We start from the raw sequence: 57,529 nt of genomic DNA, 5'->3' as shown, positions 1-57,529 counted from the left end.
AACAAAGACGAGGAGTTCCTATATTGGCTCCAGTAATAGAAAGTTTGAAACAATTAGCAAGATATAGCGAAGCAGAACTAACTGCAGCAGTTATAAGTGGTATGTATACGGTTTTTATAGAAAGTCCTAATGATGTTGATACAGAAAACAGTCCATTTGGACAAACAAATTTCGAATATGATGATGATACTAATTATGATGAAATAGATGATCAAGATAGAGAAATAAAGCTTGGTAATGGTGCAGTTGTTGAACTTGGCAATGGTGAAAAAATAAATGTTGCTAATCCTGGTAGACCAAATGCTAACTTTGATGGTTTTGTAACTTCTATAAGCAGGCAAATTGGTTCAGCACTAGAATTACCATATGAATTATTAGTAAAACAATTTACAGCCTCCTATAGTGCTAGTAGAGCATCACTTCTTGAAGCTTGGAAGATGTTTAGAATGAGAAGAACATGGCTATCAAATGATTTTTGTCAGCCAATATATGAAGAGTGGTTAACTGAGGCTATTGCAAAAGGTAGGATTAATGCACCGGGCTTTTTTAATGATCCACTTGTTAGAAAGGCATATTGTGGAGCTGAATGGAATGGACCTACTCAAGGACAATTAGATCCTTTAAAAGAAGTTAATGCAGCCGCAAAAAGAGTTGATAATGGTTTTTCTACCAGAACTCGTGAAACCCAAGAGCTTACTGGTGGAGACTATAATATATATATCAAACAAAGAAAAGAAGAAGAAAAACAAATGAAGGAGGTGAATGATATAAATGCCAATGAGCCAAGCAAGACAGCAAACACTAAATAAAAAATTTTGGGTGATGAATAAGCTTAATCAAAACACAGGTGAAATATTAATCTATGGTGATATATGCGATTATTCATGGTGGGAAGAAGATGTAACACCTGCTGGATTTATAGAGGATATTGATAAATTAGGAGAGATATCTGATATTAACATTAGAATAAACAGCAATGGTGGAAGTGTATTTGCAGCACATGCTATTGCAAATTATCTTAAATCAAGAAATGTAACTAAAAATGTCTATATTGATGGTATTGCTGCAAGTGCTGCAACAATAATCGCTATGGCAGGAGACAATATCTATATGTCAAGTACATCAATGATGATGATACACGATCCATCGGTTGTGTTATGGGGTGGATATAATGTTAAAGATTTCAATGAAATGACAATAGCTTTAAATAAAATCAAAGAGAGCATAGTTAACGCTTATGTTTTAAAAACAGGAATAGATAAAGATGAATTAGCTAATATGATGTCCAATGAAACATGGTTAACTGGTACAGAGGCGGTAGAAAAGGGATTTGCTGATGTATTGTTAGAAGAAGATGAAATTAATATGGCCATGGAAGAAATTCAAAATAAGAGGTTTTTAGTAGTTAATAAAATTAAATTTGATATGAGTAATTTTAAGGATTTATCTAAATTTAACAATATTAGCACTCAAAAAATAAACAATTCAAATAAAGAAGAGGAGCAATCTATAATGAATTTAGAAGAATTTAAAAATAAATACCCGGATTTATATAATCAAATAGTGCAACAGGCAATAAATAATGGTGCAGCACAGGAAAGGCAGAGAATACAAGAAATTGAAGATGTAGCATTGCCAGGATTTGAAGATTCAGTTAATAAGGCAAAATTTGAAAAACCTATAGATGCAGGGCAATTGTCTATGGAAATATTAAAGCAGCAAAAAAATATAGGTAATACTGTTTTAAATAATATTAACATAGATGCTGAAGAGCTTGATGATATTCCTCCAGTAGAAAATATTGATGAAACAGAAACCGATAAAATACTTAATAATTCAAATAGAATATCAAATTTCTTTAAAAATAAGAAAGGGGACAAATAAATGAACTTATCAATAGAGACATCAACTTATACACCAGAAAACTTTTATGGTAAAAAGGATTGTACAGCTAATGAGATAGTTGTTTTACAATCAGGAAAAGTTGTAAAAGGGCAACTAGTTAAAAAAGATGCTTCTGGCAAAATAATTCCTGATGATGGAGTGGATGTTACAACTTTGTATGGAATTATGGCTGAAGATGTAGATGCAACAACAGCTGATAAAGTAGGAGTATGTTATATTAATGGTTCTTTCCAAGATTCGGCATTAACATATCCTGCAGGAAAGACTTTAGAAGATTATAAAGATGTATTTAGAACCCTTGGGTTTGAAATTATATAAGGAGGATAGTAAATATGCCAAATATTTTATACAACAAAAGAACTTTATTAGGTGCAGTTAGACAAATGGAGTCACCTAGAACATTTTTAAGAGATACATTCTTTACAAATATCAGAACGTTTCAAACAGAAACAGTTGAAATTGACATTGTAAAAGGGGACAGGCAGGTAGCACCATTTGTGCATCCTATAATTGGTGGTAAAGTTATGGTTAATAAGGGTTACCAAACTAACTCATATAAGCCACCATTAGTTGCACCTGAAAAAATAATCACCGCTAAAGATTTAAACGATAGATTAGCAGGCGAAAATCCTTATGAAACTACGTCAGCAGAGGATAGAAATGCGAAAAAAACTGCTGAGTATTTGGAATTGTTAGAAGATTCTATAACTCGTAGAGAAGAATTGATGTGTTCTCAGGCTATATTTGAAGGTAAAGTAGTGGTAAAAGGCGAAGGATTGGATGAAGAAATCAATTTTGGATTTACTAATAATGCAACTATAGCTACTAAATGGAGTATAGATGGTTCAAATCCTATAGCAGATTTAGAAGCAATGTACTCATTGGTTCAAACTAATGGTATGACTAATCCAGGTATATGTATAATGGCTAATAATGTTGCTAATGCTTTTATAAATCATAAGCTGGTAAAAGAAGTATTAGACATAAAAAATTATCAGTTAGCTAAAATTGAGCCTAAAACATTACCTAATGGAACTAGATACATAGGAAGGTTATCATTGCTTGATTTAGATATATATACATATAGTGGTATGTATACTGATGATTGGACTGGAGCTTCACCAGTGACAAAAAAATTCGTACCAGATAATAAGGTTGCATTGTTACCAATAGATGCTAATTTCTCATTAGCCTATGGTGCTGTTGAGATAGCTGATGATAAAACAGAGCAAATTTATTTAGCTGAAGGTAGAAGAATTCCAGATATATACGTAGAAAGAAAACCAGTTAGAAAGATATTAAATCTTTCATCAAGACCATTACCAATACTGGATAAAGTAGATAGTTTTGCGGTAGCAGATGCATTATAGGATAAAAATTGAAAGACTGTTGAGAAATCAATAGTCTTTTTCAATATAAGTTTTAGGAGGTAATTATGGCTGCTAAGAATAGTAAGTATGAAAGTAAAATAAATAACTTAATTTTTAAAGGTACACTCTATAATAAGGGTGATGTTTTAGATTTATCTGATAAGGACGCAAAAGGATTATTAGAAAATAACTTTATTTGCGTACCGGGCAAAGAGGAAATACCCTGGGAAGATTATGATCAAGAGGATGACAATCCAGAAGAACCTGAGGATGAAGAGTAATAAGAACTACTATAGAAGGTAGGTACTTTATGATTTTTAAAGAGCAGTTAGCACATGATACAGAAACAATATTTTTAAATAATAATGAGTTTAGTGAGGTACATATAATTGATGGTGTACCCACTAATATTATTATTGACAATGACGAGTTAAAGAAAAGAACTAAAAATGAGTACAATGGAATTTATTTTGGTGATTTATTGTATTTTGTTGATAAAAGGCATTTTGCAAAAGAACCAAAGATTGGCGAAACTCAAATATTTGATAAAAGACCATGTACTGTTACAGATGTAAAAAAGAGTTCAACTATGTATGAAATTGTGCTGGAATACGTGAGGAACTAATGGCTAAATTTGAAAATAATAGTGTATATGTTGATACTAAATCATTTGACAGACTAAAAATAGAGTTAGGAAATTTAGAAAAACAAATACCTAATGCTACAGTATCGGCATTAAATAGAACGTTGAAATTCACCAAAACCAATACAGATAAATTAGTGAGAGAAGAATATGCAGTAAAATCAGGCAGAGTAAAGGAAACACTAAAAATTCATAAGGCCAGCAAGAAGAAATTAAATGCATATATAGAGTCTAAAGGTTCAACTCTGACTTTAGCAAGTTTTCCACATAATCCTAAAAGCCCAGGGACTAGAAGAAAAACTGTTAAAGTCAAAATAAAGAAGAACGAAGGATATAAAAGTATAACTCCGAGAATTAATCCACTGAATGGAAAAGAACTAAAACCCTTTGTTCAAACAGCTAATAATGCAACTTTGATTTGGCATAGAACTGGCAACAAAGCTAGGCGTAATGAAATTAAAAGAATAGCACATAAAAAAATAACAGGTAAAAGCCAAAAAAGAAATTATAAAGAGATGATACCTTATAGAACATTGTCTATTCCTCAGATGATATCTAGTCATGACACAATGGAAAAAATTCATAAAATGGCAAAAGAAAAGCTTGAAGAAAGATTGGAACATGAAATTAAATATAGGATTGATAAAGCAAGCAAGGCGGTGAAAAAGTAATGACAATTAGAGATGTTTTAGATGATATTAAAATATTTATAGAAAATAAAGTTGCTTGTGAGTTCAAATTAGAGAAACCTCCTGTTGAAGATTTGATTGATGAAGAATATACGCTGGTTAATCCAAGTGTTTTTATTGGTTGGTTGCCGCCTAAAAACTATAATGAGTTTCATGAGATACCGTCAATTATAGTTATGGGTGATACTGGTGAGGATAATGGAGAAGAGGGTAGTATAGGTATTAGGTTAGCAATTGGTACTTATGATATTGGGCATACAATAAAAACGGATGATGAGCTAAATACTAGTATAAATAGCAAGGGTTATCTAGATTTAATTAATTTAGTAGAGAAAATAAAGCAGGAGTTCTCTAAAAATAGAGTGCTAGATCATACAACATTAGAAGGTCCTTTTAAATGGGGATTATATGAAGAACAACCATTTCCATATTGGTATGCTTGGGTTAGCTTTAATGCAAACATATCATCTACTATAACACAATATGGAGAAAAATTTTTATAGCAGGAGGTAAACTATGTACAAACATGGTATTTATGGGGAAAGAGTCCCTAGTGAGGTAAAGATAGAAAAGTCAACTGGTACTATACCCCTATATGTAGGCACTGCACCAGTATTTAGAACAAATAATCCACAAAATATAAATACACCAATTATTATATCAACATTGAATGATGCTATAGAAAAGTTTGGCTACAATGAAAATGATGATTTCGAAGTTTATACTTTGTGTGGCTGCATATTTGCTCATTTGAGTAACGCAATAAAGCCTATTGGACCAATTATATTAGTTAATGTTTTAGACGGTTCTAAAGTTGAATCTGAGGCTACAACTAAAACAATAAATCTCATAAATGGTATAGGTTATATTGAAGATGATTTAGACATATCGACTATCTCAATAACTGATTTAGATGAGGGTATTGATTATAGCGCTGAATATGAAGGTAATAAAGTTAAGATTGTTGTTACAGCATCTGGTGTAGGTAATAGTATAGATATATCTTATAAAAAGATTGATAAGATTGTTACAGATATGGAAATAGTTACTGGTCTTGATGTTGTGGATACAATTTATCAGACTTTAAATGTAGTACCAAATATTTTGGTTACACCTGGATTTAATAGTGCATCTGTAGAGTCAGCGTTAGTAAATAAATCATATGCCGTAGACGGTAATATGGAAGCTATTGCTGTTACTGATATTGATTCAAAGGTAGTTAAGACTATTGATGATGCTATAGCATGGAAGAATACTAATAAATTTGTTTCTACTAAAAATAAAACTTGTTGGCCAAGATTTAAAGTAGGGGGAAAAATTATATATGCATCAATAATTGCTGCGGTAACAATGCAAATAGTAGATAGCCAAAATGATAATGTACCATATGAAAGTCCATCTAATAAAACAATTGACATAACTAGTATGGTAGTTGGACAAGGTCAAGATGTTAGTATTATAAAATTTAATAAAATAGATGCTAACAGGTTAAATGAAAAGGGTATAACAACTGCGTTATTTAATGGAGGCAAGTGGGTTTTGTGGGGTCCTCATATGTCTAACTACGAATATGGAGTAACTGAGAAAGCTGATGAAATATTTGACTCTTCTGTTAGAACAAATATTTATTTGAATACAGACTTTATAGTTAGAAATGCAGATATAGTTGATTCGCCATTGGCTCGTAATGACATTGATTCTATAATTAATACTGAGCAAGCAAGATTAAATTCATTAGTGTCTGATGGTAAGTTGCTTTATGCAAAAATTGATTTTATTGCTAATCAAAATGTTGATAGTGATTTAATAAATGGTGATTTTGTATTTAATTCTGATGTTACAAATACACCACCAGCGAAATCAATTACAAATAAAGTTCAGTATGTTAATAATGGATTAAGTAAATTAACAGGAGGTACTGAATAATGAAGGTTAGAAATAAGACTATTAACTATAATATTTATACCAAGATTAATAATAAAGCTAATAGAATTTTAGATACAACAGAAGTTACCTTACCAAGCATAGAGAATGGTTCAGATTCTATTAAGGGCACTGGTATATTAGGTGAGATTGATTTGCCTAATTTATATCAGCCAGGAAGTATGACAACTATTATTAGTTTTAGAGGTATTAATGAGAGTGCTGCTGAAATGTTGGTTACTGATAATCTAGAAATTAGGTGGATAACTGATAGGTTTGATACTAATGGCTTGAAAAATGGTATTGATCATCACAAAGCGTTTTTAACTGTAAAACTTAAAAAGTTTGATGAGGGTAAGGTTGGAAGTGGTGAGTCTAGTGATGGCTCATATGAATATGAGGTTTTGGCGTATAAGAGGATAATGAATGGTGAAGAACTGTTACATATTGATAAGCTAAACTCTATATTTTCAGTAAGAGGTAAAAATTTATTAGAGGATATGAATAAATATCTTTAAAAGGGAGGAAACACAATGGCAGCAGTAAAATTAAATAATCCAGTAAAAATAGACGGAAAAGAAATAACTGAATTGGAATACAATCTAGATGATCTAAAAGCTGATAGTATACAAAATGCTATTAAAGATTTTGCAAGAGAAGAGTACATGCCCACATCTGTAGAGCATGACATATATATGCATGCGCATTTATTTAGTCAAGCATCTAATGTTGATTATCAAGATGTAAAGAGAATGGGATTAAAGGATTTTGTTAAGGTAACCAATCTAGTAAAGAGTTTTTTGTTAGAAGAGTAGGCTTTCTAATTGATGAGGAATATATAAATATAATCATAGCTCAGATAACATTAGAGACATCAAATAGTAGAAAGGATTGTCTTGATATGTATTTAACTGAGCTAATTGATTATTATGAAGGTCTAGCTGATGAAATAGAGAGAAGAAATAAAGCTTATGAAAAAGAGAACAAGGCGTTAGGAGGTTAGTATGGGTGCTAAAGGATTTGTAACTAACGTCATAATAGGCGGTAAAATTAATTCAAGTTTAAAGCAAGCTTTTGGTAATTTTAATAAAACTACTGATAAATCTACAAAAAGCGTAGATAAATTGAATAGTAGTTTAGGTAGTTTTCAAAAGAAAATAGTTGGATTAGCAACAGGCTATATGGTTAAAAAAGCATTTACTGCAATATCTAGTACAGCACTTGATTCAGCTGCAAGTATGGAACAGTATAGAATAACTCTTAATACGGTTCTAAAGGATTCACAAAAAGCTGGCGAAACATTAAAATGGGCAACAAACTTTGCGAATGTAACACCATTTGAAACAGACGAGATAGTAGGTGCATCTGTAAAACTTGAATCCTATGGACTAACTGCTAAAAAGTATTTACCTATAATTGGTGACATGGCTGCTGTTATGGGCAAAGATGCAATGCAAGCCACAGAGGCTATTGCAGATGCCCAAACAGGAGAATTAGAGAGGTTAAAGGAGTTCGGAATAACTAAAGAAATGATTGTTGAGCAATCTTATAAAAGGCTTGCAGGAATAGAGGTTGTAAATAATCAAGGACAAATTACTAACCAAAGGGCTTTTAATGCTGCTTTACTTTCACTTATGAAAGAAAAGTTTGATGGTGGTATGGAAGCACAGTCAAAAACATTTAAAGGTAGAGTATCTACAATAGTAGGTACAATGAAAAGTGGACTTGGACAAATAGCTGGAATGTCAGCTGATGGAGAAATAGTTAATGGTAGTGCATTTGACATTATTTCTAAAAAAGCGGGACAACTTGCTGGTACTATGGAGAGAATGCAAGCTAATGGTTCTTTTGAGAGAATACAACAAAATGTTGGTTTAATTGCAGGAAAAATAATGGACGGTATAGATAGAGTATTACCTAAAATTGTAAATCTAACAGATTATATTGTAAAAAATGGTGATAAAATTGTTAGTATAGGGTTGAAAATTGGTAAGGCATATCTAGGAATTAAAGGCTTTTCAATATTTAAACAAGGTGCTATATCGGCAATTTCTTTCGGTAAAGACACTAAAAAGGTTTTTGGAGATGTAAAAAAAGCAATTGATAAAATACCTCGTGATTCAATTGGTAAAGGTGTAGATATAGCTACTAAAGGTCTTGTGAATGGTATTGATAAAGTTTGGTCTTTAGGTGGAAAGGCTATAACTGGTGTAGTTAAAGGCTTTAAAATGTTACCATCTGTAGCTAAAGGCGCATTTGGGTTAGTAGGCAAAGCAGCAACTTTTATGATTTCACCAATGGGGTTGACTGTTGCAGCAATAGCTGGTGTAGCTATTGCTGGGTATATGCTATATAAAAACTGGGACAAAGTTAAAGAAAAATTAGGTGTTATATGTGGAGCTATAGGAGATGGATTTAAAGGTGTAGCAAATAGTATGATAGGTGCAGTTAATTGGGCTATCAATGGAATTAATGGTATAAATGTAACTATTCCTGATTGGGTACCTGATTGGATTGGTGGGGGCAAAACTTTTGGATTTAGTATACCAACTATACCTACATTTGCAAATGGTGGCTTTACTAGTACTCCAAGTATATTTGGTGAAGCAGGACCAGAGGCGGCTATACCTATAAAACATGGAAATGCAAGAAGCTTAAGTTTATTAGGAAAGACAGCACAACTATTAGGTGTTAACCCAGCTAATGAGCAAGGTATTACTATAGTTTATTCTCCTGTAATTAATGGTGGAAATGTATCTGAAATTAAAAAGATGTTAGAAACTGACTATGAGAAATTTAAAGCTTTTATGTCACAATATCTAAGTGAAGAAGGTAGATTGAGTTATGAGCCAAATGTATTACCAATATAGAACATTAGAGAGCGATACTTTCGATAGTATCGCTCTAGATTTTTACAATGATGAATTTAAGGCAACTGATATAATAAAGCTTAACCCACATTTTGCTGATGTAATATTGTTTGAAGCAAATATTATATTAAAGATACCAGTTTTAGATACACCTACTTCATCTACACTACCGCCATGGAAGAGGTAATATATGAATATAATATATAATTCTAAAGACATAACAAATAATGTTGAAATTATATCAACAATAGTATCCGATAGGCATGGTGGTAAAGCGGATGATATAAAATTGGTGTTTTTAGATAAAGATAGATTATGGTTACAATGGGATCCACAGTTTGATGATGAAATAGAAATTACAGAAAATGGTTTCAGTAGTGGAGTAATGTTTATTGATGGATTAAAGATAACAAATGGAAAGTATATTATAAATGCTAAATCTGTTCCATCTAAGGCCAAGGATTTTAATAATAAAGAGTGGTACAATATATCTTTTAGAGAAGTTTCTAAGTCCCTATCAAATGATATGGGATTAGGAATTGATTATTATGATGTTGATGACATAACATATAAGTATTTAGAAATGAAAGATAAAACTAATCTACAGTTTCTCAATGAACTGTGTATACTTGAGGGATATTCTCTAAAAATTGTGGATAAAAAAGTTATTATTTATAAGGAACACATATTAGAAAAAGCTAGTTCGGTCAAGTCGTTTATTATTAATGACTTTATTGATGAATATAGTTTTATAAAGAATTCTGCTATCACATATAGAAAGTGCATTGTGAGGTATTATGATGAAAATAATGAGTTAAATAATTCTGAATATTGGGATAACTCTATATCAGGGGGTACGTTTATATATCCTAAAATATTAGATAACAAGACAGATAGTGATAGGTTCAGTAAAAATATATTGAGATATTTTAATAAAGATGTTGTGACAGGTGCATTTAATGCTAAATTAGATACTACAATATCAGCTGGTAATGTTATTGAATTAAGAGAATTATCTAGTCTAAATGGTAACTATTTTATAACAGAAGCAGTTCATAATATAACCAAAAAAATAACTGGATTTAAAGTACGCAAAGTTCTTGAAAATTATTAGTAATTTAGTTTGAGGTAGGTGATGATATGAAGTTATGCGAGTTTGGTGGGAAGATATTCACTGTTAGCTCAAATAGAATATATACTTTTGATAATTTAGAACGGAGTAGTGAACTTAGTATTGAGGAACAGGAGTTAGAGGGTAACAAACCATCAACATATATAAAGGGCCCAGGTCTTGATAAAATTAATTTTACTATTCATTTTTCTTCAAGTAGCAAGTTGAATATAAGAGATGAGATAGAAAGTTGGATAAGGTTAAAAGATAATTGCAAACCTCATTATATAATTATTGGGGAAAAAATATATGGTGGTAATAAATATTTGTTAACAAATGTTAGTATTACTGAACAGGAAATTCTATATTCAGGAGATATTTCTAAAGCTAATGTTAAATTAGATTTTGTTGAATATGTTAGGCCTGGTAATAAAGAAGTTGCAACTTCCACAAGTAATGAGAGCAAAGCAGCAGAAAAAAGAGAAAATGAAAATTGTACCCAAGCCCAGTTGAAAATGATTGAAATGTTAGAAGATGAAAATTTCAGTGGAAATGAATAATAAAGATTCGGGTAAGGAGGTATAAATGGCACAATATACAATTACTAATAAAGATGTTTTAAATTGGAGGGCACAAGGCCATGAGCGGATACTTCAAAATATTTCTAATATATTGTCTACTTACAAGTATGAAGTTGCTTATGACAGGGTGTTTGGACGAGATAATAAAAATATAGATAAGGCATCTAATAAATCATTAGGTTCTATAATATCCGAAACGTATGATTTAATACAAAAATATGAGCCAAGAGCAACAATCCAAGAAGTAAATGTTGAAAATCAAAACGGCAATATATTAATAAAGGTGGTCGTTGAAATTGAATGATTTTAATTTTTTAGATATAGATTCTAAACAAATATATGAAGATTTAATTAAGGATTTTGAAAAAGCATATGGAGAGATACTATATGCTGGTGATGAGAGAAGAATCTTTTTAAGTCAAATGGTACCAGCATTGGTTGCGTTAAAAAGTAATATAAATCAGACAGGTAAACAAAATCTATTGAGTTATGCTGTAGATGAAAGTCTTGACAACTTAGGTAACGATTTGTATAGTACTGAAAGGCTGCAACCAACTAAAGCAATTGCTAAAGGATTAATAACGCTTACTGGTGAACAAGTTAGAATAATAACTGTTCCTGCAGGCAAGAGAGTAACTCCTGATGGACAGTTGTTTTTTATAGTAAAAGATGAGGTTTCTATTCTGCCAGGAGAAACTAGCAAAGAGTGTGTACTAGAGGCTATGGAAACAGGAACAAAATATAATAACTTTTTAGCAGGACGGATAATGCATATTGTTGACACTGTACCATTTGTAGCAAGTATAGTTAATACTGAAACAACCTATAATGGTGGAGAAATAGAAGAAAATGCAAGGTATAGACTAAGGTGCAGATTATCAAATAAAAGTAAATCAACAACTGGACCTGATGATGCGTATAAGTATTTTGCAATGACTGCTGATTCATCTATTAGTGATGTTGATGTTTCTTCGCCATCTCCAGGAGTAGTAGAAATGGTTGTTTTGTTGGAAAATGGTGAGCTACCAAGTGATGAGATATTAAATAAGGTTTTAGAGCAAACATCTAGACGAGATAGAAGACCATTAACAGATAAGGTTTTAGCAACAAAGCCTAATATTATAAATTATGATATTAATATAAAGTATTATATTGATGAAACTTATCTAGCAGATGAATTATCAATTAGGAAAGTAATTGAAGGTAATAATATGGATTATATAGATGGAGCTGTTAGAAATTATGTAAATTGGCAGCATGAAAAATTAGGTAGGAGCATAAATCCGGATATGCTTCTTTTTTATATTCAAAATTCATATATGATAGATGGCAAAACTCCAATATGTAGAGTTGAAATTAATTCTCCAACATACACTGAAATTAATTCTAAATCAGTGGCAAAAGCTTTGAATATTTCTGTTGAGTATGGGGGCTTGTTATGAAATTAGATAATTTAGATTTATTGTCGCTTCAGACTGGAGCTATGAAAGAAGATAAAACTACTATTGCTTTGTCCATAGCTTTAAATAAACAAATTGAGAAGATGGTAGAGGAAACGTCAGTTATTAGCATATATAATAACATTGACAATTTAGATGAAGTAATTCTTGATATGTTGGCCTATGATTTAGATATAACCTGGTATGATGCCATGGCTCCAATTGATGTAAAGAGAAAGCTTATAAAGACAGGGGTAAAAACAAATAAATTATTAGGAACACCATATGCTGTAGAGGAAGTTATTAAAATGCATTTTGGTGATGGATTAGTTCAAGAGTGGTTTGAATATGGTGGGGAGCCATTCATGTTCAAAGTAGTTACATCTAATCCAAGTGTTACGCAGGAATCAGCAGATAAGTTTATTAAGATACTAAATTGTGTGAAAAATAAAAGATCACATCTAGAAACTATTTTGATAAGTTTAACGGGTGAAATGAGTTTTAAATTAGGATCTATAATACATGTTATAGATAAAATACAGATAAGGCAGGTGGGATAATGAGTTTTGGTGGATTATTATTTACAAACCTTGGTAAGAATTTGCAAGCTAAATCAATGACAGGTAGCGAATTAAGATTTACCAAAATAGTCATTGGTGATGGTGAGCTAGGTTCGGGTTCTATACTAGATTTGAGGAACGTGGTTCATGAAATAAAATCATTAGAAATAACAAAATTAAAAAGCACACCTGATGGCAAAGCAATATTAGGCACAAAATTTGACAACAACACAATTTCAGTAGGTTTCTACTGGAGAGAAATAGGAGTATTTGCCATGGATCCTGATATTGGAGAAATATTATACTGCTATGGCAATGCAGGTACAAATGCTGATTACATACCAGCATCAGGTGGAGCACAAGTAATAGAAAAAGTTATAGATTTACCTATTATCATAGGAAACGCAACAAATGTTACAGCTACCATTGCCAGCGGGTTATATGTATCAGCAGAGGATTTTGAAAATGAAGTAAATAGTATAAATACAGAGATTGTTGCTCTCAATGAACATATTGATGATTTAAATGGTAACAAAGCTGATTTAGTAGGTGGTAAAGTACCATCTGAACAATTACCAGAAATGGATTATATAAACCCTACTGATAACACTAAAGATAATATTGTTTCGTTTATCGAAGCAAGTACAGATATTGATATTAAAACAAATGAAACACATTCTACTTTGTTTGGTAAGATATTAAAATCAATAAAAACTTTAAGAACTTCAATTTCAAATATAATTAATGGAACTACAACAGTAGCAAAGGCTACAAATTCAAATTATTCTACATCAGCAGGAAATGCTGATAAACTAGATGGAAATGATTCATCTGCTTTCGCTACTTCAGGACACACACATAGCGGATATGCTCCCGCAAGCCATGCAAGCTCAGGAACAGGTTATGGTGTTGGAACAACTGGAAATTATGGACATGTTAAGCTGGTCGATAGTTTAACTTCTACTTTAACATCAGGAGCGGCATTAACGCCAAAGCAAGGGAAATTGTTAAATGACAAGATAATAACTAATATACCAGTATTAATAGCAACAGTAAATCTTAATAGCACTTCAAGAATAGATATAGGAAATTATTTTAATAACAAAGTATATGACATGTTTATATTATACCTTATAGGTTCTATAACTTTTAAAAATATATCAACTTCTACTGCATATAGTATTGGTATTCGATTAGATTACAGGGATACTATAACATCTGGTACAGGTATACCCCTTTTAAGTGGAAAAATATCTTCCAATAGTACCTTAGTAGTACCTACGAACTATAAAGCTGTATTCCATAGTGCAAATGGATATGTAAAAAATGACTATTTTGATGTCAATTATGAACCCGAATATTTAAGTTCTACAACACGAGGGGCGAACTCAACACAAATGTCTATTTTGGACCTTATATTGATACAATAAGTAATGTTAGTATAACAAGCAATAATATTCAGTTAAAAATATATGGTATAGATTTTACACTATAAGGAAGGAATTTTATATGAGATATGTATTTATTATGTCAGAAGGCATAGCTGTAGGTAAAGCAATAAATTATACAGATGTTAAGTATGATAATGAAATCGAAGTAACACAAGAGCAATATGAACAAACAAACACATTTCCTCTTATATCTACTATAAATGATGAAGGTAAAGTTTTGTGGAATGCTACAGAATATTATCCTAGTAAGTTAGAAGTTATTAAAGAACTAACTATTGAAGAAAAATTGGCTTTAGCAGAAGATACAATAAACTTCTTGCTTGGATTATAGAGGAGGTGAGATTATGTCAAGATTATATCCATTTATTTTAAACATGTGGATTATGGGTAAAAATGAAATCTATGTAAATAATGCCTTTAGTAAAGGTTATATTAATGAGGAAGAAAAGCAAACTATTTTAGCTACACCAAAGGTTCCATAGGTAACAAAAGAAAAATTTAGTGGACTAAGGACTATAGAAATATGGTCCTATTTTAATGCGAAAAAAAGGAGAGTGAAAAAGTGAAATTTTTAGACGATTATTTAATAGGTAAAAAATTAATTGATGAAACAACAGTATTGGGAGTTGATGATCTAAAGTTTTTAGAGTTATCAGGAAGACAGGCTTTTTATTCCCAAGGTATATACGGTCAAAATACAATATGTGCTGTAATTGACACAGGGGTTAGCCCTCACATAGAACTTGAAAATAGAATATTGGTTGGAAAGAATCTCAATAGTTCATATTCTTCTACAAACAATTATAGAGATGATAATATGCATGGAACTCACGTTGCTGGTTCGGTTGCGGGGAAAAATGTAGGAATTGCTCCACAATCTAAAATTCTACCAGTTAAAGTACTAGATGGTAGCGGTGGATGTAATAAAACACAAGATATAGTAAATGGTATTAAATATGCTAGACAATGGAGAAGTCCTAAAGGTGAAAAAGTTGATGTAATATCAATGAGCTTAAGTGGTACTAAGAATGGTTTTGGTACTACTGTTTGGAGTAACCTACAAGCAGAAATTAAAAATTGCGTGAAAGATGGTATTTTAGTTGTGTGTTCAGCAGGTAACACAGGAATTACAGAGCTGCGTTATCCAGGAGCTTATGATGAAGTTGTATGTGTAGGAGCTGTAGATATGGAGAAGAAACAAGCTGACTACACTACAATGGGCAATCATGTTGATTTATGTCAAGTTGGATCAAATGTTATAAGCGCTTATTATACTGGAGGATATATTGCATTAAGCGGAACCTCTATGAGCACACCGATAATTAGCGGTATAGCATGCTTAATAGCTTGTCAGCATAAATTAAAGTTTGGTGAAAGAATAACTGAAACTAAACTTTATGAGCAATTAAAAATGAACACAAAGGATTTAGGAATAGCTGGGGTTGACAAGATTTATGGAGTAGGTTTTTGTACGCTTCAACCATTAAATCTGACCATAGAAATGGAACATCTAAGTAATATTGTTAAATTCAATAATCAGAATATAACTACAGATATACCAAGTAGAGTAGAGAATGGACGCTTCTTATTTGAAATGAGATCATTTGCTGAAAGAACAGGGGCAGATATTAAAGTAGAAGCAGAGAATGAGTATCATAAAGTAAAAGCAAAATTTATTTGGTAATTAAAATCTGAGGAGCTAAGGCATAAATGTTAGTCTTGAAATTTTGGTTGGAATTGAAAGAATTGAGGCAAATTTAAGTCTAAAGAGACAAGCGTAAAAAAAATACATACAATATTATAGGGAGCTTGTAAGCTCTCTATTTTGAAGGGAGCAATAATGATAATGGAGAATATAAATTCGATTAAAATAGGTGTTTTAAGTATATTTGGCATAACTGGCAGTATAATAGCAAACTTACTTGGAGGATGGGATATGGCATTACAGACACTAATACTATTTATGGCCGTTGATTATATAACCGGATTAATAACTGCAGGTGTTTTCAAAAAGTCAAACAAGTCTGAAACTGGAGCATTAGAAAGTAAAGCAGGTTGGAAAGGACTAAGTAAAAAAGGTGTTACGCTTTTGATAGTTCTTATATCTGCGCAACTTGATAGATTAACAGGTATGGAAGTAATTAGAGATGCAGTTATTATCGCTTATGCAGTTAATGAAGCATTAAGTATTATAGAGAACGCAGGACTTATGGGAATCCCTATTCCAACCATAATAACTAAGGCATTAGATGCTTTACAAAACAAAGAGGGTGGGACCAATGATTAAAGTATTAATAGACCCCGGTCATGCGCCGGGGAATACTAATAAAGGTCCGACAGGATACTATGAATATCAGGGAGTATGGAAGATATCAACGTATTTAAAAGATATTCTATTATCCAAAGGTGTTCAAGTAGATTTTACCCGTACTTGGGAGCAGGACCTAACACTTTTAGAAAGAGGCCAAAAGGCTGCAGGATATGATTTATTTATTTCAGAGCATACCAATGCTTATGATGGAAGTACTAGAGGTGTAGAAGTATATTATGACTATACTAAGCCACAAGATGAAGAGTTTGCAGAAAAGATGGCTGCTAAAGTCGCTGCTGTGATGGGAAATCAAAGCAGAGGTGCTAAAACTAGAGTATATACAGAAAGTGGGAAGATTTATAACTATTATGGTGTTATTCGTGGAGCTGCAGATACAAACTGTAAGCATATACTACTGATTGAAAGTGGATTTCATGACAATATAGAAGATGAAGCATTTTTGAAAGTAGATGATAATTTGAAAAAGATATCTGAAGCACAGGCTGAGGTAATTTGCGAATTCTTAGTTATAGAGGGGTATAGTATGGCAGTTGAAGAAGCAAAACAAATTGTAAAAGATAAAGCAGGTCTTGAAGATAAAACTATGGATTTTCTTGTTAATGATTATAGGTTCGGTGAAAGTCTAGTTATAAAGCTAGCAAAAGCAATGATATAATATTCTATCATGACATATGGAAAAGTTTTTTAATTTTTAGATAGGAAAGTGATGTAGCCAGGCGTAATTGCCTGGTATTTTTTTTGACTAAATTTAATTAATGTTGTAAAATAATGTAAATATGATTATGGTTGGAGGTTAATATGTTTAAATGGGCTTACTTTAACGCTTGTTTTGATGTTTCAAGTAAAAATATTGTATTTGATAAGAAAATCTTATTTTCAATTACAAAAAATGATTATAAAAACAATAGAATAATAGACGTAGATAGAATTATATTTGATTGTAAAATTGAAGAATTAGTTAATCGTTCCAAAAAAAATATGCTAAATCAAATCGAAGATACACCTTCAGCTGATGTTGACGATATTAAACAAATATTTAACTCGTATTACAAGGGAATTCAAGAAGGGTTAAAACTTGCATTTAACAATAATGTTATTGAAAGCGTAATTATATTTTATCCTTTCTTCAGGATTTCAAATATAAATGGACAGGCAATATATACGTATTTCACACTTGTTAATTACTTTAATAATAAAAAGGAGTTTTGGGTTACTGAAGGAGTTCCAGATATATCTGAAATTAATGAATCAAAAGAATCTTTCAAAACATATATAAATAATTTGATATTTGAAGTTAGAAATTCATTGTTAGTAAATTCTAATGTATATGAATATATTCCAAAACGTGAAAAGTGTAATTTTAATAATGAAATGTCTTTTACTTATAATTATATCTTAGCATTTTTTATAAAAGAAAACTTTAATTTAGATATAAGTAATCTTGAGGGAAGAGTATCTATTTCCTCTTTTGGAGAATTAATACTTAATATTAACAAAAAGAAAAATAAGAAAAAAGATATTCTTTTAAATGAAAAAATACTACAAATAGCAATAAAGGATTATAAGGTATCAACATATTTTGAATATTTAGAAAGGACATCTAGTAATTTGTTTTTTTACGAAATCGTTAGAACCATGTATAATTCTTTTTTAAGTCTAAATAAAAAGAAGAAGTTATATAAAATAGATGAAATAAGGAAAAGTTTAATAGGGAAATTTTTAAATAATGTAATGTCAAAAGAAAAAATTAGATTTAGTGAAGATGTAAATATATTAATAAAAGAAGAGAAAACAAATGAAAATAAAGAGTTTTTGAATTTAATATCTATGGCTCTTGGTTACGCTTATGGAGGATATAAAAATACTCAAGAATAATTTTTATAAAATAATACAGTAAAGACATTTGATTTTACAAATAGAGTAGAATTTAATGAAATAAAGATAAGATATATATTTAAATATAATATTTTTAGCTATATTAATTAGATACTTGAATACATATTATTCTACCGATATGGATTGTGATTAGTTAGTAGTTTGATTTGACTATCCCTATTCTTTTAAAATATTGAGAATAAATTATAATAATAAAAAAATGAAGGAGAATTATTATGGAAAATACACAAATAAATTTAAAAATCTTACTTCCACGTAATGATTATAATATGAATTGTGTAGATGAAATATTATTAATAAAGGAAAATGAATACAAAATTTTAAATTGCCAAGGAATAGAGGTTTCAACAAAGTATTTACCAAGCGCTATTGAACCAGGGGAAATTTTTATATATGTAAATTTAGTAGTTAATGAAATCAAAAACAATCCTATATTTATGGGCATGTTAAATTCAGCATTATACGATTTATCAAAATTTTTAGCATCTAAAGCTAAAATTTTTCTTAAAGACAATAAATATGGGCAAAAATTTATTACAATGGATGTTCATGGTAAAGTGGAGGATCAAGAAAAAACTACAATTAATTTTGATATAAGTTGTAATTCGGAGAGTGTATTAGAAATAACGAATAAGTTAAGTAAAATCAATGAATTTTTTGAAAATAAGAAATTCAATAATATAAATATTATTTATAATCACGAATTAGATGAATGGAGAATCAATAATAAATGTGAAAATAATATTTCAGAAGGTTAAAAATAAAATTTTTATGCATTTAACTATCACCAAATATAATAAATAAAATATATATCTATAGTAGTCCATGCAGATCCTATTTGATGATGCATAACTTGGATATATCCGGAGTTTTTTTATGTAGTGTTTCAGGGCAGTCGGAACACTGTTAAGTGCCGACTCCGCCCTCTAAACAATTAATATTCAGTTAGCTCATAGTAATGACTGATTGATTACAATCATAGGAGGTAACTATATATAGTATAATATGCTTGTATTATTTCAGTGTTACAAAATATAAGGTTACAAAAGTACCGAGGGAAACCTCGGCTTTTTTAGTGCAATTTTTTAATATGTGTCTCATCAAAGTCACTAATAATCTTTATAGTTCTTGGGCTGTTTTCCTGCATAGTTATATATTCCTTTTTTAATAAAAGCTGTATGTGGCAATATATTGTGCTTACAGAAACTCTATTTGTTAATATGGCTATCTCCCTATAGGTAGGAGGATAGCCGTATGATTTTGTATAATCATCAATGCATTTTATAACTTCATATTGTGCGTTAGTTAAATACTTAATTTCATTACCTCCTGATATACTTTATAATAATATTATATCAGAACAAATGTTCGAAGTAAACACCTTTTTGTCATTTTCAATGAGTAAATAGCAAGATATAATAGTATTGAGGTGATGAAAAATGAACAGTTTTTTAAGTTGGATAGGTGGAAAGAAACTATTAAGAAAAGAAATAGTTAATAGATTTCCTGAGAAAGTAGATAGATATGTAGAAGTATTTGGAGGAGCAGCGTGGGTATTGTTTTATAAAGATAAACATGCAAACTTTGAAGTGTACAATGATTATAATTCTGAGTTGGTAAATATATTTAGATGTGTAAAATATCATAGGGAAGAATTGCAAAGAGAATTGAACTATTTTCTAAATTCGAGGGAAATGTTTCAGGACTTTTTAGTTCAATACAAGACCAGAGGATTAACTGATATACAAAGAGCTGCAAGATACTTTATGATTATAAAAACTTCATATGGAAGCAAAGGCGGTACATACGGCTGTGTAAAAAAAGATACTGTTAAATATATCAACTATCTTACAGACATACAAAATCGGTTAAGATCGGTTGTAATAGAAAATAGAGATTTTGAAAAAATAATAACTACATATGATAGAGAAGGTACATTATTTTATCTGGATCCACCATACTATGGTACTGAAAATTACTATAAGGAAGTAGATTTCACTATTGATGATCATGAACGATTAAAGCAAGCATTAGATAAGATTAAAGGTAAATTTATATTATCATATAATGATTGTCCAGAGATTAGAGAGTTATATAAGGATTATAAAATAGAAGAAATTAAGAGAAAAAACAATTTGACTTCAAGGTATAGTAATGCGGAGAAAGAGTTTAATGAGCTGTTAATAATCAATTAGAATATTTTACAATTACATTAAGAAAAATTTTTTATTGCTAAAACTGTGAATTTTGATAGATTTTCTACGCCAGAAAAAAGCGAGAAGCTCAAAGTTGTTTATTTTGACATATATAGGAATATATAGTATAATTTAGATTGAAATATGGCTTATTATTGAGGACAAAAAATATATATCAAGAATTCAATTTAAATATAAAGATTATATGATTCTTATATAAAGGAAGGTGAAGATAATAATGTGTGATATAGATAAAATTATTGAAGAAATAATAAGTGATTTAAAAATAGATATCTCTGAACAATTGCAATTTGAATTATCTAAAATAATATCATTTAAACCAGCATGTTTAAAAAATATTATATCTATTGATGAATTTGAAACTTCATTAAAAGATATAATAATTAGAATATTTAACAGTAATCCTTTTATAGTAATGAATGAAATATTAAGCTGTGTTAAAGAAAAAAACATTATAAAAGAGATTGACAATATTTACACAATGGAAGAAGACCTACAAAAAGATTTATTAACAATTCAAGATTCAATTAATCTTGAAGAATTTTCAATAATAACTAAAGTTTATGAACCGGAAGTTTACGAAAAGACTTTTGAAGATAATGAAAATTATATTGATTATATTAAATATAATATAAACTATATTGATTATTATGAAAAAAAACTAGTCTTAGATGGTGTATTAAATAACTACTTATTAAATATTTATGATGCTGAAAATTCAGGTCTTATTTTAAAATGTGATGTTAGAGGCGTGTTAAAAGACGAAAATATGATGCCTTTTTTAGAATATATATTGGATGCATGTGTTAACATTACTTATAAAAATAATAAGATGGCCTTTTTTAATTTATTTGCTGCTATTGATAGTTACATTGAATTATTATATGAAAAAGTGTTTAGTTTTTATATTGAAAATTATACTTATTATATTGAAAATGTTAAAGATTGCGTTGAAGAATTTTATGAGTTTTTAAATGAAGGTGATAAGGGGAAAATAATAAGTGAGGTCAATGAATTTTTGAAAAGAAAAATAAAATATTTTTCTAATAATAGTAGACGTTTAATAAATGAAAAACTAAAACCAATAATAAAAGAACTTGATCCTACTAAGGAAATTTACTTTGAGTTTGATAATATTATTAGTTATTTACTAAAAGCTGAAAAAATTAGAAATACGATAGCTCATGGAGGAAGAAACATTCAAAATTATAATGTGGGGGAATTATTTTATAATGTGTTGTCTTTGATTTTTTCTATCACCACTAGTGATGATGCATGTTTATCAAATTGGTCAAAAGTTTTATGTAGAGCTTATTATTGTAGTGATAGTAATTATAAATGCTTTGAAATAAGTGAGTAATAATACTTAATTGTAATGTAATGAAAAGTTGTAGAGATTATGTATTTTTACAACTTTTTTTATTGTGCAAATTTCAAATTATTGCTTGAGATTTGACTTCCATAATTCTATAATCTATTTTTGAAAATCAAAAGTAAGGGAGAAGAGCTGTAAAGAAATTAAAATATGAAAGATGAAAAAGTTCATGTGTATGTTATGCTTTGTGGACTTCCTTTTTATTTTCTTTCTCCTGTTCTTGAAAGATCATTTCAGTGTAAAATACTAATTTGCTTATGTCATTATATTTGTTTTGTGTATTTTTCTTTATCTCATGAATTACTATAATTATTGATAGCGATATTAGTAATATCGTAATAAATGAAATAATTAAGTCGTCGGTAGAATTTACTAAATTATAGTATGCTTGTAAGGTTCCTATATAAATTGAACCAAATATAAAAGGTATATATATATTATCACCTAATATATTTTTATTTACGGATAAATAATTATTCAGATGGCTTTTATAGAATGATTCATAAATTTTATAATCTATATTATGTGAATTTAATATTTTTTTTAAATTAGTAAAAATAAAATTTTGTCTTTTGCTTTCAAAGTTATCTGTAGATATATCATTATCTTTAGTTAAATCCTTTAATTTGTTTATTTTAACTTTTTTAACTTGGGTGCTAATAGGATTGTCCAAGGCATTGAGGATTTTGTATAGGCTAACTAAGTAGACAAGCAATAGAAAAGTTAGAATGCTTGAATTATGTATAAAGCGTATTAATATAAACATTGGAACTACTGCAATTATTGCAAATAAAATTGCTATTGCATAAACCCATGTTTGATTAATTAACAAAGAAATTTTTTTATATTCTAAATAATAATCTTCAGGTGTTATCATAAAATTCCTCCTAATAGTTTCCATATAATTGTAAATCAATTATGTGAAAATGTAAATAATTTATTTTAGACATAACACAGTAAGTATGAAATATTTATTTGATTTTTATTGTAAAATTTTGTAATTGTTATTATAATAGAATTAAAATAATATGAAGGTGTGGACGCTAATAACAATGAAAAATATAATGCGAGAATTTCTAGAACCGAGTAATAAAGAAAAACAAGAATTATGGGATAATTGTGTTTTTGTGTTTGATACAAATACTTTGTTAAACCTTTATAGGTATTCTTCCAATACAAGAAATACATTAATTAATGCGCTAGAATATTTAAAAGATAGAATATGGATGCCTTATCATGTGGCATATGAATTTATGAAAAATCGTTGTGAAGTTATATATGAAACAAGTGACCATTACAATAAAATGATACAAGAAAAAAATAAATTTAAAGATACAATTGCTAATGCTTTAAGAATAAAGAATATGGATTCAGACTTAATAGAACTGGATAAATTTATTAATGATTGGATTGAAAAACAGAAAAAACAAAATTTAATAGTGGTAAATCATGGTGACGATTATATTTTGAATAAGCTGCTTGATTTGTTTGATAATAGAACTGGAGAACCTAATTGTAAAGATAAACTGGCTGAGATTGAAAAAGAAGGAAAAAATCGTTATGAAAAATTAATTCCTCCGGGATATAAGGATTCAGGCAAGAAGAATAATGTAAGTGATAATAATATGTATGGTGATTTGATTATATGGAATCAGATTTTAGAGTATTCTAAAAATAATAATAAAAATATTATATATATTACGGATGACCAGAAAGAAGACTGGTGGAATATTGTTAAGGGTAAGACCATTGGGACTAGAGTCGAATTGGTAAAAGAATTTATTAAAAGCACAGATCAACAGTTTTACATGTATTCAATGGATAGCTTTTTAAGAATGTATGAAAAGCAAAGCAGGGTAAAGGTTGATAAAAAGACTATTGATGAAGTTTTGGAAATGAATAGAAAGCCTAAAATTAAATTTTATAACTCGAGTAAAAATGTTTTTGATTATGGTATTCCATTAGAAGCGCTTAAAGAAACAGACTTATTTGATAAGTTGAGTGATCTAGAAAAATTGGAGATTATTAATTATATTAAAGAAAACAAATTGAAAATACAATCTGATAATAAACAATTTTATATAATTTGTCCGAGGTGTAATTACCAAGGATATAGTAATTTTGAAAATGAATGTCCCGAATGCAGATATGTATGGTGTGAATAGTGAATAACCATATAAATTTGCTAAGGTGGTTAATTTGCAAGAATTAACTACTTTTTTTGCGGCGCTAGAGTTTTTCAAAGATGATACACTTGACCAAATGGTTAGGTATGGAGCAATATTTTTACATGTGCGAGCTCTTATGCTCATAAGAGGAAACTTTATGAGTCCAGAATTGTTGGAAATATTTAAATAACCCTTTACAATTTCAGAAAAAATAGTATACTATAAGTAGCACATATACATATTGAAATTTCAATATAAATAACTTACCGACAACCCCTTGGAACGCATTCTTCAGTTCCTATATCTGTTAAAAGACCTTTTGTTTCATTAAGGGGCATACTGAATCTTTGAGTTAAATAATTCATGCTTGCACTCATTTCACCATCAGGTCCACCGTATTGGTTCAGTACGGCCATGGCCATTCTAACATCTTTATTTGAAACCCTAACGGGATATTGTAAAGTTTTTTCATACATAAACATAATTCATTAATCATTCCTTTCGCTATAAAATTTAATATTTACATTATTACTTATTACATAGATTGCCATGGCCATGGGCTATTAATGTAGCGCCAAGTTTCACCTGATTCTGGATTGTAATTATTTAATAACCCATACATCATTTCGTATTCATCACGAAGCTGTCTTAATTGAGTACTATAAGCATTGTGCCTATAGAGAGCTACTGGGTCATTTGGATGTGTGTCTAAATAAAGAGCAGCATCTAGAGTAGCAACTTGAAATTGCATAATATTATGCATCATCATCTTTTGTTTATTGTTTTGGTTATACATTCTCATAATTTATTACACCTCACTGTCTATATATTCTAAATACGGAGTTACCAAGTCTGGAAATAATGTTCCACTGATAAATGCTTCATTAATGTTATCAAAGTATCTAGGATTTATTTGATAAGGTACATAACCGTATCCAACCCTAGGATCTTCAGGCATATATGGAACTAATGGTACATAGTTGTTATAGTAATCATCTTTGTTCATTAAAAAATTCAGTCCTTTCTAAATAATATTTTTGCTAAATAAGCTAGTTAACTAAATTGTAATATTTGTATAGTTGATTTTATCTATATTAATCAGATAATAGTTTAAACTAATATTTTGATTATCTATATAATATATAATGTTTATATATATTATTCTTTTAGAAAGAATAAGTTACTTAAATTTTAATTTTATGGAAACTGTAAAATATGATTTAACTAATTAGTATTAAATGAAATATATTAAGAAGTATATTTAAAGTATACGAATTAACTGTTTTGAAATAATATAAAATTTTATAAATTTGACTAAATAATAAACTATTGCAAATAATAGTACTGACATTAAAATTTGAACAGGAGGTAGCTATGAATAGTCATAATACGAATGATTTTTTAGCGGAAATATACCGTGGAGCCAATATGGGAGTGCAGACAATTAATAATCTTTTAATGAAAGTTACAGATAATACAATTTATAATGAGCTTAAATATCAGCTTAGAAGTTATGAGGAAATTGCAAATGAAGCTTATGCTGAAATAATGAAGAGGAATAGTAAACCAAAGGATATTTCTATGTTTGACAAAATGAGTGCTAAGATGAGTATTGGTATAAATACATTTATTAATAATAATTCATCTCATATAGCAGACATGTTAATTAAGGGTAATACTATGGGTGTAACTGGAATTACAAAAAGCTTAAATTCTCACTCTGATGCAGATAAAGAGATAAAAGACTTAGCTGACAGGTTTGTAAAACTTGAACAGGATAATATTGATAGATTAAAGAAGTTTTTATAATGAATTTGTTTAGAAGGGAATGAGTAATTAATAAAGTAAGTATTCTTTTATCGTTTTCTTAAATATAGGGAGGGTGTTATCCCTCCTTTATAATGTAAATGTTTTGTATATATTTGGAGATAGATTATTGTATTCCTATAAAACTAAATTATAAATATTAAGTTCGGATTTTTTACGTAAATCTCCTAATAATGGAACTATTCTTATAAAATGTTCGGTATTTTTATGAAGCTCAAGGGCTTCTTCTCCTTCCCACTCCTCGATTACTGTAAGAATTGTATCGTCTTTTTTATCTTGGAATAGATTATATGATATACAACCTTTTTCGTTTCTTGATTTTTGAACAAGCTCTTCATATAACTTTATTGCCTCGTTAACTTTTCCTTCGTGAAAAAATCCTTTTGCTACTATTTTTATCATAATTTCCTCCTTGAAATTTTTGTACTTTTCATGTAATAAATTTTTAAAACTTTTATTTTCTTGATTTATTTATATAGTCCATCAAAGCAATGATATTACCATTATACTATTATTAAATGGAATTAATAGTATTTTTTATACTTTTGTTAAGATAATATTTTAAGCATATAGAAATAATTAAAATTGCTATATAATAATGAAAACTATTATAACTTTAAGTCATTATTTTATTGTTTTAACATATCTCTATAATATGGCATTGCCATATGGGAGGTATATATGTTAACAGTTTCAATATTATTTGTATTTGGTTTGCTATGCTTAATAAAAGGAGGAGACTGGTTTGTAGACGCATCTATAGAAATAGCTAAAATATCAGGACTACCTAAGGTTCTAATAGGTGCTACTATTGTAAGTGTTGCAACTACAATTCCAGAGTTAATAGTTTCTTCTACAGCAGCATTTCATGGAGAGACTACTATGTCAGTAGGTAATGCGGTAGGCTCAATGATATGCAATGTTGGATTTGTTTTATCTATATCTGCGATATTTGGAAATATAAATATAAGAGATAAGCACTTTAAAATAAAATCTATTACACTAGTACTATATACATTTGTTTTAATAGCATTTTCTTTAGATGGAATAATAGTTACTTATGAAGCAGCATTTCTAATTATATTACTATTTATTTACCTTTATACAAATGTTAGAATACTAAGAAAGGATAAAAAGACAATAAAAAGTGCAGCGTCAGATTTGAATAGTGATAGAAATATAAAAAATGTAATGGTAAAATTTATTTTTGGATTATGTTTTATATTTATAGGTTCTAATATAATCGTTGAAAATGGAATTATTATAGCTAAATTTATTAAAGTGCCTACTGCTGTTATAAGCTTAACCATTATAGCTCTAGGAACTTCACTACCTGAACTTGTTATAGCTATTTCATCTATTGTAAAAGGAAACGAAGATATTAGTGTAGGAAATATTATTGGAGCAAATATATTCAATGTTTCACTTGTTATAGGATCATCTGGATTAATTTCTGAATTAAAGATAATATCACAAAATTTAATGTTGGATATGCCAATAGCGCTATTGCTTTCACTAGTACTTATAATTCCATCATTAATAACAAAACGAATTTTGAAAATTCAAGGACTATTTATGCTTTCTATTTATTTTTCATATATTATATACATTATCCAAAGCATATGATTAAAATGTGGTAATATTTAATAAATTTTACATAATTTATTTTAAATATATTGACTTTTAATTATGTATGTGCTAAAGTGATTTATATCGGTTCTGTATACATTATAGGCGTTATATGTGGGAGCATAGCTCAGTTGGGAGAGCATCTGCCTTACAAGCAGGGGGTCATAGGTTCGAGCCCTATTGTTCCCACCATTATTATAGAATTTATTAAATGAAATGGCAAAAATCATATAATACTAGTAATATAGACTTAATTGTATATTAGTTTTTAATTTTGAGTGAGCATAAGCTTGCTTTTTTTATTATTATAAATAAATAAATGCAAGTGTGAGAAAACACAATAATGTTGCTAAAAAATTTATAAAAAAATATAATTATTTTAAAAAAACTATTGACAAAGTTTGGATTACAGACTATAATTGTATAAAAATAATAATTATTGAATAATTTTATGATTGGAACAGTAAATTAAATATAGCTTTCAGCGAGTCAAAATAGAGTGTGAGTTTGGCAGTGAACTTAATTGAAAAGAATCCATGAAAAGATTCTCAGAAATAGTAGTATGAGAATACGGTTAAATACCGTTATAATGACAAAGTATAAGCAACTGCTTTAAAAAAGAGTGGTACCGCGGTGTAAAAAGCTGCCTCTTTATAAAGTGGTTTTTTTGTGCAAAAAAAACAATTGAACTTAATTCAACAATTGTATAAAAATGCATCGTGATACAATTTGTATTTATAACTAAAAATATCAATAAGCTAATTTTTAATAATAAAGAAAATTTAATAATATTTTATTGGAGGAAGTTTAAAATGGTAAAAAAAGAAAAAGTAGTATTAGCATATTCAGGAGGATTGGATACATCCATAATTATACCATGGTTAAAGGATAATTATGGTGATTTAGATATTATTGCATGTTGTGTAAATGTAGGGCAAGAAGATGATATGGGTCAAGTGAGAGAAAAAGCTATTTCATCAGGGGCAAGTAAGGTATATGTGGAGAATGTAGTAAATGAATTTGTTGAGGATTATGTTTACAAAGGATTAAAAGCAAATGCTTCATATGAATGCAAATATCTTTTGGGAACAGCATATGCAAGACCGTTGATAGCTAAAAAATTAGTTGAAGTTGCACACAAAGAAGGAGCAAAGTACATTGCACATGGCTGTACTGGTAAAGGTAATGACCAGGTTCGATTAGAAACAGCAATAGCTTCAATTGATCCTACTATTGAAATAATTGCACCATGGAGAATTTGGAATATAACATCTAGGGAAGAGGCTATAGATTACGCAATGTCCAAGAACATAAATCTCAATGGAATATCAAAAGAAAAAATATATTCTCGTGATCAAAATATTCTTCATATTAGTCATGAGGGGGGAATGCTTGAAAATCCAGCAAATGAAGCTGATTTTGACGAAATATTAGTTATGTCAAATACTGTTGAAAAAGCTCCTGATATAGGTGAATATATAGAAATAGAATTTAAAGAGGGTATACCAGTTAAATTAAACGGCAAAAAACTAAATGGTGAAAAAATGCTTGCAGCTTTAAACAAAATAGGTGGGATTCATGGAATTGGTGTAATAGATCTTTTGGAAAACAGACTAGTAGGTATGAAATCAAGAGGAATATACGAAACGCCTGGAGGAACAATTTTAATCGAGGCGCATAAATATTTAGAAAGCTTTGTTTTGGAAAAAGAAACGGCACATTTTAAAGATATTATTGGTCAGAAATATGCTGAGTTAGTTTATAATGCTATGTGGTTTAGTGGATTAAAAGATGCATTCGATGCATTTGTGGATTCAACACAAAAAAATGTGACAGGTACTGTAAAATTAAAATTATATAAGGGGAATGTGAAATTTGCCGGTATGGTTTCACAGAATGCATTATATAATGAAGAGATATCATCATTTAGCACAGGTGACCTATATGATCAAAAGGATGCGTCAGGATTTATTAATTTATATAGTTTACCATATAAAATTCAAGCACTAAATAAGTTGAATAATACAGGAGAAAAAGCAATAGAAATTAATTATAGTTTTAAAGAGTAGTAATACTAATCTGAGAGAGGGAAACCTCTCTTTTTATATACTAGGAAACCTCCATTAAATGCATACACAGGTATGATGGATTCTAAACATCCTGTAAAATAGCTAACCCCCTTAATTATTAAGGGGGGTTAAATTATATTTATTCTATTTTAATCTATCTAATACCTTTTTTATTATTGCAGGTGCTTTTTTGCATTTTTCTTCAGAAACAGCACAAACTGCAAATCGTAGACCTTTTTTTAGAGAGACAACAAACATATTATCTTTGATTAATTCTTCAGAAGCTTTCTTTGCATCTTCACAAGGAATACTTACAAAGAATCCATCTCTATATGGTAATATTTCTAATCCAACTTCTTTTGATGCATCAACAAAAGCTTTAGCACGATTTCTAAGCATTGTTTTATATTTTTCTTTTTCAGCTTCATATGCTTTTTTCTTAATAGGGTCATTAGCTATATGAGTCATAACGGACATAGCTCCTCTAGTACCATTAGACCAATTTGCTCTACCTGAATGCATACATGAGTAATAAAATTCATTTACTATTTTTTCATTAGAAGAAATTCCTATTGCAGCACCTGAGCGCAAGCCATACATTGTGTATGCTTTAGACATGCTATAACCAATTATAATAAAAATATTATCTGGTAAATTAGTGAATTGGGTAAAGAATTTTTTTCTTTCTAACCCAACACCTGCAAAATCCATATAAGCAGCATCAACAAATATAATTATCTTATTTTCAGGATTTATAGCGTTCTCTTTTGCAATATCAAGTACTTTAGTCCACTCTTCATCAGATAAACTATATCCCGTAGGATTGTTTGCAGGAGTATTTAATATTGTAACCAATCTTTTTTGCTTATTAAGTAAACTTTCAAAATTCTCTTTAAATGATTCAATATTGAATTCGTTTTTTTCATTAAATAAAGAAAAATTTGCTACTTTTCTTCCTACTTCTTCAGATATTGTTACATATGGAGACCAAAACCAATCGGCAACCAGAATAGAATCTCCGGAATTAGTATAATTAAATACAGCATGTTTTACAGAGCCAGTTCCACCAGGAGTTGCAACAGCCTTTATGTAAGCATTTGGACGGTAACCACTAAAACACTCCTCTTGAACTGCTTCTAAATAGTCAGGTTGCCCTGCAACTTGTGCATATCCAGCTATTTCTGCATTAGGCAGAGATTTCAGTTCGGAATAAACCGTTTCCATACAAATTAGATTTCCATCATCATCAACTAGTGCACCTAATGTTGAATCTATTACATTTTCTTTTCCAAATTTATTTATAGCTTCCTTTGCTTTTGCCGCAAGTCCGAAAATAGGATCATTTGTTTCCGGCCACTTTGCATGGTCAGCTACCATATTTATTGCCATGAAATCACCTCGAGTTTTTTATGACATTCTATCATGCAAGTGTTATTAAGTCAATGTTTATGTGAAATTTAGAATTTAAAAAAGTTTATATGAATATTAGAAAAATATAATAAATTTAGTAATAATTTTTCTAAATATGCAAATAATAAATTAAAAGACAATTAAAAAAAATAAAAAAAAATAAAAAAATATTGACAATAATCGACATATGAGTTATTATTGTAAAGTCGTAAAAACGAGATCCATTAGCTCAGCAGGCAGAGCACTTGACTTTTAATCAAGGTGTCCGGCGTTCGAATCGCCGATGGATCACCACTAATAAAACAACATTTGATGATCTTAGTAGACGTTGAGTGTTGATTTTTTTTGTTCTAAATATTTTTTTTATTTATACAAAATTCTACAAATTTTTTAAAAATTTGAGTTTATACTGTAGTACGTGATTAAAAAAGAGTAATTTAGGAGGAAAAATGGTTACAAAAGGTGAAAAATTTGTTAATGTCAAAAGTATATCAAATTCAGATGAAAAAGGTGAAATAGATTGTACGATGATAAGTAAACAAATAATTAATGCAGAGAAACAAAGAGAGAAAATGGCAGCATTAGGACAACTTGCCGGAGGAATAGCTCACGATTTTAATAATCAATTAATGAGCATAATAGGAAATGCCACGTTAATACAAAAAACAGATGACATAAATAAAATTAAGGAATACGCAGATCGCATAATACACATTTCTCAGAGCACAGCTAATTTGACTAAAAAAATACTTTTATTTTCTAAGAATGAGAGCAGTGTAAATGAACCAATTGATTTAAAGGGCGTTTTAGATAATACTTATACAATGGTTAGTTCAATATTTGATAAATCTATAAATGTTAAGTATAATTATAATGCTTCTAATAAAATGATTGTTGGAAATGAAACTCAAATTGATAATCTCTTGATTAATTTGTTGATAAATTCGAGGGATGCAGTAGGTACAGGTGGTATCATTACAATTGGTACGGAAGATGTTGAAGTAATAAATGAAAAAGTCTTGAGCCATGGTGAAATTATTAAAAAAGGTGAATACATAAAAATTGTTGTTCAAGATAATGGGGCAGGTATGAAAGAAGAAACATTTGATAAAATGTTTGAACCATACTTTTCTACTAAAAATAAGTCTAAAGGGACAGGCTTGGGGCTTTCTGTTGTATTTGGGACAGTTAAATCTCATTCTGGCTTCATTAACGTAATAAGTAAACTATATAATGGAACAATAATTGAAATCTACTTACCTGTTCATAAGCCAAAAAATGATTTGATAAAAATCCATGCAAATCAAACGCAGATTAAAGGAAATTTAATAATGTTAGTTGATGATGACATTAATGTTCTAGACATAGAAGCTGAGTTATTAGAGGACTTAGGATATGAGGTAAAAAAATTTGATAATTCTTTAAAAGCTATAGAATTTTATGAGAAAGAGTATGAAAAAATAAATTTTGTCGTTCTCGATTTATTGATGCCTATTATGGGTGGAAAAGAGTTGCATGAAAAATTGAAAAAAATAAATAAAGAGGTTATTCCTATTTTTATTACTGGATATAGTGGACAAGCAGAGTGTGAAGAGATAATTAATAGTGGATATACTATTGTTGAAAAGCCGTTTACATTCGATGAACTGTCTACTAAAATAGCTAAAATATATAAATAAACTAAGAGTTCATCAATGATATTGTTTTATTAAATATCATTGATTTTTTTTTGTTAAGATAACTTAACATTTTTTTTTTACAGTTGTTTTGACAAATTATAAATATTTGATAGAATGTAAGAGAAAAATGGTGATAGTTAAAATTTTATATATTTGCTTTGCCATTAACGGGAGGAATAAAATGGATACAAATGAATTATACTGTAACTCTGAATTTAAGCCAATAGGCGGTTTATCTATTATAGGAATGAAGGGTTGCGAAGAAATTGCATCAAAAATAGACTATTACCTAAAAGAGTGGAGACAAAGTGAAAATGGAGTCATTTATTCAGAGGGTGATGGTCCGGTAACAACATTTTTGCTAGACGCTAAATGCCCTAGGTTTGGTTCGGGAGAGGCAAAAGGTGTACTTAATGAAACTGTTAGGGGACGTGATATATATATTATTTCGGATGTATTTAACTATGGAGTAACATTTAATATGTATGGAATGGATGTTCCGATGAGCCCAGATGATCATTATCAGGATTTAAAAAGAATTATAGCAGCAATAAACGGTAAGGCAAGACGTATTACAGTTATAATGCCTATGTTATATGAGGGCAGACAGCATAAAAGGGCCATGAGGGAATCTCTAGATTGTGCGTTAGCGTTGCAGGAACTCACAAATATGGGAGTAGAAAATATTATTTCCTTTGATATACATGACCCTAGGGTTCAAAATGCAATACCTTTACATGGATTTGAAGATTTTCATCCTCATTATCAAATGATAAAATCATTTGTTAGAACTGTACCAGATGCAATTATCGATAGAAAACACATGATGATTGTTTCGCCAGATGAGGGTGGTATGTCAAGGTGTATGTATTATTCTTCTGTTATGGAACTTGAACTTGGAATGTTCTATAAGAGAAGAGATTATACGGTTATAGTAAATGGTAAAAATCCTGTTGTAAGCCATGAGTTTTTAGGTGATAATGTTGAAGGTAAGGATGTTATTGTTGTTGATGATATGATAGCTTCAGGTGATTCTATGATTGATGTTGCTAAGAAGTTAAAAGAAAAAAAAGCAAAAAATGTATATATTTTTTCTGCATTCGGTTTGTTTACTGAGGGATTTGATAAATTTGATAAAGCGCATGAAGATGGTATTGTTTCTAGAATTTTCACTACGAATTTAATTTATCGAAGACCAGAATTGTTGACTAAAAAATGGTATACAGAAGTTGATATGTCTAAGTATATTGCTAATATTATTGATACTTTAAACTATGATGGATCACTGAGCGAACTTTTAGATCCAGTTCAAAAAATAAAGAAAATTTTAGAAAGTAAATAATAGAAATATAAAATTATAAAAATACAATTGTTATTGTATATAGAGTAAAATATGTATAAAATTACAAAAATCCCACAAAGTTTCAAATTTTGTGGGATTTCATATTTTCTAATATTAAAATTTAGTATGAATAATAAAAAAATTGAAATTATGAATGAACTGTGATATAATTTTATGAATATTATAGATTTAGAAAAATTTACTATTATTTAGAGTAGAATAATAGTATGATTAATTAAATAATTAAAAACACATAAAGATAAATTCAGGAGGAGAAAACAAAAATGGGTTTCAGAATGGATATTGGAATCGACCTTGGTACGGCAAGTGTGTTAGTTTACATAAAAGGAAAAGGAATAGTAATAAAGGAACCATCAGTGGTTGCGATAGATACAAATACTAATAAGATACTTGAGGTGGGCGAGGAAGCAAGAAAAATGCTGGGTCGTACTCCTGGTAATATTGTTGCAATTAGACCATTGAGAGATGGTGTAATATCTGATTTTGATATAACAGAAAAAATGTTAAAATATTTTATAAAAAAGGCCGTAGGAAATTCTATAGTAAAACCAAGAGTAATTATATGTGTTCCTAGTGGAGTTACAGAGGTAGAAAAAAGAGCAGTTCTTGAAGCAAGTAACAATGCTGGTGCAAAAAAAACATACCTTATAGAAGAACCAGTTGCAGCTGCTATAGGTGCAGGACTTGATATAACTAAGCCATCTGGTCATATGATTATTGATATGGGTGGAGGAACTACTGATATAGCTGTAATTTCATTAGGTGGAATAGTTGTAAGCCGTTCTATAAAAGTTGCAGGGGACAAGTGTGACGAAGCAATTGTTCGATATGTAAGAAAAAAATATAATGTTATGATAGGACTTAGAAGTGCAGAAGATTTGAAAATAAGTATTGGTACTGCTTTTCCAGTAGAAGAGGAAAAACATATGGAAGTAAGAGGAAGAAATCTAGTCACGGGACTTCCTGTAAATTTAACAATTTCTTCGTCTGATTTATTAGAAGCTATGGAAGAAACTATAACTTCTATTGCAGATGCTGTTCATTCTGTACTTGAAAAAACTCCACCTGAATTAGCTGCAGACATTAGCGAAAAAGGAATTATTATGACAGGCGGAGGATGTTTAGTACACGGTTTAGATAAATTAATATCAAAGAGAACGGGCTTGGATGTAGTAATAGCAGAAGATGCAGTTTCATGCGTAGCAAAGGGAACTGGTCAATCATTAGAGAATATGGATTCGTTGAAAGATTCATTACTTACAGAAGATATAAAAACCAATTATAGTAGAGTATAAATTAAGGGGGAGAGTTTCGGTTATGCCGTGCCCTCCTCGTGTAGATTTACAATTAAATGGGGGTTTAAAATATGAAAGTAAAAAAAGCAATTATTCCTGCAGCGGGGCTTGGAACTAGATTTTTACCAGCAACAAAGGCAATACCTAAAGAAATGTTGCCTATAGTAGATAAACCAACAATTCAATATATAGTTGAAGAGGTAATATCATCTGGAATAGAAGATTTATTAATTATAACAGGTCGAAATAAAGGTTCAATTGAAGAACACTTTGATAGGGCTATTGAGCTAGAATATAATTTGGAAAAAAATAAAAAAGAAGAATTGTTAGAAGAAGTACAAAAAATATCTAAAATGATTAATATACATACAATAAGGCAAAAAGATCCAAGGGGATTAGGGCATGCAGTATATTGCGCAAAATCATTCGTAGGAAATGAACCGTTTGCTGTTTTGCTAGGTGATGATGTTGTAGATTCTAGAGTTCCATGTTTAAAGCAAATGATAAATATTTATGATGAATATGAATCGTCAATACTAGGAGTGCAAGAAGTAGCATGGGAAAATGTTAACAAATATGGAATAGTATCAGGGGATAAAGTAAACGAAAGGGTTTACACAGTAAATGGTTTAGTCGAAAAACCAGATATAAACAAAGCACCAACAAATATTGCTATACTAGGTAGGTATATTATTACTCCTGAGATTTTTAAAATACTTGAAAATACTAAAACAGGTGTTGGCGGGGAAATACAACTCACTGATGGACTAAAAGAACTTGCTAAAATTCAAAAAATGTATGCCTATGTTTTTGAAGGAAAAAGGTATGATGTTGGAAGTAAAATAGGGTTTCTCGAGGCAACTGTTGACTTTGCACTTAAAAGGGATGACTTAAAAGATAGCTTTAAATCTTATTTAAATAAATTAAAATTAAAGTAAAGGGTGATGATTATGTTTAGGGAAAAGTATGAAATGTGGTTAGAAAGCCCATACGTTGATGAAAAAATTAAGGAAGAATTAAAAACTATAGAAAAAATTGATAGTGAGATAGAAGATAGGTTTTATAAAGATCTAGAATTTGGTACAGGAGGTATGCGTGGTAAAATAGGAGCCGGTACTAATCGTATTAATATACAAACAGTATCTAAAGCAACTCAAGGTATATCCAACTTTATAAATGAAAAATATCCTAATGAGGCTAAGAAAGTAGCTATAGCATATGATTCAAGACATATGTCAGCTGAATTTGCACGAGCATCTGCATGTGTATTTGCTGCAAATGGTATTGAAGTTTATTTGTTTGAAAGCTTAAGACCAACGCCTGAACTTTCTTATGCAGTTAGATATTTTAAATGCAAAGCTGGTGTTGTTATTACTGCGAGCCATAATCCACCAGACTACAATGGATATAAAGTGTATGATGAAAATGGTGGACAGGTGACAAAAGATGCTGAATATATTATAGATAAAATAAACAGTGTAAAATTAGAAGATATAAAAAGTTCACAATATCAACACAATAAAAGTATAAAATTAATAGGCTGTGAAATTGATAGTTCATATATTGAGGAAATTAAAAAGCTAAGTTTAAGGTCAAATATAAATAAGAGTTTAAAAATCGTTTACACTCCTCTTCATGGTACAGGTAATAAACTAGTTAGAAAAATTCTTGAAGAAATGGAATATAGTAATGTTACAATAGTAAAAGAGCAGGAAAATCCAGACCCTGATTTCTCAACCGTAAAATCGCCAAACCCTGAAGAAATAAGTTCTTTTGAAATGGCAATAGGATTAGCTAAAGAAGTAAATGGCGAAATAATTATTGGTACAGATCCTGATTGTGATAGAGTGGGTTTGGTTGTAAAAAGCAATGATGAGTACATAGCATTAAATGGTAACCAGACAGGGGCATTATTATTAAATTATGTTTTATCTACACTTAAAGAGCAAAAAAGAATTCCTGATAATGGTGCAATAATTAAAACAATTGTTACAAGTGAAATAGGTCGACTAATTGCTTCTAATTATGGTGTAACTACTATAGATACATTAACAGGCTTTAAATATATTGCGGAATTAATACAATCATTTGAAGAAAGTAATGAACATGAATTTATATTTGGGTATGAGGAAAGCTATGGATATTTATCAGGTACATTTGTACGAGATAAAGATGCAGTCATTGCATCAATGCTCATATGTGAAATGGCTGCATATTATAAAACAAAGAATAAAAATTTATTAGAAATACTTGATTCAATATATGAAGAATATGGTTGTTTTAAAGAAGAAACACTTTCATTATATTTTAATGGTATATCAGGTCAAAATAAAATGAAAATGATTATGGAACATTTTAGAGAAAATAAAATTAATTTGTTGGCAGGAAAGAAAATTCCTCTTGTATATGATTATAAGATGAGTATTGCATCAAATCTTGTTAATGGACAAATTGAAAAAATATACTATCCTAAATCAGATGTTTTGAAGTTTTGTTTTGAGGATGATTCTTGGGTAGTTCTTAGACCTTCAGGTACTGAACCAAAGCTCAAGGTGTATTTTTCTATAAAAGGTGAAAATGAAGAAAATGCTTTAGTTACGTTACAAATGGCAAAAGAGGAAATTCAAAATATAATTGAACGAATACAATATAGCAATTAGTTCAATTAAAAATCTAAAATTAAGGGAGGCTGTAAATATGAAAGTATTTAAAACCCAAACCCGTAAAATTATTTCTTTAGTTATAATAATTACATTTGCTTTAAACACAATTGTGTTTGCAAATAGTTATAATCCGAGTCGTCAAGAAATAGAATCTATGATAGAAGAAGTATCTATAAAAAGAGCAATACCTTCAGTTTTAATGAAGGCAATTGCAAGGGTTGAGTCAACCTATGAACATTTTAATGAAAATGGGTCACCAAAAACCACTGGAAATTGTATTGGGCTGATGATGATAAATAACAGAAATGGTGGATATGACTCCCAAAGACTAAAATATGATATCATGTATAATATTGAGGCGGGTGCAGATGTTTTACTCAATAAGTGGAGCATGAGTTCGTATAAAAATGTGTCAAGTGTAGGAGATATGAATCCAGACGTTTTGGAAAACTGGTATTTTGCTTTATGGGCTTATAATGGGTGGGCACAGTCTAACAATCCAAACACATTACCTTCTCATGTTAAGAGGTATACGTATCAACAGCTTGTTTACGATATATGTAAGGACGAATATAATCAGAATATTAGTAATATTGATTTCGCATATTTACCACAGAGTGGAAAACCAAGCAGGTCACTAGTAGTACCAACTCCTTCAAATATTAATTCAGGAGGTATTGTTCTTTACGAAGTTGGAGATTTCGTAAGAACAGATGGTATAAGAAAATCTTATCAGCTTAGAGATGTTCCAGGAGGCAAATATATTTTTGACCTTGAACATAATCAATTAGGAACAATAACAGAGGGACCAATTCTAAAGAATGGATACTATTGGTATAAGATGTATATTAATGATTATAAGCAAGGTTGGATTGAGCGAAATTGGCTAACACGCACTGGAGATATAGTAAATGGTAGATATATTTTTGATGATATTAGTTTTCACTGGGCAAGAAAAGATATAATGAAACTTTATAAAGAAGGCATTATAAGTGAAGCTTTAAAATTTAAACCAGATGAATATATTACAAATGAATTATTTAGTATATTCTTAAGCAGAACATTGGATAACGAAAAAATATCCCAAAGTGAAACACAACAAAAAGATGAAGTAGATACGGAAACTTCAATAGAAAAAACAATAGAATTACCATTTCTAGATGCAGATATGATTAGCCCATGGGCATTAAATTATGTTGAAGATATGTATAACTCAGGATTATTTAAAAACAATTCTGGTTACTTTAAACCACATGATAAAATGACAAGAAAAGAAGCAGCGTTAATATTATCAAATATTCTTATAAAAGATAGCAAATATGAATCCTTAGATATAAGTAGTATATTTTCAGATATAAAGGAGTTAGACTTAACTGAAGTTGAAGCAATAAAAATGGTTTATATAAATCAAATTATGTCTGGAAAAAATTCAGGACAATTTCACCCAAATGATTATTTAACAAGAGCAGAAACGGCAGCAATTATGGTGAAGTTATTTGATAAATTAGAAAATTAATAATATGATATATAGGACTCACTTAGTGAGTCCTTTTGTAAATTATTATTTACTGTTTGAAATTATATAAGTATATAGTTAGGAGTTAGTATATGTCAGAAATTTTAGGATTACCAATTAATACGTGGATAATTGTTGGAGGTTTATTTATTTCATCAGCCCTATCTCCTTTAATACTAGCTATCATTATAATTAAAAATATGAAAAGGAAGGGGCATAACAATGAATAAAGGTATTATATATCTTTTGTTTTTTACAGTTTATACTATTGTTCTATTATTTTTTGGTAAAAGTGGATTTAAAAAAACTAATAATTCACGGGATTTTTTTGTTGCAGGAAATTCATTGGGATTGTATGCGAGTGTTTTTACATTTAGTGCAACTTGGTTTAGTGCGGCATCCATGCAAGGTGTTACGGGTTCAATGTATGCAATTGGTTACAATACTGTACTTTATTCTATTGTGCCATGGTTTTTAGGAGCTACAATGCTAGTTTTGTTAGCATCCAGATTAAAAAAATATGATATATTAACAGTACCTGAATTTTTCTATTTAAGGTATAATAGTAAAAGTTTACAAGCTATGACAGGTATTATTATTGTAATTACATATACTTTTTATATTATTATACAAATTAGAGGTTTTGGAATTGTAATTTCTGAATTATTAGATATTAATTATATGGTCGCTATTTCTTTAGTGTATCTATTTGTAATATATACAACATTTGGAGGGCTGTTTTCTGTAGCTAAAACAGATAGTTTAAATATTATTTTAACTGTTGTTGGAATAGTTTTAACCGCAGTAATCGTATTAAGTGAAGTTGGAGGCATAAGTATTATTCATGAGAAAGCAGCAGAAATTAACACTAGACCATTCCCTTATTATCAAAATATAACTGAGAAGGGCGGGCTGCTTGACCCATTTGCAAAGGGACTTATGCCACCTATGATTACATTAACTTCTTTTTTTGGTTGGGGCTTGGGTTTGGCTGCTAATCCTCAATATGCAATTCGTATATCATCTGCTAAAAATACAACAACAGCTATAAAAATGGTTTGTTATTCTGTAATTTTGCTAGCGTTTATGTATGTGGGTCTTATGATAATAGGTTTGGGCGGAAGAGTTTTAGAACCATCAATACAATCAATTAGATATGAAGATGAAGTTTTTCCCTATATGATAAATAATATAATTTATTCTCCCTTTAGTAGTTTAATTTTAATTAGTATAACAGCAGCTGCTATTTCAACTGCAAATTCACAACTTCTTGTAGCAGCAAGTGGATTTACATACGACTTGTATAAAAATTTAATAAATCCTTCGGTAAATGAAGAAAAATTATTAAATTTAAGTAGAATTTTTATTTTTATAATAGGGACAGTATCTCTGATATTAGCTATATATCCACCGGTTAGTTTATTAGTGTTTGGTGGATATATATGGGGATTTTTCTCAGCTACTTTTTTAATTCCCTTATATGGCGGAGTATTTTGGAAAGGGTCAACAAAAGAAGGAGCAATTTCATCTTTTATTGTAGGACTTGTTACTATAATTGTGTTTATGATTAAGAATTTGTATTCTACAATACATCCAGCATTCCCAAGTGTTATAGCATCTGCTATAACATTTTATGCTGTTAGTAAATATACAATTAGCAAAGGAAGGAAAAATAGTGAGAAGTGACATTGAAAATAAAATTCTAATACCTTTTATGATTTTATTAATAATATCTATTTTGATGCTTGGCGTTGTATCATATATGAATGGTTATAACTTGCTATTAGAAAATGAAATAGAAAATGCATCAAATAATTTAAAAGAGATGATACTTATATTTCAAAATGAAAGCAGCAATATAAAGAATGAGGATGAGGCAAAGAGTTTTGTTATTGAATATTATAAAGATATAGGTAAAGATAATTTAATTATTTATAGTGACCATAAAATTTTGTTGAATAATTATGGTAAAGATAAGGATTGGATATTAAGCTTAATGAATGAGGAATTAAATTATAGCAATAAATATATTACTACAAAAGACTATATATTTACATATAGAATATATAGTGATTGGAATTGGGTAATAGGATACCGTTTAAACAAGGATATATTTTTTTATAATGTGCTAGATAGTCAAAAAAATATAATTTTAATTGCAATTATATCTTTAATATTTTCAATGCAAGCATCTATTCTTATATCTTATAACATATCAAAACCTATTAAAATGTTAGCAGAACTTTGTGATAAAATAGTGGACCAGGGTAGTTTTCAAGAAAAAATTGATATAAAACGTAAAGATGAAATAGGTATATTGGCAAAAGCTTTCAATAATATGCTAGATAGATTGCAATATAATACTAATGAATTAATTGAAGTAACCAAATTCAATGAAGATATTTTAAAAAACGTACCAGCGGGTATAATAACTACCGATCAATATGGAAATATATTATCTGTAAATCAGGCTGCAGAAAGTTTTTTTAGCATTAAAAGAAATTTAGATAAAGATATTGAGGAGAATTTACATAAACAAATTTATGAAACATTAGAAACAAATAAAAAAATAAACAATGTGTTAATGTTCAATGATATTCAAGAAGGAAGTAAAATATATCTTGATACCACTACTTCCTTATTAAAAGATAAAGAAGGCTCTAGAGGCGCCATTTGCAATTTTAATGATATTAGCGAGAGAAAAAAAATAGAAAACAACATGGATACACTAGATAGGCTTACATCTATTGGGCAGTTAGCAGCAGGAATCGCACATGAAATCAGAAACCCTTTAGCAGGAATGAAGACTGGAATTCAAGTTTTAAAAAATAGATTATGCAAAGAAGAAGACAAGAACAATGAAAAGATATTTAATGGAGTTCTTCACGAAATAGATAGAATAAATCATTTGATTTCAAGTTTATTAGATTTTGCTAAACCGAGATCTCCAAAATATGAGAGAACAGATTTAGTGTTAGTATTGGATAGTGCCTTAGAATTAGTTAATAAAACGGCATTAGATAAAAATATAGTGATAAATATAAATATAAATTGTGATAATACAATATCTTTTGTAGATAAAGCTCAATTAGAACAAATTTTCTTAAATATAATAAAAAATGCTATTAATGCAATGGATGGAAAAGGTATGTTAACTATTGTATTTAATAATTATCTAGAAGAAAGTGTTAATATGGTTGAAATTGAATTTCAAGATACTGGATGTGGTATCCAACCGCATGATTTTAATAAAATATTTAATCCGTTTTTTACAACAAGGCCTCAAGGTGCAGGACTTGGATTATCAGTAGTATATGAACTAGTAAAAGGTAATCAAGGAGAAATTAATATACAGAGTGTTGTAGATGAAGGAACGAATGTAAAACTGAGATTTCCTACTATGGGAGGTAAACTAAATGAATAATAAAATTCTAATTATTGACGATGAAGAGATTATTAGATTATCCTTGAGTGAAGGGCTTAAAGATTTAGGATATAAAGTTAGCACTGCTCATGATGGTAAAATAGCTATAGAAGAAGTAAAAAAATTTAAACCACAAGTAGTTTTTTTGGATATGCGATTATCTAATGAAAATGGACTGGATATTTTACCAAACATAAAAGAAATTGACAATGAAATAGAAATAGTAATTATGACAGCTTATGGAGATATACAAACTGCAGTAAAGGCAATTAAAATAGGTGCATTTGATTATATAAATAAGCCTTTTGATTTACAAGAAATAGATATTATAATAAAAAGAATCATTAAGAATATTGAACTACAAAAAAAAGTTTTTATATTAGAAAAAGAAAAGCAATCGTATGTTGAAAATATAATTGGAGAACATCCTCTTATGTTAGATGTTTTTAACAAAATAAAAATATTATCAAATAATGATAATGTAACAGTTTTAATTAGAGGTGAAACTGGTACTGGAAAAGAACTTGTTGCATTGGCAATACATAACAATAGTATAAGAAAAAATACAAATATACTAAATATTAATTGTGGCTCTATTCCTCATCAACTAATAGAGAGTGAATTATTTGGTTTTGAAAAAAATGCTTTTACTGGAGCTAATAATAGGAAAAAAGGATTGTTAGAAATTGCTGATGGAGGGACTGTTTTTTTGGATGAAATAGGTGAATTGCCATTAGAATTACAACCCAAATTATTAAGGTTTCTTGAAGAAAGAAAATTCAAAAGGGTGGGTGGCTTAGATGATATTGAGGTTGATATAAGAGTAATTGCAGCTACTAACAAAGATTTAGAAAAAGCAATTAAAAATAAAGAATTTAGAGAAGATTTATATTACCGGTTAAATGTAGTTCCTATATACATCCCACCTCTTCGGGAGAGAGGAAGAGATATTCTTATTTTAGCAAACAACTTCCTACAGGAATATAACAGAAGGTTTAATAAAAATATAAAAGGTTTTACAAAAAAATCAGAAAAATCTCTTTTATCATATAATTGGAGTGGCAATGTTAGAGAATTAAAGAACGTAGTTGAAAGAATCGTTATATTAAGTGGTGGGGAATATATAGACATAGGTGACTTGCCATATGAATTTAAAAGGAATATAAGAGAAGATGAAAATATTTTGAAATTTACAAATCATGAATGTAAAAATGAAGTATTTTACCCAGGGTTTTCTTTAGAAAAAGAAGTTGAAGAAATGGAAACTTATTATTTGAAGTTAGCTTTAAAAAAATGCAGTAATAATTATACTAAAGCATCTGAAATGCTAGGTATTAGCAGATTTGCTTTTAAAAGAAGAATAGAAAAATATTTTTTATAATTAAATTGAGCGATTGTGCACTATTTGTTGCATATCGCTCAATTTACTGTGTGATTGTACACATATATAAATTAAATTCATAGTTTTTATTGAATTACACATAATTACAATTCTGCGTTGATTGGCATTGTAATTGCATACTATAATGATGAATAATATTTGGAGGTGTAAAATGTTTAAAGTTGATTTAAATAGTGATATTGGGGAAAGTTTTGGAGATTACAAATTGGGGTTAGATTCAGATGTAGCAAAGCATATTTCTTCTGCAAACATAGCCTGTGGATTTCATGCAGGAGATCCTATTGTCATGGCTAAAACAGTAGATATTGCAGTTAGGGAAAAGGTTGCTATTGGTGCGCATCCTGGATTTCTTGATTTAATGGGTTTTGGAAGAAGAGAGATGAAGGTTACAGCATATGAGGCAAAGAGCTATATTAAATATCAAATAGGTGCTTTGTGGGCATTTGCAAAGGGAAAAGGTGTTGAGTTGCAACATGTTAAGCCTCATGGCGCACTATACAACATGGCTGCAAAAGATGCAGAATTAGCTTTTGCAATTGCTGAAGGAGTGTATGAAGTTGATAAAAATTTAATATTAGTTGGTCTTGCAAATAGTGAATTAACCCTTGCTGGAAAAAAGGTGGGGCTTAGGGTAGCTAATGAAGTATTTGCTGATAGAGCATATAATTCAGATGGCTCTTTAGTTTCTAGAAAAAAAGAAGGAGCAGTAATACATGATACAGAATTGGCAATATCAAGAGTTCTTAGAATGGTAAAAGAAGGCAAAGTAGAATCTATCAATGGTGAAGATATAAATATACAAGCAGATACGATTTGTGTGCATGGAGATAATCCTCAAGCTGTTGTATTTGTAGAAAAAATCAGAAGTGTTTTAGTAGCAGAAGGAATAGAAGTTGTATCAATGGGAAGTTTTATAAAATAGCTAAAGGAGAATAAATATGGATAATAGTAAAAAGAAAAATTCAAATCTTGGTGTTCTTTTAGGAGCAGCCTTTCTTATGGCAACATCAGCAATTGGACCAGGGTTTTTAACACAAAGTGCAAGTTTCACAGAGACATATAAAGCAAATTTTGGATTCGCTATTATTGTATCGATTATATTAACTATTGGCGTTCAATTAAATATCTGGAGAATAATAGGTGTGTCTGGCATGAGAGGGCAAGACATAGCTAATAAGGTTTTGCCTGGATTAGGTTATTTTGTAGCTTTCTTGGTGGCGCTAGGTGGACTTGCATTTAATATAGGTAATGTTGGTGGAGCTGCATTAGGATTAAATGTTATTTTTGGTATGGATATAAAAGTTGGAACAATTTTAGGTGGATTATTAGGTATATTTATATTCTTATCCAAAAATGCTAAGAATATAATGGATAGATTAACTTATATATTAGGAATAGTAATGATAATTTTAGCAGGATATGTAGCAGTGGTAAGCTCACCACCAGTTGGAGAAGCTATAGTTAAAACAGTTGCACCTGATAGTGTAAGTAAATTAGTATTTCCAATAATAACATTACTAGGTGGAACAGTAGGGGGTTACATTACATTCTCTGGAGGGCATCGTTTGATTGATGCGGGTATTACAGGAAAAGAAAATTTAAACCAAATTAATAAAAGTGCAATAATGGGGATTAGTGTCGCATCAATAATGAGGGTATTATTTTTCTTAGCTATTTTAGGAGTAGTTTCTAAAGGTATAAAACTGGATTCTAGCAATCCCGCAGCAGATGCTTTTTTAAATGCCGCAGGTCAGGTAGGTTATAAATTCTTTGGAGTTGTACTGTTTTCAGCAGCTATTAGTTCTGTTATTGGGGCGGCATACACTTCAGTTTCATTCTTAAAAACATTAAATAAAACTATAGGTAAATACGAAAACCATTTTATTGTAGGGTTTATTGCTTTATCTACTTTAATAATGGCATTTATAGGCAAACCTGCTAAGTTATTAATTTTAGCTGGTTCTTTAAATGGATTAATATTACCAGTTACATTGGGTACTATTTTATTAGCATCAAGAAAAAAAGAAATTGTAGGTGATTATAAACACCCAACATGGTTAATCGTATTCGGTATACTTATAGTGATAATTACTGCTTATTCAGGTTTTGTATCATTACAGAGCATTACAGCATTATTTAGTAAATAACAGTTAATAACAAAATATTATATCGTAAAATGGTTATTATTATAATCATTTTACGAATTTTTAATGGAGGAATATATATGTATGAGGAAACGAAGTATTTGGTTTCTGGCGATAAGGCATTAAATATGGAATTTGGAAACAGTATAACTGATGAAATAAATAGTAGGATAAGGGCCGTAACAGTAGCAATTGAAATGCAAAACATCAAAGGTATAGTTGAGCTAGTTCCTACTTATCGTTCATTGATGATACATTATGATCCAAATATTATAAGTTTTAGTAAGCTAGTAGATACTTTAATAAAATTAGAGAAAAATTTAAGTAATATTAAATTACCAGCACCTGAGGTAATTGAAATACCAACTATATATGGTGGAGATTACGGACCGGATATAGAAAATGTGGCATTACACAATAAGATAACAAAAGAAGAGGTAATAAAAATACATACTTCTAGTGAGTATTTAATTTATATGCTTGGCTTTACTCCTGGATTTCCTTATTTAGGTGGCATGAATAAAAAAATAGCTACCCCTAGATTACAAGCACCTAGAACTAAGATACCTGGTGGGTCAGTAGGAATAGCTGGTGAACAAACAGGTATATACCCTATAGATAGTCCTGGTGGATGGCAATTAATAGGACGTACTCCTCTTTTGCTATTCGAACCACAACGAGAAAATCCAATTTTATTAAAGGCTGGAAACTATATTTCTTTTAAGAGTATAGGAGAAGAAGAATATAAAAAAATTATAGAATCAGTAAAAAATGGAACTTATAAATATATAACACATCCAAAAAAAGATTGGGGTGATGACAATGGGACAAATTAGAATTCTCAATCCAGGCTTGATGACTACAGTTCAAGATTTAGGTAGATATGGATTTCAACAATATGGAGTATCAGTTTCAGGAGCTATGGATCAATTTTCAGCAAGATTAGCGAATATTTTAGTAGGAAATGATGAACATGAGGGAATATTAGAAGTCACAATAATGGGTCCTAAGATCGAATTTTTAAATTCAGAGGTTATTGCCATAACAGGTGGTGATTTACAGCCATTAATAAATAATAAACCTATAAATATGAATCAAAGTATATTAGTGAATTCAGGTGATTGTTTGTCTTTTAAAGGGCTTAAGAGAGGTTGTAGAAGTTACATTGCCTTTGCTGGAGGAATAGACGTTCCAATAATAATGGGTAGCAAGTCTACATTTCTTAGAGCGAAATTAGGAGGATATGAAGGGAGATCTCTAAATCCAGGTGATTTAATTCAAATATGTAAGTCCAGCTCTTCCTTAAGTGATTTAGAAGGAAGAAAAGTTGAAAAGGGTTTTTATGACTATAGTAATACAGTAGAATTAAGAGTAGTTTTAGGGCCACAAGATGACTGCTTTACCAAAGAGGGCCTTGAAACTTTCTTTAAAAGTGAATATACAGTTACAAATAACTGTGATAGAATGGGATATACACTAGATGGAGAAAAAATTCAACATAAGGATGGAGCAGATATTATTTCAGATGGAATATCAATGGGAGCTATCCAAGTTCCTAGTAAAGGCACTCCAATAATTATGATGGCAGATAGACAAACAACAGGTGGTTATACTAAAATAGCTAATGTTATTACTGTAGATTTGCCTAAGGTTGCACAAGCCAAACCTGGCGATAAAATTGTATTTAAAAAATCAACACTTGAAGAATCACATCTACTAATAAATAAATTAGAAGACAAAATTACGGATATAAAAAAACACATAAATACACCGAAAAATGTAGAAGTATTGAATACTAGAAGTTTTTTCTTGAAAGTTAATGGAAATCCATATAATGTTAAAGTTGAAGAAATAAATAGTTAAATATAAAAATTTTAGGGGGTAAAAGATGTTTGATTTAACAAATATGAGTCCAAAAGAAGTGAGAGATTTAATTAGAAGTGGTAAGGTAGTACAACCTACCTCTGGTATGTGCAGAGGACATATTCAAGCGAACTTAGCTATTGTTCCAAAAGATTTAGCTTTTGATTTTCTATTGTTTGCTCAAAGAAATCCAAAATCATGTCCAATACTTGATGTAACAGATGTGGGAGATCCAGAACCAAAGCTAATGGCAAGGGGAGCAGACTTGAGATATGATATACCAAAATACAGAATTTATAAACATGGAGAATTAGTTGATGAAGTTCTAAATTTAAAAGATTATTGGAGAGATGATTTAGTAGGATTTTTAATTGGTTGTAGCTTTTCTTTTGAGTCTGCTATGATAAATGCACATATTCCAATTAGACATATTGAAGATAACCACAATGTTCCAATGTATATAACCAATATTGATTGTGAGCCAGCAGGTAAATTTCATGGCAAAATGGTTGTGAGTATGAGACCAATACCATATAAATTAATTACTAAAGCGGTTCAAGCGACATCAAGATTCCCTCAAGTTCATGGTGCCCCAATTCATATAGGAGATCCAAGTTTAATAGGAATAAAGGATGTTAATAAACCAGACTTCGGTGATGCATCTATAATCAAAGATGGTGAAGTACCAGTGTTTTGGGCATGTGGAGTAACACCTCAATCAATTGCCATGACCAGTAAACCGGAATTAATGATAACTCATTCACCAGGGCACATGTTTTTATGTGATCCAATGGACGAGGATTTAGCAGTATTATAGCACATAAATAAAGAAAGAAGTGCACAATGTGCTTATCTTTCTTTTAAGAATAATTATTTCATATTAAAAAACCTAATATTATATATTCTATTAAAATCCTTTGTTTCAGAATTAAATGAGACAGGGGATTTGTTTTTGCTTAGAAGCCTAACTATATTGTAAACATCAATCCAAATTTCACTAAGAGTTTCTTTTTGAGATTCATCAAAAATTAGTTGCATTCCAAAATGCAAGTGTGTTGTATTTATATTGTTAACATTTTCCTTTCTACTATATCCAGTTCTACCCATATATCCAATTACATCACCTGCGTATACAGTATCGCCGACTTTAAGGTCGCTATGATAAGGATGGTCTTTTTTTAAGTGAGCGTAATAGTAATATCTTTTTTGATCAAAACTTCTTATGCCTACTCTCCAGCCACCATATTGATTCCATCCAAGAGCTTCAATTGTTCCTGATTCTACAGCTATAACAGGTGTTCCAACAGAACCCATCAAGTCGTTTCCAAGGTGAACCCTTCTAAAGCCATAGTCCCTAGAATTTCCAAAATCATCATAATGGTTGTAGTAATAACCCCTAGCAATTGGAGAGAAAGCTTTGAGTCCATATTTTTGAATCCATTTTTTTTGACCAGGGTTATTTTCATCATCTACCTCTATTTCATATCCTCCTACAAAACCTCCTAAAACAGCTGTATAAGCTTCATGAAAATAATTGTAGTATTTCAATTTTTCAGTAAGCTTTTCAATACTTTCACCATTGTTTAACTTATTAATAAGATCATCCATATCTTTTGCTTTATATCTTGAAAAATTACCACCATATCTTGATGCGAGATATGATAACAATTCAATCCAGTCCAATTTTACCTCGTTATCAATACTTTTTATGTCAGCTTTTAGTGCTTTGTCAAGTGCTTCGTAGGATACACCAAAATCAACCCATTTTATAAAGCCTTTTTCGCCATCCATAGCAACTGCACTAGAAGGACGGTTAGTTGAAACCAAATAAAATAATCCACTGATTAAAATTAAAACAACTAGAGAATATAAGATTTTAAGTTTTATTTTTATAATCATAATACATTCCTTTATAAAATATTTATACTTTACATATTATGTAATAAATATTTTAATAGAACCTATAATATTTAGAATTTCAATAATTATATAGAAGTTTTGAATATAAAAATTAGAATTATTAATTGTAATACCCCAAAAATTGTGATAAGATGATTATTATATTTCAATACTTTAAAATATAAAACTGCAATAATGGGTATTAGCCATAAATTACCCTAGGAGGAAAACTTGAATTTAAAATTTTGTTCATTATATAGCGGTAGTAGTGGTAATTGTCAATTTATAAAGACAGAGAAAACAATTATACTTGTTGATGCAGGATTAAGCGGAAAAAAAATCCAGCAAGAAATGATAAAAATAGGAGAGGATCCTAAAAAAATAGATGCAATATTTGTAACACATGAACATATAGATCATATACAAGGGGCGGGAGTATTGTCACGACGTTTCGATATACCTATATATGCGAATGAAAAAACGTGGACCGCGATGAGCTCTATAATTGGTGATATTAAATCTCATAATATAAAAACCATATCTGAAGACGCTGAAGTAGGAGATATATTTATACAATCCTTTGATATATCACATGATGCAGCTAGTCCTGTGGGATATAATATTTATCATAAAAACAAAAAAATTAGTATGGTAACAGATACAGGATGTATAAATGCGAATATAATAAATAGCATAAAAGATGCTGATTTGTTGTTGGTGGAATCAAATCACGATGAAGATATGGTCTTGATTGGCCCATATCCTTGGCCTCTTAAAAGGAGGGTACTTGGTGAATTTGGACACATGTCTAACGAGGCAGCTGGGAACCTTATAACTAAAGCAATAAAAAAAGGAACGGAAATAGTTTTGTTAGGACATTTGAGCAAAGAAAATAATTTTCCGCAGCTTGCTTATAAAACAGTTGAAAATATACTTAAAGAAAATGGAATAGATGTTAATCCTGGTGTATGTCTTGATATGACCTATAGAGATAGATCAAGCAACATATATGAAATATAAAAATAGGAGATAGATATGGTTGAAAATAAAAATTTATATGCATGTAAAGACCATATAGAGGTTGCTCTTGATGATTACATAAATTTCGAGGAAAATGCACCATATATGGTAGAAGTATCAGATGAAGAACAGGTTGTTTGCAGTTATTGTGAACAAAAAGCAAAATATAAGCTTTTGTCGTAAATATTTTGAAATTTTCTAAACAATAATTATAAAAAGTATAAAATTAATATATATATTGTAAAAAAATGCTTGTATTAAAATTTATTAAATGCTATAATATTTACGCTATCCTTGCTCCCTTATATTAAATAGGGGGCCAAAGTCCAAAGGGAGGTGACTATGATGCAAAAATATGAAGGAGCTTTTATCTTATTGTCTAATTTAGAGGCAGAAGTTAGAACAGCAGAAATTGAAAAAGTAAAAAATATAATAACTGAAAGACAAGGAACTGTTGATAAAGTTAATGAGTGGGGTCAGAGAAGACTAGCTTATGAAATCGATAAAAAAAGAGATGGTTATTATGTAATAATTAATTTCACTTCAAATGCAGATGCTGTAAATGAAATAGACAGAATTTGTAAAATAAGTGATAATTTCGTTAGACAAATGATTACAGTAGATGAATCAAAATAAATAATATAAAGAGGTAAGCTTATGAACAGTGTTGTATTAATTGGAAGATTAGCCAGAGACCCGGAATTAAAATTTGTTCCTGCTACAGGAATGGCAGTAACAAGACTTACTTTAGCAGTAGATAAGGATTTGTTTGGAGACAAAAAGCAGCAAGCTATAAGTCAAGGTAAACCAACAGCAGATTTTATTAATGTGACAGTATTCGGTAAATCAGCAGAAAATTGTGCAAACTATCTTTCTAAAGGTAGACAATGTGCAGTTCATGGCAGAATTTCGACTGGGAGTTACACTACACAATCAGGCGAGAAAAGATATACAACAGATGTAATAGCAGACAAAGTTGAATTTATTGGTTCGAAAGATCAAGGTTCACCAAGTCCTCAAGGAAAACCAGTAAAGCCAGATAGCAGCTATTTTGATGATTTTCCAGATGATGACAATGACATTTTCCAACCAGTAGATGACGAAGAAATTCCATTTTAATAGAAGAGTATAAAATTCTCAGGAAAAGGAGGAAAGTCAGATGAGTTCAAGACAAGGCGGCTACCAAGGCAATGATAGGAACAAAAGAAAACCACGTAAAAAAGTATGTCAATTCTGTCAAGAAAAGGCTACACATATAGATTATAAGGACCTAGGAAAGTTGAAAAAGTATACAACTGAAAGAGGTAAAATATTACCTAGAAGAATTACAGGTGCTTGTGCAAAACATCAAAGAATGGTAACTAGAGCTATAAAAAGAGCAAGAACAATTGCTTTATTACCATACACAACAGAATAGTATTTAATTAATAAAAGCGTTGATAATATAGAATGTACAAATTCTCATTATCAACGCTTTTGATTTAAATATTAATATTCATCACCACAGCCGCCACAACTGCCGCATTCACCGCTGCAACCAGAAGATGGAAGAACGACAGGCTTTAACCCAACGCCATTACCATCATTTTCTTCATTTGAAACTATTATAAAACCACCATACTCTGCAAGAATGCTTTTTTCTACAATAAATGTTATATCATTAATTACTTCAGTATGATCTTCGGCATTAGCCTCACTTACCATTATATTAAATATTGGTCCACTGCATGTATATTCAGATATATTAATTCTAATATTACAAGATTCAACATTATTTTCGTCTAATAAATCTTTAAATTCTTTGTAAGCAATATCACTAATAAATATGTTTTTCACTTTAATTTTCCTCTCTAGCTAAATATTTAATTAATATAATAATATAAATTATATTAATTATACTATTACAATAACATAAAAATATAACTTTTCAAATATAAAATTACATTTTTATAAGATTATTTCATATTTGCTATTTCAACATTAGTATAATAATGTTTTAATATTTCTTTGTAGTTGTAACCTTCATCAGCCATTCCAGAAGCTCCCCATTGGCTCATTCCAACACCGTGCCCATAACCTGTAGTTACAATTTCAATTTGATTTCCTGACTGTATAAAACTGAAATTAGTCGAGTTAAGGCTGAATAAAGACCTGATTTCTCGACCAGAGATTTCTTGATTATCAATTATTAGTGACTTTATTTTTCCACCTTCACTAACAGACCCTAGTTGTATTTTTTCTTTTAAATTATTTGGTGTAATGTTTAAGTCTCCATAAACCGATTTTAGTTTAATAATGAAATCACTAATAGGTATTTTAGCGGAGTCGTGAAGCTTTGGAGCATTATTTTCGTATGGACTTTCAACACTTCTTAAATAGGGTACAGAAGTTGAAAAAACATCTTCAGAATTTTCTGTTCTACCTCCACTTGTAGAGTGAAATAAAGGTTCAATTATTTTATTTTCATAAGTTAATATCTGTCCTCTAGTTGAATTAACAGCTTCTTCTATTTTACCCCAGTATTTATCATACCAGCCATTTTCGTGTTGAGCAATTAAGTCATCTTTTGAATTCCAAACTTGACAATGAGTCCCTGTACAAACAGGTGCATCTAAATGCTCTGGTTGTCCATTAGGAAATTTTTTAATTTTATATAACAAGTATGTCCTTGCTGTGACTGCTTGTGCTTTAAGAGCTTCAATATTAAATTCTGCTGGCATTTCTGATGCAACAACACCTTTTAGATACTCTTCAAAATCTATTACAATTACTTCATTTGTTTTAAGATTATATACTTTTATTAAGTCTGACTCTGACGAGTTTATCTGCATATTTTGGTTATTGTTTAGTTGCTCGGGTGCTGGTTTAGTTGTATCTTCTATAATTTGAGAATTTATATTATCTAGTTTATTTTCTAAATAGTTAAGAGCCACAGTAGGAATTATAAAAAGCATAGAAAAAACAATTAAAGCAAATATAAAACTATTTTTCATAAAATTAATCTCCTTTATCATAAGTTGTATTTAAATTTTATGTTTAAAAATTTTTTTTAGAACGCTTGTATTAAAAATAAAAATTGGGACACAATATTTAAAAGATAATAAAAAAGAACAAAACAGGAGGTTAGTAATGAAAAAGGATAGATTTAAAAACACTAAAGAAAGAATGAAGAGGTTTTTTACAAAGCTAAAAAACAAGGATACAAGCTTTTTTATAATAGCTTTGTGTGTATGCTTGTTATCAACAGCTGTTATATGGAGGTATACTGCTAGAAAACCGAATAGCGAAAGTGATTTATCTCAAAATGAAACAGAAGAAGGAAATATGAATGCAAATGTTGACCCATATAAAGATCGTTTAGAAGAGTTTATGGAGGATTACGGTAAAAAGGAAGAAAAAGACATTGCTTTAAAAGAAAAATTAGATTTAAAGAGTATGAATGTTCCATTAACGGGAGAGGTAATAAAAGAATTTACTTTAGAAAAATTACTATACTTTGATGCAATAGGTGAATGGCGAGTACATAAGGGTTTAGACATTAAACCTAAAGACACACTTATGATAGAATCAGCATTTAACGGAACAGTTGAAAAAGTTAGTACATCTGAATTAACTGGAACTGAAATAGTTATTGACCATGGAGATAATATAAAAACACTTTACAATAATCTTGCCTCTTCAAAAGTGTCAGTAGGAGATGTTGTTGAAAAAGGTCAGATAATAGGAAATATCGGAAAATGCGACAGTATAGAGTCTGCTGATGGTCCACATCTGCATTTTGAAATAAGTATAGATGGAAAAAATACAAATCCCCTTGACTATATTCCTGGAGAATAAAAAATAAAGTTCTATTAGGTGCAATAAATGCATAAAATAAATAAGACGGTGGATAATGTCAAAGGGGGTTAAACATGAAAGATTACATAGAACGGAGAGCTATAGAAATCGCGGAATATATAATAAATACTGAATCTACTGTAAGGCAAACAGCAAAAAAATTCGGCGTTAGTAAAAGTACGGTACACAAGGATGTTACAGAGCGTCTTCCTAAATTAAACCCTCCAGTTGCAAGCGAAGTAAAAAGAGTTTTGCTTAAGAATAAGTCTGAAAGGCACATTAGAGGGGGAAAAGCTACACGCCTAAAATATAAAGAGATACATGAACATGATAAAGTAAGTAATATGTAATTTACCAATCGATGAAAAGCTTCCGCATTCTGCGGGAGCTTTTGTTATTGTTGGCATTGGTAGAATTTTTAAAAAGGTTTAAAAAAATTAACAACTAAAATGAATATAAAATTTCTAAGAGGTAAAAATAATAATGCTATTAAGTAAGGAGGAAAGTTCCATGGATAAAAATTATAAAATAGCTAATCTTAAAGAACAAAATTTTGAAGAACTTAGAAAATTAGAGGATAAAATAAAAATGGAAACAGGAAGGGATTTTGTGCTCATAGCTTGGGAAAATGAAAAAAATAAGTAAGTAAGTGCATTGTTTAAATCACAACTGGCTAGGAATTATAAATAATAATATTATAATTCCTAGCTCTTTTTAATATTATATTCTTTTATTTTGTTAAATAATTGCCTAGCACTGATATCAAGTTTTCTTGCAGCTTCTGCTACATTACCTCCTGTCTGGGATAAGACCCATTCAAGGTATTTAGATTCAGTTTCAATTTTAAAATCTTTAAAATTAATAATTTTATTAAAACTAGATGTTTCTTTACAAAAATTATTTTCCTTATTTTTAATATTATATAAAATTGGTATTCCATCTTTAGTAATATTGCCATCAACAGATAGGATAACCATTCTATCTATTATACTTTTAAGCTCTCTGATATTTCCTGGATAATTGTAGGAATAAAGAAATTTTTCAGGCTCTGGCTCTATATATTTAATTTTTATATCATTCTCCTCTTGTGACTTTTCTAGGAAAAACTTAATAAGTTTATCTAAATCATCATGTCTTTCTCTGAGGGGAGGAATATTTATTACAATAGTACTTATTCTATAAAAAAAATCTTCTCTAAATTTGTCATTTACAACTTCACACAATAGATCTTTGTTTGTAGCTGAAATAAGTCTAAAATCTATTAATCTTTCCGTATTGCTGCCTAGCCTTTCTACTTTTTTTGTTTCTAAAACCCTAAGAAGTTTTACCTGGGTAGTTAAATTTATATCTCCAACTTCATCTAAAAATAAAGTACCATTATTAGCATATTCAAACCTTCCTTGTTTTGACTTCAAGGCACCAGTAAAAGATCCTTGTTCGTGACCAAATAATTCTGATTCTAGTAAAGTTTCTGTAAAGGCACTACAGTTAACCGGTACAAAACTATTTGTACTTCTCGGGCTACATAAATGAATATATTTAGCAGCAACTTCCTTTCCAGTTCCAGATTCCCCTGTTAAAAGAATGTTAGCTTTAGTATTTGCAACTTTTTCGCAGTGAGATAGCATCTTGTTATAGCTTTCGCTTGTACTATCGAGCAAATAATGATTAAGTAATTTTTCTCTTAATTTAGTCTTGTCTTTTTTTTCATGAAAGATATTTAATATCTTATTTGGTAATGAATTTAATTCGCTTTTTATATCCATATATTCCTTGGCGCCATTATGTATTGATATACTACCTTGGCTATATAATGGCTTAGAAGCAACAATAATTAGTTCTGTTTTAGGATAAACTTTAATTAACCCCCTCATGGTAAAATCTTTATTAAAAAGATTGTAGTCAGTTATTACAAAATCAAAATTGTCATCATTTAATACTTCGTTAAATGCTTTTTCAA

At 29.7% G+C, this 57,529-nt stretch carries 66 protein-coding genes, 2 tRNA genes, 1 pseudogene and 1 other annotated feature (2 of these 70 cut by a window edge); of the genes and pseudogenes, 58 read left to right on the top strand and 11 right to left on the bottom strand.

Annotation, left to right across the window (positions count from 1 at the left end; all coding sequences use genetic code 11):
* The 26 genes from J2Z76_RS13385 to J2Z76_RS13260 all read left to right on the top strand — a co-directional run.
* Positions 1-809: the 3' portion of a phage portal protein gene (locus J2Z76_RS13385; RefSeq protein ID WP_342455052.1), read on the top strand. It extends 778 nt beyond the left edge of the window; the window shows 809 of its 1,587 coding nt (coding positions 779-1,587); its start codon lies off the left edge, out of view; its stop codon occupies positions 807-809.
* Complete coding sequence (locus J2Z76_RS13380) at positions 772-1,884, top strand: head maturation protease, ClpP-related (RefSeq protein WP_209512574.1); 1,113 nt, start codon at positions 772-774, stop codon at positions 1,882-1,884. The genes J2Z76_RS13385 and J2Z76_RS13380 overlap by 38 nt, the downstream gene beginning before the upstream one ends.
* Positions 1,885-2,223, top strand: coding sequence for a head decoration protein (locus J2Z76_RS13375; RefSeq protein ID WP_209512573.1), 339 nt, complete (start codon positions 1,885-1,887; stop codon positions 2,221-2,223).
* A gap of 14 nt (positions 2,224-2,237) precedes the next feature.
* Complete coding sequence (locus tag J2Z76_RS13370; protein ID WP_209512572.1) at positions 2,238-3,275, top strand: major capsid protein; 1,038 nt, start codon at positions 2,238-2,240, stop codon at positions 3,273-3,275.
* A gap of 65 nt (positions 3,276-3,340) precedes the next feature.
* On the top strand, positions 3,341-3,556 hold the full coding sequence (locus tag J2Z76_RS13365; protein ID WP_209512571.1) for a hypothetical protein: 216 nt from the start codon (positions 3,341-3,343) through the stop codon (positions 3,554-3,556).
* Between the two features lie 29 nt (positions 3,557-3,585).
* A complete protein-coding gene (locus J2Z76_RS13360; RefSeq protein WP_209512570.1) occupies positions 3,586-3,900 on the top strand; it encodes a hypothetical protein in 315 nt (104 codons plus the stop codon).
* Positions 3,900-4,589: a phage tail protein gene (locus J2Z76_RS13355; protein ID WP_209512569.1), complete on the top strand. Its 690-nt coding sequence runs from the start codon at positions 3,900-3,902 to the stop codon at positions 4,587-4,589. The genes J2Z76_RS13360 and J2Z76_RS13355 overlap by 1 nt, the downstream gene beginning before the upstream one ends.
* Positions 4,589-5,110, top strand: a complete 522-nt coding sequence (locus J2Z76_RS13350) for a hypothetical protein (RefSeq protein WP_209512568.1) — start codon at positions 4,589-4,591, stop codon at positions 5,108-5,110. Before J2Z76_RS13355 ends, J2Z76_RS13350 begins: the two co-directional genes overlap by 1 nt.
* Before the next feature lie 13 nt (positions 5,111-5,123).
* Positions 5,124-6,533: a phage tail sheath protein gene (locus tag J2Z76_RS13345; protein WP_209512567.1), complete on the top strand. Its 1,410-nt coding sequence runs from the start codon at positions 5,124-5,126 to the stop codon at positions 6,531-6,533.
* On the top strand, positions 6,533-7,048 hold the full coding sequence (locus J2Z76_RS13340; RefSeq protein WP_209512566.1) for a phage major tail tube protein: 516 nt from the start codon (positions 6,533-6,535) through the stop codon (positions 7,046-7,048). The genes J2Z76_RS13345 and J2Z76_RS13340 overlap by 1 nt, the downstream gene beginning before the upstream one ends.
* A gap of 15 nt (positions 7,049-7,063) precedes the next feature.
* The gene (locus tag J2Z76_RS13335; RefSeq protein WP_209512565.1) at positions 7,064-7,345 is read left to right on the top strand and encodes a phage tail assembly protein; all 282 of its coding nucleotides are present in this window, start codon (positions 7,064-7,066) and stop codon (positions 7,343-7,345) included.
* Positions 7,346-7,534: 189 nt separating this feature from the next.
* Positions 7,535-9,400, top strand: coding sequence for a tape measure protein (locus J2Z76_RS13330; protein WP_209512564.1), 1,866 nt, complete (start codon positions 7,535-7,537; stop codon positions 9,398-9,400).
* Positions 9,384-9,587, top strand: a complete 204-nt coding sequence (locus tag J2Z76_RS13325; RefSeq protein ID WP_342455051.1) for a tail protein X — start codon at positions 9,384-9,386, stop codon at positions 9,585-9,587. The genes J2Z76_RS13330 and J2Z76_RS13325 overlap by 17 nt, the downstream gene beginning before the upstream one ends.
* A gap of 3 nt (positions 9,588-9,590) precedes the next feature.
* On the top strand, positions 9,591-10,514 hold the full coding sequence (locus tag J2Z76_RS13320; protein WP_209512562.1) for a phage late control D family protein: 924 nt from the start codon (positions 9,591-9,593) through the stop codon (positions 10,512-10,514).
* 26 nt (positions 10,515-10,540) lie between these two features.
* The gene (locus tag J2Z76_RS13315; RefSeq protein ID WP_209512561.1) at positions 10,541-11,071 is read left to right on the top strand and encodes a phage tail protein; all 531 of its coding nucleotides are present in this window, start codon (positions 10,541-10,543) and stop codon (positions 11,069-11,071) included.
* 25 nt (positions 11,072-11,096) lie between these two features.
* A complete protein-coding gene (locus J2Z76_RS13310) occupies positions 11,097-11,396 on the top strand; it encodes a GPW/gp25 family protein (RefSeq protein ID WP_209512560.1) in 300 nt (99 codons plus the stop codon).
* Positions 11,389-12,534 carry a baseplate J/gp47 family protein gene (locus J2Z76_RS13305; protein WP_209512559.1) on the top strand — a complete coding sequence of 382 codons (1,146 nt, stop codon included), beginning with the start codon at positions 11,389-11,391 and terminating at the stop codon, positions 12,532-12,534. Before J2Z76_RS13310 ends, J2Z76_RS13305 begins: the two co-directional genes overlap by 8 nt.
* Positions 12,531-13,091, top strand: a complete 561-nt coding sequence (locus tag J2Z76_RS13300) for a phage tail protein (protein ID WP_209512558.1) — start codon at positions 12,531-12,533, stop codon at positions 13,089-13,091. The genes J2Z76_RS13305 and J2Z76_RS13300 overlap by 4 nt, the downstream gene beginning before the upstream one ends.
* Positions 13,091-14,521 (top strand): phage tail protein, encoded by a 1,431-nt coding sequence (locus tag J2Z76_RS13295; RefSeq protein WP_209512557.1) that lies wholly within the window; start codon positions 13,091-13,093, stop codon positions 14,519-14,521. Before J2Z76_RS13300 ends, J2Z76_RS13295 begins: the two co-directional genes overlap by 1 nt.
* Positions 14,522-14,600: 79 nt before the next feature.
* Positions 14,601-14,873: a hypothetical protein gene (locus tag J2Z76_RS13290; RefSeq protein WP_209512556.1), complete on the top strand. Its 273-nt coding sequence runs from the start codon at positions 14,601-14,603 to the stop codon at positions 14,871-14,873.
* Positions 14,874-14,886: 13 nt separating this feature from the next.
* Entirely contained in the window at positions 14,887-15,024 is a 138-nt protein-coding gene (locus J2Z76_RS13285; protein WP_209512555.1) for a hypothetical protein, read from the top strand.
* An 80-nt stretch (positions 15,025-15,104) separates the two neighbouring features.
* A complete protein-coding gene (locus J2Z76_RS13280) occupies positions 15,105-16,226 on the top strand; it encodes a S8 family serine peptidase (protein ID WP_209512554.1) in 1,122 nt (373 codons plus the stop codon).
* 162 nt (positions 16,227-16,388) lie between these two features.
* Positions 16,389-16,829, top strand: coding sequence for a phage holin family protein (locus J2Z76_RS13275; protein WP_209512553.1), 441 nt, complete (start codon positions 16,389-16,391; stop codon positions 16,827-16,829).
* Positions 16,822-17,529 carry an N-acetylmuramoyl-L-alanine amidase family protein gene (locus J2Z76_RS13270; RefSeq protein WP_209512552.1) on the top strand — a complete coding sequence of 236 codons (708 nt, stop codon included), beginning with the start codon at positions 16,822-16,824 and terminating at the stop codon, positions 17,527-17,529. The genes J2Z76_RS13275 and J2Z76_RS13270 overlap by 8 nt, the downstream gene beginning before the upstream one ends.
* 143 nt (positions 17,530-17,672) lie before the next feature.
* A complete protein-coding gene (locus tag J2Z76_RS13265; protein ID WP_209512551.1) occupies positions 17,673-18,749 on the top strand; it encodes a hypothetical protein in 1,077 nt (358 codons plus the stop codon).
* A gap of 236 nt (positions 18,750-18,985) precedes the next feature.
* Positions 18,986-19,528 (top strand): hypothetical protein, encoded by a 543-nt coding sequence (locus J2Z76_RS13260; protein WP_209512550.1) that lies wholly within the window; start codon positions 18,986-18,988, stop codon positions 19,526-19,528.
* A 314-nt stretch (positions 19,529-19,842) separates the two neighbouring features.
* Here the strand turns inward: J2Z76_RS13260 and J2Z76_RS17090 are convergent, their stop codons facing one another.
* Positions 19,843-20,088 carry a LexA family protein gene (locus tag J2Z76_RS17090; RefSeq protein WP_425347567.1) on the bottom strand — a complete coding sequence of 82 codons (246 nt, stop codon included), beginning with the start codon at positions 20,086-20,088 and terminating at the stop codon, positions 19,843-19,845.
* Positions 20,089-20,209: 121 nt separating this feature from the next.
* Here J2Z76_RS17090 and J2Z76_RS13250 point away from each other — a divergent pair, with 121 nt between their 5' ends.
* On the top strand, positions 20,210-20,965 hold the full coding sequence (locus tag J2Z76_RS13250; protein WP_209512549.1) for a DNA adenine methylase: 756 nt from the start codon (positions 20,210-20,212) through the stop codon (positions 20,963-20,965).
* A 238-nt stretch (positions 20,966-21,203) separates the two neighbouring features.
* Positions 21,204-22,346 carry a hypothetical protein gene (locus tag J2Z76_RS13245; protein ID WP_209512548.1) on the top strand — a complete coding sequence of 381 codons (1,143 nt, stop codon included), beginning with the start codon at positions 21,204-21,206 and terminating at the stop codon, positions 22,344-22,346.
* A gap of 193 nt (positions 22,347-22,539) precedes the next feature.
* Here the strand turns inward: J2Z76_RS13245 and J2Z76_RS13240 are convergent, their stop codons facing one another.
* Complete coding sequence (locus J2Z76_RS13240) at positions 22,540-23,238, bottom strand: hypothetical protein (RefSeq protein ID WP_209512547.1); 699 nt, start codon at positions 23,236-23,238, stop codon at positions 22,540-22,542.
* A 175-nt stretch (positions 23,239-23,413) separates the two neighbouring features.
* On the opposite strand from J2Z76_RS13240, the gene J2Z76_RS13235 reads away from it, so the two are divergent.
* The gene (locus J2Z76_RS13235) at positions 23,414-24,526 is read left to right on the top strand and encodes a PIN domain-containing protein (RefSeq protein WP_209512546.1); all 1,113 of its coding nucleotides are present in this window, start codon (positions 23,414-23,416) and stop codon (positions 24,524-24,526) included.
* A 34-nt stretch (positions 24,527-24,560) separates the two neighbouring features.
* Positions 24,561-24,719: a hypothetical protein gene (locus tag J2Z76_RS13230; protein WP_209512545.1), complete on the top strand. Its 159-nt coding sequence runs from the start codon at positions 24,561-24,563 to the stop codon at positions 24,717-24,719.
* A gap of 97 nt (positions 24,720-24,816) precedes the next feature.
* Here J2Z76_RS13230 and J2Z76_RS13225 read toward each other — a convergent pair.
* From J2Z76_RS13225 to J2Z76_RS13215, 3 genes and pseudogenes are all read right to left on the bottom strand, one after another.
* Positions 24,817-25,011: pseudogene (locus J2Z76_RS13225) on the bottom strand (manganese catalase family protein); the annotation flags it as partial.
* 53 nt (positions 25,012-25,064) lie between these two features.
* Positions 25,065-25,331: a spore coat protein CotJB gene (locus tag J2Z76_RS13220; RefSeq protein WP_209512543.1), complete on the bottom strand. Its 267-nt coding sequence runs from the start codon at positions 25,329-25,331 to the stop codon at positions 25,065-25,067.
* Between the two features lie 6 nt (positions 25,332-25,337).
* Positions 25,338-25,535, bottom strand: coding sequence for a spore coat associated protein CotJA (locus J2Z76_RS13215; protein WP_209512542.1), 198 nt, complete (start codon positions 25,533-25,535; stop codon positions 25,338-25,340).
* Between the two features lie 368 nt (positions 25,536-25,903).
* On the opposite strand from J2Z76_RS13215, the gene J2Z76_RS13210 reads away from it, so the two are divergent.
* The gene (locus J2Z76_RS13210) at positions 25,904-26,338 is read left to right on the top strand and encodes a hypothetical protein (RefSeq protein WP_209512541.1); all 435 of its coding nucleotides are present in this window, start codon (positions 25,904-25,906) and stop codon (positions 26,336-26,338) included.
* A gap of 135 nt (positions 26,339-26,473) precedes the next feature.
* Here the strand turns inward: J2Z76_RS13210 and J2Z76_RS13205 are convergent, their stop codons facing one another.
* A complete protein-coding gene (locus tag J2Z76_RS13205; protein ID WP_209512540.1) occupies positions 26,474-26,758 on the bottom strand; it encodes a putative quinol monooxygenase in 285 nt (94 codons plus the stop codon).
* Positions 26,759-27,037: 279 nt separating this feature from the next.
* Between J2Z76_RS13205 and J2Z76_RS13200 the strand changes: the two genes are divergently transcribed.
* The 3 genes from J2Z76_RS13200 (at position 27,038) to J2Z76_RS13190 (ending at position 30,054) form a co-directional block, all read left to right on the top strand.
* The gene (locus J2Z76_RS13200) at positions 27,038-27,982 is read left to right on the top strand and encodes a calcium/sodium antiporter (RefSeq protein WP_209512539.1); all 945 of its coding nucleotides are present in this window, start codon (positions 27,038-27,040) and stop codon (positions 27,980-27,982) included.
* Between the two features lie 119 nt (positions 27,983-28,101).
* Positions 28,102-28,177, top strand: a tRNA-Val gene (locus tag J2Z76_RS13195).
* A 250-nt stretch (positions 28,178-28,427) separates the two neighbouring features.
* Positions 28,428-28,639 (top strand) — a binding site (T-box leader).
* Between the two features lie 158 nt (positions 28,640-28,797).
* Positions 28,798-30,054, top strand: a complete 1,257-nt coding sequence (locus tag J2Z76_RS13190) for an argininosuccinate synthase (RefSeq protein WP_209512538.1) — start codon at positions 28,798-28,800, stop codon at positions 30,052-30,054.
* A gap of 144 nt (positions 30,055-30,198) precedes the next feature.
* On the opposite strand, the gene J2Z76_RS13185 is transcribed toward J2Z76_RS13190, so the two are convergent.
* Positions 30,199-31,443 (bottom strand): pyridoxal phosphate-dependent aminotransferase, encoded by a 1,245-nt coding sequence (locus J2Z76_RS13185; protein ID WP_209512537.1) that lies wholly within the window; start codon positions 31,441-31,443, stop codon positions 30,199-30,201.
* 239 nt (positions 31,444-31,682) lie between these two features.
* Here J2Z76_RS13185 and J2Z76_RS13180 point away from each other — a divergent pair.
* From J2Z76_RS13180 to J2Z76_RS13105, 16 genes are all read left to right on the top strand, one after another.
* Positions 31,683-31,758: transfer RNA gene (locus J2Z76_RS13180), tRNA-Lys, on the top strand.
* A 155-nt stretch (positions 31,759-31,913) separates the two neighbouring features.
* Entirely contained in the window at positions 31,914-33,143 is a 1,230-nt protein-coding gene (locus J2Z76_RS13175; RefSeq protein WP_209512536.1) for a hybrid sensor histidine kinase/response regulator, read from the top strand.
* Positions 33,144-33,324: 181 nt separating this feature from the next.
* A complete protein-coding gene (locus tag J2Z76_RS13170) occupies positions 33,325-34,485 on the top strand; it encodes a ribose-phosphate pyrophosphokinase (protein ID WP_209512535.1) in 1,161 nt (386 codons plus the stop codon).
* A gap of 284 nt (positions 34,486-34,769) precedes the next feature.
* Positions 34,770-35,801, top strand: a complete 1,032-nt coding sequence (gene mreB, locus J2Z76_RS13165; protein WP_209512534.1) for a rod shape-determining protein — start codon at positions 34,770-34,772, stop codon at positions 35,799-35,801.
* Positions 35,802-35,872: 71 nt separating this feature from the next.
* Positions 35,873-36,739: a UTP--glucose-1-phosphate uridylyltransferase GalU gene (gene galU, locus J2Z76_RS13160; protein WP_209512533.1), complete on the top strand. Its 867-nt coding sequence runs from the start codon at positions 35,873-35,875 to the stop codon at positions 36,737-36,739.
* A 12-nt stretch (positions 36,740-36,751) separates the two neighbouring features.
* Entirely contained in the window at positions 36,752-38,461 is a 1,710-nt protein-coding gene (locus J2Z76_RS13155) for a phospho-sugar mutase (protein WP_209512532.1), read from the top strand.
* Positions 38,462-38,498: 37 nt separating this feature from the next.
* Positions 38,499-39,980 (top strand): S-layer homology domain-containing protein, encoded by a 1,482-nt coding sequence (locus J2Z76_RS13150; protein ID WP_209512531.1) that lies wholly within the window; start codon positions 38,499-38,501, stop codon positions 39,978-39,980.
* Positions 39,981-40,072: 92 nt separating this feature from the next.
* Positions 40,073-40,210: a hypothetical protein gene (locus J2Z76_RS13145; RefSeq protein ID WP_209512530.1), complete on the top strand. Its 138-nt coding sequence runs from the start codon at positions 40,073-40,075 to the stop codon at positions 40,208-40,210.
* A complete protein-coding gene (locus tag J2Z76_RS13140) occupies positions 40,203-41,666 on the top strand; it encodes a sodium:solute symporter family protein (RefSeq protein WP_209512529.1) in 1,464 nt (487 codons plus the stop codon). Before J2Z76_RS13145 ends, J2Z76_RS13140 begins: the two co-directional genes overlap by 8 nt.
* A 28-nt stretch (positions 41,667-41,694) precedes the next feature.
* Positions 41,695-43,404 carry a sensor histidine kinase gene (locus tag J2Z76_RS13135; RefSeq protein WP_209512528.1) on the top strand — a complete coding sequence of 570 codons (1,710 nt, stop codon included), beginning with the start codon at positions 41,695-41,697 and terminating at the stop codon, positions 43,402-43,404.
* Positions 43,397-44,785 carry a sigma-54-dependent transcriptional regulator gene (locus tag J2Z76_RS13130; protein WP_209512527.1) on the top strand — a complete coding sequence of 463 codons (1,389 nt, stop codon included), beginning with the start codon at positions 43,397-43,399 and terminating at the stop codon, positions 44,783-44,785. The genes J2Z76_RS13135 and J2Z76_RS13130 overlap by 8 nt, the downstream gene beginning before the upstream one ends.
* A gap of 172 nt (positions 44,786-44,957) precedes the next feature.
* On the top strand, positions 44,958-45,728 hold the full coding sequence (locus J2Z76_RS13125) for a LamB/YcsF family protein (protein ID WP_209512526.1): 771 nt from the start codon (positions 44,958-44,960) through the stop codon (positions 45,726-45,728).
* Between the two features lie 16 nt (positions 45,729-45,744).
* Positions 45,745-46,953 carry an NRAMP family divalent metal transporter gene (locus J2Z76_RS13120; RefSeq protein WP_209512525.1) on the top strand — a complete coding sequence of 403 codons (1,209 nt, stop codon included), beginning with the start codon at positions 45,745-45,747 and terminating at the stop codon, positions 46,951-46,953.
* 77 nt (positions 46,954-47,030) lie between these two features.
* A complete protein-coding gene (gene pxpB / locus J2Z76_RS13115; protein ID WP_209512524.1) occupies positions 47,031-47,786 on the top strand; it encodes a 5-oxoprolinase subunit PxpB in 756 nt (251 codons plus the stop codon).
* Positions 47,773-48,813: a 5-oxoprolinase subunit C family protein gene (locus J2Z76_RS13110; protein WP_209512523.1), complete on the top strand. Its 1,041-nt coding sequence runs from the start codon at positions 47,773-47,775 to the stop codon at positions 48,811-48,813. The genes pxpB and J2Z76_RS13110 overlap by 14 nt, the downstream gene beginning before the upstream one ends.
* 25 nt (positions 48,814-48,838) lie before the next feature.
* A complete protein-coding gene (locus J2Z76_RS13105) occupies positions 48,839-49,630 on the top strand; it encodes a putative hydro-lyase (protein ID WP_209512522.1) in 792 nt (263 codons plus the stop codon).
* 53 nt (positions 49,631-49,683) lie between these two features.
* On the opposite strand, the gene J2Z76_RS13100 is transcribed toward J2Z76_RS13105, so the two are convergent.
* Positions 49,684-50,712, bottom strand: a complete 1,029-nt coding sequence (locus J2Z76_RS13100; protein WP_209512521.1) for a M23 family metallopeptidase — start codon at positions 50,710-50,712, stop codon at positions 49,684-49,686.
* 231 nt (positions 50,713-50,943) lie between these two features.
* Between J2Z76_RS13100 and J2Z76_RS13095 the strand changes: the two genes are divergently transcribed.
* From J2Z76_RS13095 to rpsR, 5 genes are all read left to right on the top strand, one after another.
* The gene (locus J2Z76_RS13095) at positions 50,944-51,732 is read left to right on the top strand and encodes an MBL fold metallo-hydrolase (protein WP_209512520.1); all 789 of its coding nucleotides are present in this window, start codon (positions 50,944-50,946) and stop codon (positions 51,730-51,732) included.
* A gap of 15 nt (positions 51,733-51,747) precedes the next feature.
* Entirely contained in the window at positions 51,748-51,915 is a 168-nt protein-coding gene (locus J2Z76_RS13090) for a CxxH/CxxC protein (protein ID WP_209512519.1), read from the top strand.
* 159 nt (positions 51,916-52,074) lie between these two features.
* Positions 52,075-52,368, top strand: coding sequence for a 30S ribosomal protein S6 (gene rpsF, locus J2Z76_RS13085; protein ID WP_245210456.1), 294 nt, complete (start codon positions 52,075-52,077; stop codon positions 52,366-52,368).
* 21 nt (positions 52,369-52,389) lie between these two features.
* Positions 52,390-52,851 (top strand): single-stranded DNA-binding protein, encoded by a 462-nt coding sequence (locus tag J2Z76_RS13080; protein ID WP_209512518.1) that lies wholly within the window; start codon positions 52,390-52,392, stop codon positions 52,849-52,851.
* A gap of 40 nt (positions 52,852-52,891) precedes the next feature.
* Entirely contained in the window at positions 52,892-53,149 is a 258-nt protein-coding gene (gene rpsR, locus J2Z76_RS13075) for a 30S ribosomal protein S18 (RefSeq protein ID WP_209512517.1), read from the top strand.
* 71 nt (positions 53,150-53,220) lie between these two features.
* On the opposite strand, the gene J2Z76_RS13070 is transcribed toward rpsR, so the two are convergent.
* Both J2Z76_RS13070 and spoIID read right to left on the bottom strand, forming a co-directional pair.
* Entirely contained in the window at positions 53,221-53,568 is a 348-nt protein-coding gene (locus J2Z76_RS13070; RefSeq protein WP_209512516.1) for a HesB-like protein, read from the bottom strand.
* A gap of 119 nt (positions 53,569-53,687) precedes the next feature.
* On the bottom strand, positions 53,688-54,725 hold the full coding sequence (spoIID, locus tag J2Z76_RS13065) for a stage II sporulation protein D (protein ID WP_209512515.1): 1,038 nt from the start codon (positions 54,723-54,725) through the stop codon (positions 53,688-53,690).
* Between the two features lie 136 nt (positions 54,726-54,861).
* On the opposite strand from spoIID, the gene J2Z76_RS13060 reads away from it, so the two are divergent.
* From J2Z76_RS13060 to J2Z76_RS16895, 3 genes are all read left to right on the top strand, one after another.
* Positions 54,862-55,569, top strand: coding sequence for a M23 family metallopeptidase (locus J2Z76_RS13060; RefSeq protein WP_209512514.1), 708 nt, complete (start codon positions 54,862-54,864; stop codon positions 55,567-55,569).
* A 74-nt stretch (positions 55,570-55,643) separates the two neighbouring features.
* Positions 55,644-55,919, top strand: coding sequence for a sporulation transcriptional regulator SpoIIID (gene spoIIID, locus J2Z76_RS13055; protein ID WP_209512513.1), 276 nt, complete (start codon positions 55,644-55,646; stop codon positions 55,917-55,919).
* Positions 55,920-56,079: 160 nt separating this feature from the next.
* Positions 56,080-56,214, top strand: a complete 135-nt coding sequence (locus J2Z76_RS16895; protein ID WP_280922407.1) for a hypothetical protein — start codon at positions 56,080-56,082, stop codon at positions 56,212-56,214.
* A gap of 59 nt (positions 56,215-56,273) precedes the next feature.
* On the opposite strand, the gene J2Z76_RS13050 is transcribed toward J2Z76_RS16895, so the two are convergent.
* On the bottom strand, positions 56,274-57,529 hold the 3' portion of the coding sequence (locus J2Z76_RS13050; RefSeq protein ID WP_342455050.1) for a sigma-54 interaction domain-containing protein. 115 nt of this gene lie beyond the right edge of the window; 1,256 of the gene's 1,371 nt are visible here — the last part of the coding sequence; its start codon lies off the right edge, out of view; it ends in the stop codon at positions 56,274-56,276.

It is taken from the genome of Sedimentibacter acidaminivorans, assembly GCF_017873955.1.
GTDB classification, from domain to species: domain Bacteria; phylum Bacillota; class Clostridia; order Tissierellales; family Sedimentibacteraceae; genus Sedimentibacter; species Sedimentibacter acidaminivorans.
Note: the sequence above shows the minus strand (reverse complement) of the source record. Positions and strands in the feature narration are given on the sequence as shown.

What these genes read in the sequence shown, in the direction of transcription:
- J2Z76_RS13135 (WP_209512528.1), top strand. Translation starts at nt 41,695, where the DNA reads ATGATTTTATTAATAATATCTATTTTGATGCTTGGCGTTGTATCATAT.
- J2Z76_RS13275 (WP_209512553.1), top strand. Translation starts at nt 16,389, where the DNA reads ATGGAGAATATAAATTCGATTAAAATAGGTGTTTTAAGTATATTTGGC.
- J2Z76_RS13090 (WP_209512519.1), top strand. Translation starts at nt 51,748, where the DNA reads ATGGTTGAAAATAAAAATTTATATGCATGTAAAGACCATATAGAGGTT.
- J2Z76_RS13355 (WP_209512569.1), top strand. Translation starts at nt 3,900, where the DNA reads ATGGCTAAATTTGAAAATAATAGTGTATATGTTGATACTAAATCATTT.
- J2Z76_RS13290 (WP_209512556.1), top strand. Translation starts at nt 14,601, where the DNA reads ATGAGATATGTATTTATTATGTCAGAAGGCATAGCTGTAGGTAAAGCA.
- rpsF (WP_245210456.1), top strand. Translation starts at nt 52,075, where the DNA reads ATGATGCAAAAATATGAAGGAGCTTTTATCTTATTGTCTAATTTAGAG.
- rpsR (WP_209512517.1), top strand. Translation starts at nt 52,892, where the DNA reads ATGAGTTCAAGACAAGGCGGCTACCAAGGCAATGATAGGAACAAAAGA.
- J2Z76_RS13330 (WP_209512564.1), top strand. Translation starts at nt 7,535, where the DNA reads ATGGGTGCTAAAGGATTTGTAACTAACGTCATAATAGGCGGTAAAATT.
- J2Z76_RS13380 (WP_209512574.1), top strand. Translation starts at nt 772, where the DNA reads ATGCCAATGAGCCAAGCAAGACAGCAAACACTAAATAAAAAATTTTGG.
- J2Z76_RS13155 (WP_209512532.1), top strand. Translation starts at nt 36,752, where the DNA reads ATGTTTAGGGAAAAGTATGAAATGTGGTTAGAAAGCCCATACGTTGAT.
- J2Z76_RS13365 (WP_209512571.1), top strand. Translation starts at nt 3,341, where the DNA reads ATGGCTGCTAAGAATAGTAAGTATGAAAGTAAAATAAATAACTTAATT.
- J2Z76_RS13215 (WP_209512542.1), bottom strand. Translation starts at nt 25,535, where the DNA reads ATGAACAAAGATGATTACTATAACAACTATGTACCATTAGTTCCATAT.
- spoIID (WP_209512515.1), bottom strand. Translation starts at nt 54,725, where the DNA reads ATGAAAAATAGTTTTATATTTGCTTTAATTGTTTTTTCTATGCTTTTT.
- J2Z76_RS13105 (WP_209512522.1), top strand. Translation starts at nt 48,839, where the DNA reads ATGTTTGATTTAACAAATATGAGTCCAAAAGAAGTGAGAGATTTAATT.
- J2Z76_RS13310 (WP_209512560.1), top strand. Translation starts at nt 11,097, where the DNA reads ATGGCACAATATACAATTACTAATAAAGATGTTTTAAATTGGAGGGCA.
- J2Z76_RS13370 (WP_209512572.1), top strand. Translation starts at nt 2,238, where the DNA reads ATGCCAAATATTTTATACAACAAAAGAACTTTATTAGGTGCAGTTAGA.
- J2Z76_RS13185 (WP_209512537.1), bottom strand. Translation starts at nt 31,443, where the DNA reads ATGGCAATAAATATGGTAGCTGACCATGCAAAGTGGCCGGAAACAAAT.
- J2Z76_RS13110 (WP_209512523.1), top strand. Translation starts at nt 47,773, where the DNA reads ATGGGACAAATTAGAATTCTCAATCCAGGCTTGATGACTACAGTTCAA.
- J2Z76_RS13350 (WP_209512568.1), top strand. Translation starts at nt 4,589, where the DNA reads ATGACAATTAGAGATGTTTTAGATGATATTAAAATATTTATAGAAAAT.
- J2Z76_RS13170 (WP_209512535.1), top strand. Translation starts at nt 33,325, where the DNA reads ATGGATACAAATGAATTATACTGTAACTCTGAATTTAAGCCAATAGGC.
- J2Z76_RS13060 (WP_209512514.1), top strand. Translation starts at nt 54,862, where the DNA reads ATGAAAAAGGATAGATTTAAAAACACTAAAGAAAGAATGAAGAGGTTT.
- mreB (WP_209512534.1), top strand. Translation starts at nt 34,770, where the DNA reads ATGGGTTTCAGAATGGATATTGGAATCGACCTTGGTACGGCAAGTGTG.
- J2Z76_RS13235 (WP_209512546.1), top strand. Translation starts at nt 23,414, where the DNA reads ATGAAAAATATAATGCGAGAATTTCTAGAACCGAGTAATAAAGAAAAA.
- J2Z76_RS13320 (WP_209512562.1), top strand. Translation starts at nt 9,591, where the DNA reads ATGAATATAATATATAATTCTAAAGACATAACAAATAATGTTGAAATT.
- galU (WP_209512533.1), top strand. Translation starts at nt 35,873, where the DNA reads ATGAAAGTAAAAAAAGCAATTATTCCTGCAGCGGGGCTTGGAACTAGA.
- J2Z76_RS13205 (WP_209512540.1), bottom strand. Translation starts at nt 26,758, where the DNA reads ATGATAAAAATAGTAGCAAAAGGATTTTTTCACGAAGGAAAAGTTAAC.
- J2Z76_RS13130 (WP_209512527.1), top strand. Translation starts at nt 43,397, where the DNA reads ATGAATAATAAAATTCTAATTATTGACGATGAAGAGATTATTAGATTA.
- J2Z76_RS13190 (WP_209512538.1), top strand. Translation starts at nt 28,798, where the DNA reads ATGGTAAAAAAAGAAAAAGTAGTATTAGCATATTCAGGAGGATTGGAT.
- J2Z76_RS13120 (WP_209512525.1), top strand. Translation starts at nt 45,745, where the DNA reads ATGGATAATAGTAAAAAGAAAAATTCAAATCTTGGTGTTCTTTTAGGA.
- J2Z76_RS13345 (WP_209512567.1), top strand. Translation starts at nt 5,124, where the DNA reads ATGTACAAACATGGTATTTATGGGGAAAGAGTCCCTAGTGAGGTAAAG.
- J2Z76_RS13125 (WP_209512526.1), top strand. Translation starts at nt 44,958, where the DNA reads ATGTTTAAAGTTGATTTAAATAGTGATATTGGGGAAAGTTTTGGAGAT.
- J2Z76_RS16895 (WP_280922407.1), top strand. Translation starts at nt 56,080, where the DNA reads ATGGATAAAAATTATAAAATAGCTAATCTTAAAGAACAAAATTTTGAA.
- J2Z76_RS13150 (WP_209512531.1), top strand. Translation starts at nt 38,499, where the DNA reads ATGAAAGTATTTAAAACCCAAACCCGTAAAATTATTTCTTTAGTTATA.
- J2Z76_RS13325 (WP_342455051.1), top strand. Translation starts at nt 9,384, where the DNA reads ATGTATTACCAATATAGAACATTAGAGAGCGATACTTTCGATAGTATC.
- J2Z76_RS13315 (WP_209512561.1), top strand. Translation starts at nt 10,541, where the DNA reads ATGAAGTTATGCGAGTTTGGTGGGAAGATATTCACTGTTAGCTCAAAT.
- J2Z76_RS13285 (WP_209512555.1), top strand. Translation starts at nt 14,887, where the DNA reads ATGTCAAGATTATATCCATTTATTTTAAACATGTGGATTATGGGTAAA.
- J2Z76_RS13270 (WP_209512552.1), top strand. Translation starts at nt 16,822, where the DNA reads ATGATTAAAGTATTAATAGACCCCGGTCATGCGCCGGGGAATACTAAT.
- J2Z76_RS13100 (WP_209512521.1), bottom strand. Translation starts at nt 50,712, where the DNA reads ATGATTATAAAAATAAAACTTAAAATCTTATATTCTCTAGTTGTTTTA.
- J2Z76_RS13360 (WP_209512570.1), top strand. Translation starts at nt 3,586, where the DNA reads ATGATTTTTAAAGAGCAGTTAGCACATGATACAGAAACAATATTTTTA.
- J2Z76_RS13265 (WP_209512551.1), top strand. Translation starts at nt 17,673, where the DNA reads ATGTTTAAATGGGCTTACTTTAACGCTTGTTTTGATGTTTCAAGTAAA.
- J2Z76_RS13175 (WP_209512536.1), top strand. Translation starts at nt 31,914, where the DNA reads ATGGTTACAAAAGGTGAAAAATTTGTTAATGTCAAAAGTATATCAAAT.
- pxpB (WP_209512524.1), top strand. Translation starts at nt 47,031, where the DNA reads ATGTATGAGGAAACGAAGTATTTGGTTTCTGGCGATAAGGCATTAAAT.
- J2Z76_RS13220 (WP_209512543.1), bottom strand. Translation starts at nt 25,331, where the DNA reads ATGAGAATGTATAACCAAAACAATAAACAAAAGATGATGATGCATAAT.
- J2Z76_RS13250 (WP_209512549.1), top strand. Translation starts at nt 20,210, where the DNA reads ATGAACAGTTTTTTAAGTTGGATAGGTGGAAAGAAACTATTAAGAAAA.
- J2Z76_RS13335 (WP_209512565.1), top strand. Translation starts at nt 7,064, where the DNA reads ATGGCAGCAGTAAAATTAAATAATCCAGTAAAAATAGACGGAAAAGAA.
- J2Z76_RS13210 (WP_209512541.1), top strand. Translation starts at nt 25,904, where the DNA reads ATGAATAGTCATAATACGAATGATTTTTTAGCGGAAATATACCGTGGA.
- J2Z76_RS13200 (WP_209512539.1), top strand. Translation starts at nt 27,038, where the DNA reads ATGTTAACAGTTTCAATATTATTTGTATTTGGTTTGCTATGCTTAATA.
- J2Z76_RS13145 (WP_209512530.1), top strand. Translation starts at nt 40,073, where the DNA reads ATGTCAGAAATTTTAGGATTACCAATTAATACGTGGATAATTGTTGGA.
- J2Z76_RS13375 (WP_209512573.1), top strand. Translation starts at nt 1,885, where the DNA reads ATGAACTTATCAATAGAGACATCAACTTATACACCAGAAAACTTTTAT.
- spoIIID (WP_209512513.1), top strand. Translation starts at nt 55,644, where the DNA reads ATGAAAGATTACATAGAACGGAGAGCTATAGAAATCGCGGAATATATA.
- J2Z76_RS13080 (WP_209512518.1), top strand. Translation starts at nt 52,390, where the DNA reads ATGAACAGTGTTGTATTAATTGGAAGATTAGCCAGAGACCCGGAATTA.
- J2Z76_RS13295 (WP_209512557.1), top strand. Translation starts at nt 13,091, where the DNA reads ATGAGTTTTGGTGGATTATTATTTACAAACCTTGGTAAGAATTTGCAA.
- J2Z76_RS13300 (WP_209512558.1), top strand. Translation starts at nt 12,531, where the DNA reads ATGAAATTAGATAATTTAGATTTATTGTCGCTTCAGACTGGAGCTATG.
- J2Z76_RS13240 (WP_209512547.1), bottom strand. Translation starts at nt 23,238, where the DNA reads ATGATAACACCTGAAGATTATTATTTAGAATATAAAAAAATTTCTTTG.
- J2Z76_RS13245 (WP_209512548.1), top strand. Translation starts at nt 21,204, where the DNA reads ATGTGTGATATAGATAAAATTATTGAAGAAATAATAAGTGATTTAAAA.
- J2Z76_RS13140 (WP_209512529.1), top strand. Translation starts at nt 40,203, where the DNA reads ATGAATAAAGGTATTATATATCTTTTGTTTTTTACAGTTTATACTATT.
- J2Z76_RS13340 (WP_209512566.1), top strand. Translation starts at nt 6,533, where the DNA reads ATGAAGGTTAGAAATAAGACTATTAACTATAATATTTATACCAAGATT.
- J2Z76_RS13260 (WP_209512550.1), top strand. Translation starts at nt 18,986, where the DNA reads ATGGAAAATACACAAATAAATTTAAAAATCTTACTTCCACGTAATGAT.